56 protein-coding genes and 1 tRNA gene (2 of these 57 only partly in view) are annotated in these 55582 nt (G+C 70.9%); 37 read left to right on the top strand and 20 right to left on the bottom strand.

The features are described from left to right. Positions 1–573: the 5' portion of a class I SAM-dependent methyltransferase gene (locus P5G50_RS06915; RefSeq protein WP_301212625.1), read on the bottom strand. Its footprint begins 369 nt before the window's first position; 573 of the gene's 942 nt are visible here — the first part of the coding sequence; the start codon lies at positions 571–573; its stop codon lies beyond the left edge, outside the window. An 80-nt stretch (positions 574–653) separates the two neighbouring features. On the opposite strand from P5G50_RS06915, the gene P5G50_RS06920 reads away from it, so the two are divergent. Genes P5G50_RS06920 through P5G50_RS06930 form a run of 3 tightly spaced genes read left to right on the top strand, consistent with a single transcriptional unit; the run spans position 654 to position 1926 of the window. Next, complete coding sequence (locus P5G50_RS06920) at positions 654–1613, top strand: PrsW family intramembrane metalloprotease (RefSeq protein ID WP_301212626.1); 960 nt, start codon at positions 654–656, stop codon at positions 1611–1613. Between the two features lie 18 nt (positions 1614–1631). Then, positions 1632–1784 carry a hypothetical protein gene (locus P5G50_RS06925; RefSeq protein ID WP_301230577.1) on the top strand — a complete coding sequence of 51 codons (153 nt, stop codon included), beginning with the start codon at positions 1632–1634 and terminating at the stop codon, positions 1782–1784. After that, positions 1756–1926: a hypothetical protein gene (locus P5G50_RS06930; protein WP_301212627.1), complete on the top strand. Its 171-nt coding sequence runs from the start codon at positions 1756–1758 to the stop codon at positions 1924–1926. The genes P5G50_RS06925 and P5G50_RS06930 overlap by 29 nt, the downstream gene beginning before the upstream one ends. 189 nt (positions 1927–2115) lie before the next feature. Here the strand turns inward: P5G50_RS06930 and P5G50_RS06935 are convergent, their stop codons facing one another. Continuing rightward, the gene (locus P5G50_RS06935) at positions 2116–3039 is read right to left on the bottom strand and encodes an AvrD family protein (RefSeq protein WP_301212628.1); all 924 of its coding nucleotides are present in this window, start codon (positions 3037–3039) and stop codon (positions 2116–2118) included. 96 nt (positions 3040–3135) lie between these two features. On the opposite strand from P5G50_RS06935, the gene P5G50_RS06940 reads away from it, so the two are divergent. The 5 genes from P5G50_RS06940 to P5G50_RS06960 all read left to right on the top strand — a co-directional run bounded on the left by P5G50_RS06940 (position 3136) and on the right by P5G50_RS06960 (position 7224). After that, complete coding sequence (locus P5G50_RS06940; protein WP_301212629.1) at positions 3136–3741, top strand: TetR/AcrR family transcriptional regulator; 606 nt, start codon at positions 3136–3138, stop codon at positions 3739–3741. 405 nt (positions 3742–4146) lie between these two features. Beyond that, a complete protein-coding gene (locus P5G50_RS06945) occupies positions 4147–4593 on the top strand; it encodes a MaoC family dehydratase N-terminal domain-containing protein (RefSeq protein ID WP_301212630.1) in 447 nt (148 codons plus the stop codon). Continuing rightward, positions 4593–5015, top strand: a complete 423-nt coding sequence (locus tag P5G50_RS06950) for a MaoC family dehydratase (RefSeq protein WP_301212631.1) — start codon at positions 4593–4595, stop codon at positions 5013–5015. The genes P5G50_RS06945 and P5G50_RS06950 overlap by 1 nt, the downstream gene beginning before the upstream one ends. Next, positions 5012–6151 (top strand): UDP-N-acetylmuramate dehydrogenase, encoded by a 1140-nt coding sequence (locus P5G50_RS06955; RefSeq protein ID WP_301212632.1) that lies wholly within the window; start codon positions 5012–5014, stop codon positions 6149–6151. The genes P5G50_RS06950 and P5G50_RS06955 overlap by 4 nt, the downstream gene beginning before the upstream one ends. Positions 6152–6372: 221 nt before the next feature. Then, complete coding sequence (locus tag P5G50_RS06960; protein ID WP_301212633.1) at positions 6373–7224, top strand: hypothetical protein; 852 nt, start codon at positions 6373–6375, stop codon at positions 7222–7224. Between the two features lie 215 nt (positions 7225–7439). Here the strand turns inward: P5G50_RS06960 and P5G50_RS06965 are convergent, their stop codons facing one another. The 3 genes from P5G50_RS06965 to P5G50_RS06975 form a co-directional block, all read right to left on the bottom strand. Further along, a complete protein-coding gene (locus tag P5G50_RS06965) occupies positions 7440–9542 on the bottom strand; it encodes a RecQ family ATP-dependent DNA helicase (RefSeq protein WP_301212634.1) in 2103 nt (700 codons plus the stop codon). A 169-nt stretch (positions 9543–9711) separates the two neighbouring features. Then, positions 9712–10119 carry a hypothetical protein gene (locus P5G50_RS06970; protein WP_301212635.1) on the bottom strand — a complete coding sequence of 136 codons (408 nt, stop codon included), beginning with the start codon at positions 10117–10119 and terminating at the stop codon, positions 9712–9714. Next, positions 10116–11615 carry a PspC domain-containing protein gene (locus P5G50_RS06975; protein ID WP_301212636.1) on the bottom strand — a complete coding sequence of 500 codons (1500 nt, stop codon included), beginning with the start codon at positions 11613–11615 and terminating at the stop codon, positions 10116–10118. The genes P5G50_RS06970 and P5G50_RS06975 overlap by 4 nt, the downstream gene beginning before the upstream one ends. Before the next feature lie 116 nt (positions 11616–11731). Between P5G50_RS06975 and P5G50_RS06980 the strand changes: the two genes are divergently transcribed. The 9 genes from P5G50_RS06980 (at position 11732) to P5G50_RS07020 (ending at position 19463) form a co-directional block, all read left to right on the top strand. Beyond that, on the top strand, positions 11732–12985 hold the full coding sequence (locus P5G50_RS06980; RefSeq protein WP_301212637.1) for an ATP-binding protein: 1254 nt from the start codon (positions 11732–11734) through the stop codon (positions 12983–12985). After that, a complete protein-coding gene (locus P5G50_RS06985) occupies positions 12982–13677 on the top strand; it encodes a LuxR C-terminal-related transcriptional regulator (protein ID WP_301212638.1) in 696 nt (231 codons plus the stop codon). The genes P5G50_RS06980 and P5G50_RS06985 overlap by 4 nt, the downstream gene beginning before the upstream one ends. Before the next feature lie 218 nt (positions 13678–13895). Next, positions 13896–13968, top strand: a tRNA-Trp gene (locus tag P5G50_RS06990). Positions 13969–14011: 43 nt separating this feature from the next. After that, positions 14012–14284: a preprotein translocase subunit SecE gene (gene secE / locus P5G50_RS06995; RefSeq protein ID WP_301212640.1), complete on the top strand. Its 273-nt coding sequence runs from the start codon at positions 14012–14014 to the stop codon at positions 14282–14284. A gap of 49 nt (positions 14285–14333) precedes the next feature. Then, positions 14334–15257 carry a transcription termination/antitermination protein NusG gene (nusG, locus tag P5G50_RS07000; protein ID WP_301212642.1) on the top strand — a complete coding sequence of 308 codons (924 nt, stop codon included), beginning with the start codon at positions 14334–14336 and terminating at the stop codon, positions 15255–15257. Positions 15258–15362: 105 nt separating this feature from the next. Beyond that, on the top strand, positions 15363–15794 hold the full coding sequence (rplK, locus tag P5G50_RS07005) for a 50S ribosomal protein L11 (protein WP_121259230.1): 432 nt from the start codon (positions 15363–15365) through the stop codon (positions 15792–15794). A 72-nt stretch (positions 15795–15866) separates the two neighbouring features. Continuing rightward, positions 15867–16556 (top strand): 50S ribosomal protein L1, encoded by a 690-nt coding sequence (gene rplA / locus P5G50_RS07010; RefSeq protein WP_301212644.1) that lies wholly within the window; start codon positions 15867–15869, stop codon positions 16554–16556. Positions 16557–16831: 275 nt separating this feature from the next. After that, complete coding sequence (locus P5G50_RS07015) at positions 16832–18787, top strand: S53 family peptidase (RefSeq protein ID WP_301212645.1); 1956 nt, start codon at positions 16832–16834, stop codon at positions 18785–18787. 103 nt (positions 18788–18890) lie between these two features. Next, entirely contained in the window at positions 18891–19463 is a 573-nt protein-coding gene (locus P5G50_RS07020; RefSeq protein ID WP_301212646.1) for a GNAT family N-acetyltransferase, read from the top strand. Between the two features lie 6 nt (positions 19464–19469). Here the strand turns inward: P5G50_RS07020 and P5G50_RS07025 are convergent, their stop codons facing one another. Continuing rightward, on the bottom strand, positions 19470–20444 hold the full coding sequence (locus tag P5G50_RS07025; protein ID WP_301212647.1) for an NADP-dependent oxidoreductase: 975 nt from the start codon (positions 20442–20444) through the stop codon (positions 19470–19472). A 191-nt stretch (positions 20445–20635) separates the two neighbouring features. On the opposite strand from P5G50_RS07025, the gene P5G50_RS07030 reads away from it, so the two are divergent. After that, positions 20636–21430 carry a DUF998 domain-containing protein gene (locus P5G50_RS07030; protein ID WP_301212648.1) on the top strand — a complete coding sequence of 265 codons (795 nt, stop codon included), beginning with the start codon at positions 20636–20638 and terminating at the stop codon, positions 21428–21430. On the opposite strand, the gene P5G50_RS07035 is transcribed toward P5G50_RS07030, so the two are convergent. Genes P5G50_RS07035 through P5G50_RS07055 form a run of 5 tightly spaced genes read right to left on the bottom strand, consistent with a single transcriptional unit; the run spans position 21427 to position 26521 of the window. Further along, on the bottom strand, positions 21427–22215 hold the full coding sequence (locus tag P5G50_RS07035; RefSeq protein WP_363319459.1) for a YqaJ viral recombinase family protein: 789 nt from the start codon (positions 22213–22215) through the stop codon (positions 21427–21429). The two genes, P5G50_RS07030 and P5G50_RS07035, sit on opposite strands and share 4 nt — an antisense overlap. 10 nt (positions 22216–22225) lie before the next feature. Beyond that, positions 22226–23260 carry a Gfo/Idh/MocA family protein gene (locus P5G50_RS07040; RefSeq protein WP_301212651.1) on the bottom strand — a complete coding sequence of 345 codons (1035 nt, stop codon included), beginning with the start codon at positions 23258–23260 and terminating at the stop codon, positions 22226–22228. Positions 23261–23271: 11 nt separating this feature from the next. Next, on the bottom strand, positions 23272–24021 hold the full coding sequence (locus P5G50_RS07045) for a ThuA domain-containing protein (protein WP_301212652.1): 750 nt from the start codon (positions 24019–24021) through the stop codon (positions 23272–23274). Further along, positions 24018–25277: a Gfo/Idh/MocA family protein gene (locus P5G50_RS07050; protein ID WP_301212653.1), complete on the bottom strand. Its 1260-nt coding sequence runs from the start codon at positions 25275–25277 to the stop codon at positions 24018–24020. Before P5G50_RS07050 ends, P5G50_RS07045 begins: the two co-directional genes overlap by 4 nt. 53 nt (positions 25278–25330) lie before the next feature. Further along, complete coding sequence (locus tag P5G50_RS07055; RefSeq protein ID WP_301212654.1) at positions 25331–26521, bottom strand: ROK family transcriptional regulator; 1191 nt, start codon at positions 26519–26521, stop codon at positions 25331–25333. A 130-nt stretch (positions 26522–26651) separates the two neighbouring features. Between P5G50_RS07055 and P5G50_RS07060 the strand changes: the two genes are divergently transcribed. From P5G50_RS07060 to P5G50_RS07080, 5 genes are read left to right on the top strand one after another with little or no spacing between them, the layout of a single operon-like run. Then, complete coding sequence (locus P5G50_RS07060) at positions 26652–27395, top strand: sugar phosphate isomerase/epimerase family protein (RefSeq protein ID WP_301212655.1); 744 nt, start codon at positions 26652–26654, stop codon at positions 27393–27395. Continuing rightward, positions 27392–28489 (top strand): Gfo/Idh/MocA family protein, encoded by a 1098-nt coding sequence (locus P5G50_RS07065; protein ID WP_301212657.1) that lies wholly within the window; start codon positions 27392–27394, stop codon positions 28487–28489. Before P5G50_RS07060 ends, P5G50_RS07065 begins: the two co-directional genes overlap by 4 nt. Further along, a complete protein-coding gene (locus P5G50_RS07070; RefSeq protein WP_301212658.1) occupies positions 28486–29631 on the top strand; it encodes a Gfo/Idh/MocA family protein in 1146 nt (381 codons plus the stop codon). The genes P5G50_RS07065 and P5G50_RS07070 overlap by 4 nt, the downstream gene beginning before the upstream one ends. After that, positions 29628–30677, top strand: a complete 1050-nt coding sequence (locus tag P5G50_RS07075) for a sugar phosphate isomerase/epimerase family protein (protein ID WP_301212659.1) — start codon at positions 29628–29630, stop codon at positions 30675–30677. Before P5G50_RS07070 ends, P5G50_RS07075 begins: the two co-directional genes overlap by 4 nt. 39 nt (positions 30678–30716) lie before the next feature. Then, positions 30717–31304: a pentapeptide repeat-containing protein gene (locus P5G50_RS07080; RefSeq protein WP_301212661.1), complete on the top strand. Its 588-nt coding sequence runs from the start codon at positions 30717–30719 to the stop codon at positions 31302–31304. Between the two features lie 46 nt (positions 31305–31350). Here the strand turns inward: P5G50_RS07080 and P5G50_RS07085 are convergent, their stop codons facing one another. Both P5G50_RS07085 and P5G50_RS07090 read right to left on the bottom strand, forming a co-directional pair. Beyond that, entirely contained in the window at positions 31351–32022 is a 672-nt protein-coding gene (locus P5G50_RS07085; RefSeq protein WP_301212662.1) for an ABC transporter ATP-binding protein, read from the bottom strand. Between the two features lie 38 nt (positions 32023–32060). Further along, positions 32061–33617, bottom strand: a complete 1557-nt coding sequence (locus tag P5G50_RS07090; protein ID WP_301212663.1) for an ABC transporter permease — start codon at positions 33615–33617, stop codon at positions 32061–32063. 176 nt (positions 33618–33793) lie between these two features. Here P5G50_RS07090 and P5G50_RS07095 point away from each other — a divergent pair, with 176 nt between their 5' ends. The 5 genes from P5G50_RS07095 to P5G50_RS07115 all read left to right on the top strand — a co-directional run bounded on the left by P5G50_RS07095 (position 33794) and on the right by P5G50_RS07115 (position 37708). Next, positions 33794–34549, top strand: a complete 756-nt coding sequence (locus P5G50_RS07095) for a response regulator transcription factor (protein WP_301212691.1) — start codon at positions 33794–33796, stop codon at positions 34547–34549. Then, positions 34546–36129: a sensor histidine kinase gene (locus P5G50_RS07100; RefSeq protein WP_301212664.1), complete on the top strand. Its 1584-nt coding sequence runs from the start codon at positions 34546–34548 to the stop codon at positions 36127–36129. The genes P5G50_RS07095 and P5G50_RS07100 overlap by 4 nt, the downstream gene beginning before the upstream one ends. Before the next feature lie 207 nt (positions 36130–36336). Continuing rightward, complete coding sequence (gene rplJ / locus P5G50_RS07105; RefSeq protein WP_064110996.1) at positions 36337–36852, top strand: 50S ribosomal protein L10; 516 nt, start codon at positions 36337–36339, stop codon at positions 36850–36852. Between the two features lie 53 nt (positions 36853–36905). Continuing rightward, entirely contained in the window at positions 36906–37295 is a 390-nt protein-coding gene (gene rplL, locus P5G50_RS07110) for a 50S ribosomal protein L7/L12 (RefSeq protein ID WP_301212665.1), read from the top strand. 269 nt (positions 37296–37564) lie between these two features. Continuing rightward, on the top strand, positions 37565–37708 hold the full coding sequence (locus P5G50_RS07115; protein ID WP_301212666.1) for a hypothetical protein: 144 nt from the start codon (positions 37565–37567) through the stop codon (positions 37706–37708). 79 nt (positions 37709–37787) lie between these two features. On the opposite strand, the gene P5G50_RS07120 is transcribed toward P5G50_RS07115, so the two are convergent. Beyond that, on the bottom strand, positions 37788–39254 hold the full coding sequence (locus P5G50_RS07120) for an amino acid permease (protein ID WP_301212667.1): 1467 nt from the start codon (positions 39252–39254) through the stop codon (positions 37788–37790). A 52-nt stretch (positions 39255–39306) separates the two neighbouring features. Continuing rightward, the gene (locus P5G50_RS07125; protein WP_301212669.1) at positions 39307–40332 is read right to left on the bottom strand and encodes a LacI family DNA-binding transcriptional regulator; all 1026 of its coding nucleotides are present in this window, start codon (positions 40330–40332) and stop codon (positions 39307–39309) included. Between the two features lie 151 nt (positions 40333–40483). Between P5G50_RS07125 and P5G50_RS07130 the strand changes: the two genes are divergently transcribed. The 7 genes from P5G50_RS07130 to P5G50_RS07160 all read left to right on the top strand — a co-directional run bounded on the left by P5G50_RS07130 (position 40484) and on the right by P5G50_RS07160 (position 49021). Then, positions 40484–41779, top strand: a complete 1296-nt coding sequence (locus tag P5G50_RS07130) for an ABC transporter substrate-binding protein (protein WP_301212671.1) — start codon at positions 40484–40486, stop codon at positions 41777–41779. Next, on the top strand, positions 41776–42690 hold the full coding sequence (locus tag P5G50_RS07135) for a carbohydrate ABC transporter permease (protein WP_301212672.1): 915 nt from the start codon (positions 41776–41778) through the stop codon (positions 42688–42690). Before P5G50_RS07130 ends, P5G50_RS07135 begins: the two co-directional genes overlap by 4 nt. Positions 42691–42788: 98 nt before the next feature. After that, the gene (locus P5G50_RS07140; protein WP_301212693.1) at positions 42789–43604 is read left to right on the top strand and encodes a carbohydrate ABC transporter permease; all 816 of its coding nucleotides are present in this window, start codon (positions 42789–42791) and stop codon (positions 43602–43604) included. A 2-nt stretch (positions 43605–43606) separates the two neighbouring features. Further along, entirely contained in the window at positions 43607–45583 is a 1977-nt protein-coding gene (locus P5G50_RS07145; protein WP_301212674.1) for a glycoside hydrolase family 127 protein, read from the top strand. A 171-nt stretch (positions 45584–45754) separates the two neighbouring features. After that, the gene (locus P5G50_RS07150; RefSeq protein WP_435870849.1) at positions 45755–47146 is read left to right on the top strand and encodes an APC family permease; all 1392 of its coding nucleotides are present in this window, start codon (positions 45755–45757) and stop codon (positions 47144–47146) included. A 100-nt stretch (positions 47147–47246) separates the two neighbouring features. After that, entirely contained in the window at positions 47247–47732 is a 486-nt protein-coding gene (locus P5G50_RS07155; protein ID WP_301212676.1) for a MarR family winged helix-turn-helix transcriptional regulator, read from the top strand. A 50-nt stretch (positions 47733–47782) separates the two neighbouring features. Next, positions 47783–49021, top strand: coding sequence for an MFS transporter (locus P5G50_RS07160; RefSeq protein ID WP_301212677.1), 1239 nt, complete (start codon positions 47783–47785; stop codon positions 49019–49021). Between the two features lie 166 nt (positions 49022–49187). On the opposite strand, the gene P5G50_RS07165 is transcribed toward P5G50_RS07160, so the two are convergent. From P5G50_RS07165 to P5G50_RS07185, 5 genes are all read right to left on the bottom strand, one after another. Beyond that, positions 49188–50222: a LacI family DNA-binding transcriptional regulator gene (locus P5G50_RS07165; protein ID WP_301212679.1), complete on the bottom strand. Its 1035-nt coding sequence runs from the start codon at positions 50220–50222 to the stop codon at positions 49188–49190. 15 nt (positions 50223–50237) lie between these two features. After that, positions 50238–50489, bottom strand: coding sequence for a hypothetical protein (locus tag P5G50_RS07170; protein ID WP_301212681.1), 252 nt, complete (start codon positions 50487–50489; stop codon positions 50238–50240). A 5-nt stretch (positions 50490–50494) separates the two neighbouring features. Continuing rightward, positions 50495–51409 carry a carbohydrate ABC transporter permease gene (locus P5G50_RS07175; protein WP_301212682.1) on the bottom strand — a complete coding sequence of 305 codons (915 nt, stop codon included), beginning with the start codon at positions 51407–51409 and terminating at the stop codon, positions 50495–50497. Beyond that, a complete protein-coding gene (locus P5G50_RS07180; RefSeq protein WP_301212683.1) occupies positions 51406–52440 on the bottom strand; it encodes a carbohydrate ABC transporter permease in 1035 nt (344 codons plus the stop codon). The genes P5G50_RS07175 and P5G50_RS07180 overlap by 4 nt, the downstream gene beginning before the upstream one ends. A 106-nt stretch (positions 52441–52546) precedes the next feature. After that, on the bottom strand, positions 52547–53833 hold the full coding sequence (locus tag P5G50_RS07185) for an ABC transporter substrate-binding protein (RefSeq protein WP_301212684.1): 1287 nt from the start codon (positions 53831–53833) through the stop codon (positions 52547–52549). Positions 53834–54019: 186 nt separating this feature from the next. Here P5G50_RS07185 and P5G50_RS07190 point away from each other — a divergent pair, with 186 nt between their 5' ends. Both P5G50_RS07190 and P5G50_RS07195 read left to right on the top strand, forming a co-directional pair. Further along, the gene (locus tag P5G50_RS07190) at positions 54020–54568 is read left to right on the top strand and encodes a hypothetical protein (protein ID WP_301212685.1); all 549 of its coding nucleotides are present in this window, start codon (positions 54020–54022) and stop codon (positions 54566–54568) included. Positions 54569–54582: 14 nt separating this feature from the next. Continuing rightward, positions 54583–55582, top strand: partial view of an ABC transporter ATP-binding protein gene (locus P5G50_RS07195; RefSeq protein ID WP_301212695.1) — the 5' portion only. It continues 884 nt past the right edge of the window; only the first 1000 of its 1884 coding nucleotides appear in the window; its start codon is at positions 54583–54585; its stop codon lies off the right edge, out of view.

The following is a 55582-nucleotide window of genomic DNA, read 5'->3' on the forward strand; positions in this document are numbered from 1 at the left end:
CGCGCGTCCGGTGCGGTCCCAGGCGGCCAGCCCCTCCACCGAGCAGATCGTCGAGTGGAAGGACGAGACGCGGGCGCCGTACTCGGCGTAGCAGTTCCAGGCGCCGTCGGGGAGCCGGGTGGAGGCGAGCGTGTCGGCGATGCGCGTGCCGTCCTCCCCGAGGTACGCCGTGACGACGAGCGCGACGCCGTTGATGCAGGGCTCGACCTCGCCGTCGAAGTAGGGCTCGTCGTCGTGCTCCCAGCGCACGTTCTCGCGGACGCGTGCGACGGCTTCACGCACCTCCGGAGCCTCCGCATCGATGCCGAAGTCGACCAGCTGCTGCAGCGAGAAGTGCGTCGCCGTCCAGGCGTCGAAGAACGGCCGATCCTCTTGCGCCCAGCCCGGCCGGTACGTACCGCCGTCCCAGCGCCCGTCGGCGTCCTGCAGGGCGAGCAGCTGCGCTCCCCAGCCCTCGGTCGCGACGCGGGCCCGCTCGGCGGCGACCGTCGCGGCGTCCGCATCCGTGAGGTCGCGGAGCACCTGCCAGCGCAGCGCCGGATCGGAATCGAGGAGCCACACGACGACATCCATGCGGGTCAGCGTAGCGAGGGTCGGAGGCCGCCCGCGGTATCCTCCCGATCACGATCCGCGTACGGGATGAGGAGTCCGTCATGACCACACCGCCGCCCGGCCCCGCCCTTCCTCCCGACGCCGCGGCACCCGGCTTCGCCGTCTCGTCCGACGGCCGCCCGCATCACCACCACCATCACGGCTGGTGGTGGAAGACGCTGCTCGCGGGCGCGGCGCTGTGGGTGTTGACGATCGTCGTCACCGCCTTCACCGGCAACACGAACCTGGTGCCGACGCTCATCCTCCTCGGCAGCTTCCTGGTGCCGTTCTGCGTCGTCCTGTTCGTCATCGAGCGGGTGACGGGCTCGATCAGCACGCTTCAGCTCGTGCTGGCCTTCTTCGTCGGGGGCATCTTCGGCGTGCTCGGCGCGTCGCTGCTGGAGGCGGACCTCCACGAGAGCTTCTGGGTCTACGGCCTCGTCGGGCTGATCGAGGAGTTCGTGAAGGGCCTGCTCCTCGTCATCGTCGGCTGGCGCGTCGTGCCCAAGACGGCGGCGCAGGGAGCGCTCCTCGGCGCCACCATCGGTGCGGGCTTCGCCGCGTTCGAGTCGGCGGGGTACGCCTTCAACGCGGCCATCACCTCCCAGGGCATCGATCTGGGCTCGCTGCTGCAGACGGAGGTGCTGCGCGCGGTACTCGCGCCGGTCGGGCACGTACTGTGGACGGCCGTGCTCGGCGCGGTGCTGTTCGGTGTCGCGACCGGCCGCGAGCGGTTCCGCTGGTCGCCGTGGATCCTGCTCACATTCGTCGGCGTCGCGCTGCTGCACGCGGCCTGGGACTCGTCGTCCGACATCGCCTCCGTGCTCGCCCTGCTGTTCAACGGCCAGGCGCTGGTGCAGCTGCAGAACGGCTTCCTGGAGCCGGGCACGGCCGACGCGGTCCGCGCCCTCTCGACCCTCTTCTACGTCGTGGGCCTGCTCGTCATCTCCGCGGCGGGGCTGCTCACGCTGTGGCTGGTGCTGCGGCACTACCGCCGGGCGGAGCGCATGGTGCGGCCTTGACCCCGGAAGGGAGCAGGGATGGACGCCGACGACACGGGAACGGGCATGGTCGCCTTCCGCGCGCACGAGCGGGGCGGCCCGAGCAACTGGTGGTGGAGCGGGCGCCGCGTCCGCAGCCGGGGCCGGGGAGCTGCTGGTCGCGGTGGAGGCCGCGGCCATCACCGCTCCTGAGCTCACCTGGCCGGAGACCTGGGAGTCGAACGGCGTCGACCGCACGCCCGTGATCCCGTCGCACGAGTTCTATGTCGCCGCCGGCGTGCCGGGGCGGCGGCACGGGAAGATCCTGCTCCTGCCCGGCGGCGCGGCGACGTGATCGTCCGCCGTCGAGGAATCGGGCAGAAAAAAACGGGGAAGTGCGTATGTTCTGGACTAGACTGTCTACGGCATCCACAACGGGGGAATCGGGGGACGCGGTCCGTCTCCGGGCGGTCCGCACCGTGATGCCAGGCCGGCGGCGGACGTCCAGCGCGTCCGCCGCCTCGGCCCCGCTCCGCGATCCGCTCTAGCCGAGCACCTGGAACGCGAGCGTCGCCGTGCCCCGCCAGCCCGGGAAGGCCGCCACCGCGACCGAGGCGCTCACCTGGTCCACGCCGCTGCGCTGGAACCGCGTGAACTTCGCGACGCGGAGCCCCGCCACCCCGTCGCGCACGCCGCCCGGAGCCGACGTGAAGGAGCAGCGGCGCATCCAGAGATTCCCGGTCGCCTCCCTCCGTACGCCCGCCGCCCGGTACAGCGCCACCTGCGCCAGCTGCGACGTCACGACCAGGCACTCGATCACGCCCGGCCGAGCCTCCGGAGGCTCGACGGCGAACGTGCACCAGGCCTCGTCCGGGGCTGCCGACAGGGACGACGCCGTGACCGTCAGGCGGCGGAACCCCTCGGCGAAGTACCGATCCTCGCGCGGGCCGAGCACCTCCTCGACGGCGACGCGTCCGGCCGGCGATCGCGGCAGCGCGGGGGCGGCGCCACCCGCCAGCGTCACCTCGACCGAGAGCGCGCCGACCGTGCACACCACCGGGTGGCGGTCGCCGGCGTCGTCACCCGGCTCCCGCAGCCACGCCTCCACGCGCACCCCGCCCGTTCCCGGGTCGGGCGCCGCCCCGGCTCGCACCGCAACGGCCAGCAGCTCGCATTCGCGGCCCGCCGGCGCGCGTCCCGCGGCGATCACGGCGACGGAGGCAACGGTCGCGGCGATCCTGATGGCGTCGACGGTGCCGACATGCGCGATCCGCGGCGCGCCGCTCCGGTGCCAGTGGAGGAGGGAGGCGGTCGCCCGCACCACGGTCGCCCCTGCTTCCGCGCGCCCCGACTCCACGTGCTCCACCTCCACCGTGTCGAGCGCGATCGTCGACCGCCGGTACCCGGCGCCGAAGTAGCGCTGCGCCACCGGCCCCAGCTCCGTCTCGAAGGCGTCGCCCGTGCTCACACGCGCACCAGGAGGATCGGCATCGCCCCCGAGACGCGCACGGCGGCAGGCGCTATGGTCGTTGCACCGACGAAAGAGGGAACGGGCCACCTTCGCATGCCGAGACAGGAACGAGCCGAGCGCACGCGGCTTGCGATCCTCGACGCCGCGGCCGTCGAGTTCGACGCGCACGGATACGAGGGCGCCCGGCTCGACCGCATCATCGAGCGCACCGGGGCCACCAAGGGCGCGGTGTACTTCCACTTCCCGTCGAAGCTCGCCATCGCCCGCGCGCTGGTCGAGGAGAAGTATGGCAACTGGCCCGTCATCGTCGCCGAGGTGACCGGCTCCGGCCTCACCGGTTTGGCCGCGGCCGAGGAGATCACCCAGCGCGTCGGCACGGTCTTCGCCAGCGACGTGCACGTGCGCGCCGCGATGAAGCTGAGCCAGACCGTCCTGCCGCCGCCCGTCGACGACAACCCGTACGACAGATGGGTGGGGCTCATCGCGATGTTCGTCCGTCAGGCGCTGGGGGAGCGGCCGTCGAGCGACGACGACGCCCGCGAGATCGCCACCGTGGCCGTGCACACCTTCTTCGGCGCGTACATGATCGCCCAGGAGCTCGGCCGGCTCGCCACCCTCCCCGACGACATCAGCCGCATGTGGAAGGTGCTCGCCGTGGCGGTGGCGGAGCGGGCGGCGACCACGACGGACATGGAGTGAACATACCAGTCGGTCTGCTTCTTGGGCGCCTCTTCCTCGGCCGCTGTCGGTGGTCGCCCCTATTCTGGGGACAGGTCCAAAAAATCTCGAAAACACTACATCTAGTGGAATGACAATCGTGTCATTCGGGTTATATAGTGGGTGCACACCGCGCGACAGCCGAGCGAGGCTGACGCGACCGAGACCTGGGGAGGACATCATGGACTACGAGAACAACGACACCGTTGGCGGCTATGCGGTTCCCGTCGACCCGATGGACCTGCTTCAGTGCGACAGCTGCCAGTAAGGCGCTGATCGTCGCGAAGCGGTGAACCGCTAGACGTCCAGAAGGGCCCCGGTCAGAAACGACCGGGGCCCTTCTCCGTGTCCGCCCGGCCCTCAGGACCGCCCCCGTAGAATCGTCGGGTGCCAGTGAATCCAGATCTGCAGGGGCGGACCTTCCCGCCGTCCGCGCCCTACCTCGTCGGGCGCGAGAAGGTGCGCGAGTTCGCCCGGGCCGTGTTCGCCACCGACCCCGCGTCGTTCGACGTCGACGCCGCGAAGGCTGCGGGCCATGCCGACCTCGTCGCGCCTCCCACGTTCCCGGTGGTCGTGCAGCAGCTCACGCTCGACCAGCTGCTCGCCGACCCGGACGCCGGCATCGACTTCAGCCGCGTCGTCCACGGCGATCAGCGCTTCAGCTTCGCCCGGCCCGTCGTCGCCGGCGACGAGCTCACCGGCACCCTGACCGTCACCTCCGTCAAGACGCTGGGCGCGCACTCGATGGTCACCGCGGAGACCGTCATCGCGGACGCATCCGGCGAGACCGTCGTGACCGCCACCTCCACTCTGGTCGTTCGAGGGGACGAGTGATGACCGCACCGGATTTCGACACCCTGACCGTCGGCGACGTGGTCGCCGAGCGCACAGTCGAGCTGAGCCGCGACGCGCTGGTCCGCTACGCGGGCGCCTCGGGCGACTTCAACCCGATCCACTACCGCGACGACGTCGCCACCACCGTCGGACTCCCCGGCGTTATCGCGCACGGGATGCTGACCATGGGCCTCGCCGTGCAGCCCGTCGTCGACTGGGCCGGCGACCCCGCCCGCGTCGCCGACTACCAGGTCCGCTTCACCCGCCCGGTCGTCGTGGACCCCGCAGACGGCGCGACCGTGTCGGTGACCGCCAAGGTCGGCCAGCTCGACGCGGAGGCCCGCGTCGCTCGCATCGACCTCACCACCACCTTCAACGGCGAGACCGTGCTCGGCAAGGCGCAGGTGCGGGTCTCGCTGTGACCTCCGGCACCCCCGCGCTCTCGACGTTGACGACCATGCGCGTCGGCGGCGCCCCCGAGCGGTTCGTGCAGCCCGCCGACCGCGCCGAGCTCGTCAGGACGGCGCTCGACGTCTGGGCGTCGGGCGATGACTGGCTGCTCCTCGGCGGCGGCTCGAACACCGTCGCCGCTGACGACGGCTTCGACGGCACGGTCATCCGCATCGCGACCCGCGGTGTGGAGCGGCTGGAGGCGCCTGCGGGTCGCATCCGGCTGCGCGTGCAGGCGGGGGAGCCGTGGGACGAGCTCGTCGCCGCGACGGTCGCCAACGGCTGGGCCGGGATCGAGGCCCTGTCCGGCATCCCCGGCTCCACCGGCGCCGCCCCGGTGCAGAACATCGGCGCGTACGGCCAGGAGCTGGAGTCGGCGCTGGTGGGCATCGAGTTCCTCGACGAGGTCACCGGCGACGTCCGGTTCCTCACCCGCAAGGAGCTCGGCCTCGGCTACCGCACCTCGGCGCTGAAGCGCGGGATGCGCGGCATCGTGCTCTCCGTCGACCTGGATCTCGCGGACAACACCGTCCCCGGTGGCATCGGCGCACCCCTGAGCGAGCCGGTCGGCTACGCCCAGCTCGCGAACGCCCTCGGCGTCCCGATCGGCTCCCGCGTCCCCATCGCCGAGCTGCGCCGCGCCGTCCTCGCCCTCCGCGGGTCGAAGGGCATGGTCCTGGACGCGGACGACCCCGACTCGGTGAGCGCGGGCAGCTTCTTCACGAACCCGATCGTCTCGGAGGGCTTCGCCAGGACGCTCCCCGCCGACGCGCCGCGCTGGCCGGTCACTCCACCGGAGCCGGAGACCGTGATCGCCCTCCCGCCCGGCGGCGTGCACCCGATGGACGTGCCCTCGCTGGCACGTGGCCCCTACGAGGTGAAACTCTCGGCCGCGTGGCTCATCGAGCACGCGGGCATCCGCCGCGGCTTCGCCCTCCCGGGGTCGGGAGCCGCCATCTCGTCGAAGCACACCCTCGCCATCGTGAACCGCGGCACCGGCACGGGCGCCGACGTCGCCCAGCTCGCCTCCTTCATCCAGGCCAGGGTGCAGGCCGAGTTCGGAGTGCTGCTCTACCCGGAGCCGGTGCTGGTCGGGCTCTCGCTGTAGCTCTCGCGGCGGCCGGGCTCGGTTCGCCAACCGTCGAGTACGCAGAAAGTGCGCGGACTCGTAACGAATCCGCGCACTTTCTGCGTACTCGAGGATCGCCCCAGGTGTTCCCTGTCTCCCGTAGCGAACACCTGGCGATCTGTGAGAAATCTCTCACTCGCCGACCGTACGCTGTGTCCACACGGCGCATCCGCGCAGCCGTCGACCGAAGGAGCACGACCATGGGATTCCTCGATCGCCTTTTCGGACGCGAGGAGCGCTCCGACCAGCAGGGACAGCCGTACGGCCAGCAGCAGTACGGCGGGCAGCCCACGGGTCAGCAGCCGTACGGCCAGCAGGGCGCGGGCCAGCAGGGCTACGGCCAGCAGCCGGGTTACGGCCAGCAGCCGGGCGGCGCCGCCCAGACGGCGACCTCCGGGCAGCGCAGCGATGACGAGATCGCCGTCGAGCGCTACCGCTACCTGCTGCGCACGGCCCCGCCGGAGACCATCGAGCAGGTGCACGAGGAGGCCTTCGCCAAGCTGACGCCGGAGCAGCGCCGCCTGCTCTTCCAGCAGCTGAGCGAGAACGCTCCCGCCGGTGACCAGCCGCGCGGCGACGACCCGCGCTCGCTCGCCCAGGCCGCGACCCGTTCCGAGCTGCGCCAGCCCGGCACCCTCGAGCGCTCGCTCGGCGGCCGCGGGATGGGCGGCCCCGGTCTCGGCAGCATGTTCGCGACCTCGCTCCTCGGCAGCGTGGCGGGCTACGTGATCGGTTCGGCCCTCGTGAGCGCCTTCCTCCCCTCGCCGGCCGACAGCCAGGCCGACGGCTCCGGTGACGGCGGCGACGGCAACGGCGACGGCGGCAACGGCGACGGCGGCAATGGAGACGGAAGCGGCGGCGACAGCGGCTCCGGCGACGGCGGTGCCGGCGCCGAGACGGCCTCCGCGGACGGCGGCGACTCCGGTGGCGGCTGGGGCGGCGACGGCGGCTGGGGCGGCGACTCCGGCGGCGGCTGGGGCGACTCGGGCGGCTGGGGCGGCGATGGCGGAGGTTTCGGCGGAGGCGACTTCGGCGGAGGCGACTTCATCTGACGCCGCCACGGCCGACGCCCGTCCCCTGACGGGCGTCGGCCCGCCCGTGGTCGGCCCGCTGGCCGGCTGGTGCGGCTCTCCCGGTCAACTCACACGTCGGCGTTCGCCCGTCCAGGGCCGGCCCGCAGGCCACGCGCCCGCCCACCTTCTGCCCGCAGGCCGCCGTGCGCCTACGACTACGTCGCCCCTGACCGCCTCGACCCCCGCACCCCGTCCTACCCCCGCACCCCCGCCGCGAACGGCAGCACCCCCACCGCTCCCGCGCGCAGCAGTTCTCGTGCGGCGACGGTAATCGTCCAGCGGCTGTCGATCAGGTCGTCCACGAGGAGGATCGGGCCGTTCGTCGGGATGGCGAGTCCGCCGGCGTCGAACCGGTCCCACACGCCGGCCAGCCGGAAGGCGCTGTTGCCGCCGGGCCCTCCGGTCGGGCCGCCACCCTTCGGGGCGAGCGTGCCCAGGTAGGTGAGCCTGCCCGCGTCCGCCAGTCCGCGGGCGAGCGACTCGATGAAGATCGGACGCCGCCGCGACGGGACGGTGGCCACAGCCACCGGGCGGGCCTCCCAGTCCCAATCGGCGAGCACGCGGATGCAGGCGGCGAGGATCTCTGGCGGGCAGGGGGCGTCCGGCACGCCATCCGCCAGCAGCTCGCGCAGCCTCCCACCCCAGCCGAGGTCGGTCAGGCGCGCGAGCACGCGGCCCGGGCGCGCCTGCTCCGCCGGTGCGATCTTGCCCTTGACCGGCACACCGAGACGGTCTGCGCCGGTCGGCCACAGCTTGCGCGGCTCGACCTCCACCCCGGCGCGAGACAGCACGGCGGTGACCGACCCGCTGACCTCGTCGGCGATCGCGCTCGGATACCAGACGCCCGCGCAGTTGTCGCAACGGCCGCACGGCGCGGCCGCCGGATCGTCCAATGACCTCTGGAGGAACTGCATGCGGCATTCCCCGGTCGTCTCGTACTCGAGCATGGCCGCCTGCTCGGCCTCGCGCGCGGCGGCGATCCGCTCGTAGCGGTCGCGGTCGTAGCTCCACGGCTCACCGGTCGCGACCCAGCCGCCGGAGACGCGGCGCACGGCGCCGTCGACGTCGAGCACCTTCAGCAGCAGCTCCAGGGTGGTCGCCCGCAGGTCGACCCGGCTCTCGAGGGCCCGCGTCGAGAGCGGCTCGCTGCCCAACTCGGCGAGCACCGCCGTCGCCTTCTCCTCCGAGGGCATGGAGGCCGTGGCGAAGTACTGCCAGATCGCCCTGTCCTCCGGCCCCGGCAGCAGCAGCACGTCGGCGTTGTCGGTCGCGCGCCCGGCCCTGCCGACCTGCTGGTAGTACGCCACGGGTGACGAAGGGGCGCCGAGATGCACGACGAAGCCGAGGTCGGGCTTATCGAACCCCATGCCCAGCGCGCTGGTCGCGACCAGCGCCTTCACCTCGTTGCGCTTGAGCCTGCCCTCGAGCTCTTCGCGCTCGGCGGTGTCGGTCTGGCCGGTGTAGGCGTGCGCGTCGATCCCGGCCCTCCGAAGCACCCGCGCGGTGTCTTCGGCGGCGGACACCGTCAGCGTGTAGACGATGCCGCTGCCCGGCAGAGCGCCCAGGTTCGTGGCGAGCCAGGCGAGACGGGCGGTCGCGTCGGGCAGTGTCTGCACGCCGAGTCGCAGCGACCTCCTGGCGAGCGGGCCGCGGATCGTCAGGACGTCGTCGTGCGCCGCCCCACCGAGCTGCTCCACGACATCCGCCACCACGCGCTCGTTGGCGGTCGCCGTGGTGGCGAGCACCGGCACCCCGCTCGGCAGAGCGGCGATCAGGTCGCGCAGCCGCCGGTAGTCCGGCCGGAAGTCGTGCCCCCAGTCGGAGATGCAGTGCGCCTCGTCGACCACGAGCAGGCCACTGCGCGCCACGAGGTCGGGCAGGTGCTGCTCGCGGAAGTCCGGGTTGTTCAACCGCTCTGGCGACACCAGGAGCACGTCGACCGAGTCCTCAGCGAGCCGTGCGGCCACGTCGCTCCACTCGTGCCGATTCGCGGAGTTGATCGTCACCGCGCGCACACCGGCACGCTCGGCCGCGGCCACCTGGTCGCGCATGAGGGCCAGCAGGGGTGACACCAGGATGGTCGGGCCCGCGCCGCGTTCTCGGAGCAGCATCGTCGCCACGAAGTACACCGCGGACTTGCCCCACCCCGTGCGCTGCACCACGAGCGCGCGTCGCCGATCGTCGACGAGGGCCGAGATCGCCTCGAACTGCCCCTCGTGGAAGTCCGCGTCGGGACGCCCGACGAGGGCGCGGAGGAGGCTGACGGCGTGGTCTCTGGTGGTGCTCATGCCTGTCATGCTCCCAGACGGCGCCGACGCTCGAAGCGCCGGCGGCGGAATCCGTGGAGAACTCGTCACGGCGGTCGGGCTGTGGAGAACGCCGGTGCACGGCGAGCCGTCGAGCCGCCCCACGCACGACGAAGGCGCGGGACCCCTGCGATCCCGCGCCTCCCGCCGTCCGGGCGACTCAGCCCCCCACGCGCCTCCGCTGCGCCGACCGGATCGCCCCCAGCAGCCCCGACACCACGATCACCATCCCCACGACCGCGATCCCCAGCGCCCACGCGGTGGCCGTCGTGAGGGTCGACACCCACAGGTCCCACGCGGCGAGCCGCGACGGCGCCGAGAGCACCCACAGCGTCCCTGCGGCGAACAGCACCAGCAGAGCACCCCACACCACGCCGCCCCAGCGGACGGGCGCGCGTCCGGCAGGCCGCGCCTCGCCCGCAGTGTCCGCCGCACCGAAGGGCGCCGGCGTCAGCCACGGCTCGGCCGGCGGAAGCGGCACCGTAGACGCCGTCGGCGCCGTGGGAGAGCCGCTCTCGACGGGCTGCGTGCGGTCCGCGTCGCGCCCCTGCTCAGCATTCTCGTTCATCGGTCGTTCCCTTCCAGGTGGAGGCGGAGGTCGTCGAGCTGCAGCGTCCACCCGTTGCTGTCCGCGGGCGTCACCGCCGACGGGTCGAAGGCGACGCGCGCCCCGTTCGGCGCGAACGCGCTCACACCTGTGAGCACGGCGAGGATGATGCCGAGCGTGATCAGGAAGCCGCTGCGGCGCCGTGCCAGCCCGGCGATCAGCACCACGAGCCCGATCACTAGCGTCGCCGCTGCGAGGGCGGCGGTGATGCTGTAACCGGACAGCCCGGTCACCGTCGTCCACAGCGCCGAGGTCAGGGCGCCCGCGATCAGCGCGAGCCCGATCGTGAGCCAGCCGATCCCGGCTCCGACCCGAGGATTGGCGGCCCGGTACGCCTGCCGGCGCGCCGCCGACTCCGCGGACGCCTGCGCCGCCTGCGACCGGAGCTCGGCCGCCCGCTGCGCCTTGACCGCCCGCATGTCGGCGTCCAGGCGCTGCTTCCACTGCGCGTGCTCGCGCTTCCACTGCTCCTGGCGCGCCTGCCAATCGGCCACGTCCGAGGCAGTGGCGCCGACACCGGGCGCGGGAGGCGCGCTCGGCTCGGCGGCGATGTCGAGCGTCGGGCGCTCTGCCGCGTCCGACGGGAGGGGGACCGTCTCGGCGGTCGCCGTCGCATCCGCGGCGGAGGCCGAGGGGAGCGGGATGGTGGAGCCGGTGGCCGCGTCGTCGTTCAGGGGCACAGTGGTCGCGGCCGCGCCCGAGGACGCGCTCGCCTCCGAAGCACCCGCCCCGGAACCGCCCGTCGCCGGAGCCGACCCCGTGAAGGCCGCACCACCGGTCGCCGCGGCCGCGGAACCCCCGTCGCCGCCCGATCCGGGCACTCCGGCCCCCGGCACCCCACCCGTGCCCGCGGACCCACGGCCCGCGACTCCCGCATCCCGCACGCCCCCGCTCCGCGCGGCCACGACGATCAGCGCGACCGCCGCCCCGATCACCACGAGCGTCCACACGACGCGCCCGACGATCTCGCCCCATCCCGGGTCTCCCCAGAACGGCCCGCCGAACCACCAGACCCCGCTCGACCACGGCAGCAGCGACAGCACCAGCAGCACGCCGATGCCGACGATGGGAGGCTGCACGTCGCCCTCGAACAGGCGCTGCAGGTGGATGCGGCCGTCGCGGTCCGGCAGGAGCGCCCAGGCGATCGCGTAGAGCAGCAGCATCGGCGCGCCGAGCACGGCGGCGACGACGACGATGCCGCGCACGATCAGCGGGTCGATGCCGAGGCGGTAGGCGACGCCGGCGCAGACGCCGCCGATCCAGCCGTCGGCCCGGACGACGCCGAGGCCGCGCATCCAGTCGAAGAAGCGGGCGCCGCGACCGGAGAGCCCGGTCTGCGGGCCGCCGTAAGGGCCGCCGTACGGACCCCCGTACGGCGAGGACGAGGCGCCGGACGCACCGGACGCACCGGAGCCGCCATGCGGCGGAGGCGGAGGAGTCGAGCCGTGATGTGACATGCTCCGATCCTGTCGCGACCCCCGCCTCGCGCGACATGGGGTGACACCCTGACCTGACCCTGATTCCGCACCGGCCGGACTGTGCGCCCGGCCCGGGGTCTGCTTGGATTCTGCACATGACCCCGACCGCATCCGTCGCCGGCGGCGCGCCCCGCCCCGAGCCGCGCGCCCCGCTCGGCCGACCGCGCGCGCCGCTCGCCCGGCCGCGCGACTGCGTGATCGGCGGCGTCTCCGTCGCGGTCGCCGACCACCTCGGCTGGCCCGTGGCGGCGGTGCGCTGGATCTTCGCCGGCAGCTCGCTGCTCGGTGGAGCGGGGGTCCTCCTCTATCTCTGGTTGTGGGCGTTGACGACGCTCCGCCCGGCGTCCGCTGACGATCCGGCGGAGGGCGTCCGCCGCCGCGTGCACGTGCCCTGGGTGCTCGGAGTGGCCGGCGCGGTCTCCGGCGTCGTCACCGTCGTGCTCGTCGCATCCGGCGCCGGGGGATCGGGCGTCGGCGCGCTCGCCGCCACCATCCTCCTGATCGTCGCGGCGGTCAGCTGGGATCAGCTCGTCGAGGACGACAGCATGATGCCCGCGCCGCTCACCGCGACCGCGTTCCGCCTCACGGCCGGGGCCTTCCTGGTCGGGCTGGCGCTGCTCCTCGGCGTGCTCCAGAACGGCGCAGGAACCGGCCCGCTGTGGCTCGGCATCGTCGCGGCGGCATTCGCGGGAGCCGCCGTCCTGGTCGCGCCGTGGGCGCTCCGGCTCTGGCGCGAGCTGATCGCCGAGCGCACGGCCCGCATCAAGGAGGAGCAGCGTGCGGAGATGGCGGCGCACCTCCACGACTCCGTGCTGCAGACCCTCGCCCTGATCCAGAACCGCGCGGGTGCGGCGAGCGAGGTCGGGCGCATCGCCCGGGCCCAGGAGCGCGAGCTGCGCGACTGGCTCTACGCCGACGCGGCGCACTCGCCGGAGCGCGACGAGGCGGACCTCGCCGCCGAGCTGCACGCGGCCGCGGCGGCGCTCGAGGTCGACCACGCCGTCCACTTCGACATCGTCACGGTGGGGGAGCCGGTGCGGGGCGCGCCGCCCGAGCTGGCCGCCGCCGCACGGGAGGCGATGCTGAACGCCGCACGGCACGCCGGCGGCGAGGTGTCCGTGTACGTCGAGAGCGCCTCCGGCTCGGCCGACGTGTTCGTGCGCGACCGCGGTCCCGGCTTCGACGTGGAGGCGCTCCCCGAGGGCAGGCTCGGCGTGCGCGAGTCGATCATCGGCCGGATGCGGCGCGCAGGAGGCCGGGCGACCGTCACGCGGCGGCCCACCGGCACCGAGGTCCACCTCGGCATCGAGATCCAGCCCAGCGACGACTCCGGGAGCGAGACCCCATGACAGACAGCACCCCCGCCGACGGCACGCAGCCGGCGGCAGCAGACCCCATCACGGTCGTGATCGTCGACGACCACTCGATCTTCCGCTCCGGCCTGCGTGCCGACCTCGACGAGCGCGTGCGGGTCGTGGCAGAGGCCGCCGATGTGGAGGCCGCGGTCGCCGCGATCACCGCCTCCCGTCCCGCCGTGGTGCTGCTCGACGTGCACCTTCCCGGCGGCGCGGGAGGCGGGGGAGCGGAGGTCGTGCGCCGCACGTCCGCCGCGTGCCCCGACACCCGCTTCCTCGCGCTGAGCGTCTCGGACGCGGCGGAGGATGTGGTCGGCGTCATCCGCGCCGGCGCCCGCGGCTACCTCACCAAGGGCAGCTCCGGCGGCCAGGTGAGCGACGCCGTCGTCGCCGTCGCCGGCGGCGACGCGGTGTTCTCGCCACGGCTCGCCGGCTTCGTGCTGGACGCCTTCGGCGCGGCGGCGGGGGAGCAGGCCGAGTCCACGGACGAGCTCGACCGCCTGTCGGCGCGCGAGCGCGAGGTCATGCGGCTCATCGCCCGCGGGTACGCGTACAAGGAGGTGGCCGCCGAGCTCTTCATCTCCATCAAGACGGTCGAGACGCACGTCTCCGCCGTGCTGCGCAAGCTGCAGCTGTCGTCGCGGCACGAGCTGACCGCGTGGGCGCTGGAGCGCAAGCTGCTCTGAGACCGGGCGCCTGTGCACGCTTTGCGCGGCACGCTCCGCGTCCCGTACACTTGACGCGGTGGTTGAATCTGCCAAGCTTTTCTGCGCCCTTTTTCCGAAGCTCGTCTCCTGAGGCGGCCACCGGACGTCCCGGCGGGATCCAGCACTCCGAGCACTTTCGGATGCGCGATCCGTTAGCCTGGATCGGGAACGTGAGCGGCTTCGCGATTCGTCTCCCTAGGGCGGTAGCTCAATTGGCAGAGCAGCGGTCTCCAAAACCGCAGGTTGCAGGTTCGATTCCTGTCCGCCCTGCAAGTCGGTATGTAGATGCCGGCCCACGAAAGGTGTTTAAGAGGTGGCCCGAAAAGTAATCGACGAGCCGAGCGAGGAGATCGTCGCCAACGCGAAGAAGGAGCGCGCTGCGCGCCGCAACCCCTTCGCGCGGATCGCCCTGTTCATCCGGCAGGTCATCGGCGAGCTCAAGAAGGTCGTCACGCCGACGCGCAAGGAGCTCTTCAGCTACACGGGAGTGGTCCTCGTCTTCGTGGTGATCATGATGGCCCTGGTGTCGTTCCTGGATTGGGTGTTCGGTCTGGGTGTGGTCTGGGTCTTCGGTAACCCGTCCTAGCCACCTCCCCCGGCCGTGAGGCCTCCCCGACAGAAATGGAATGAATTCAGTGTCTGAGACCAATCGCGACGACGTGGACTGGGCCCCCGCTGCCGAGCAGTCCTCCGAAGACGACGAGGCGCAGACCGGCAACGTTCTCGCGAGCGAGGACGAGGCGTCCGACGCCGCCGAGCACGAGGCGCTGCACGTCGTCGCCGACGACGGCACCGAGGTCGACCTCGACGCCGTGCTCGACGCGATGGCCGAGGCCGTCGACCCCGAGGCCGACCGCGCCGTCGACGAGGCCCTCGAGGTCGACAGCGACGACGAGGCCGAGGCGGCCGCGGAGGCCGTCGAGGACGAGGACGAGGAGGCCACGGCCGACCCGTACGAGGCGTTCCGCACCGAGCTCCGCTCCAAGATCGGCAAGTGGTACGTCATCCACTCGTACGCCGGCTTCGAGCGCCGCGTGAAGTCCAACATCGAGAACCGCATGGTCTCGATGAACATGGAGGACTACATCTACGAGGTGCAGGTCCCCATGGAGGACGTGGTCGAGATCAAGAACGGCCAGCGCAAGATGGTCAACCGCGTGCGCATCCCCGGCTACGTGCTGGTGCGCATGGACCTCAACGAGGACAGCTGGTCGGTCGTCCGCCACACGCCGGGTGTCACCGGGTTCGTCGGCAACGCGCACAACCCGACGCCGCTGCGCTTCGAAGAGGCCTTCCAGATGCTGAAGAGCCTCGTCCAGGTCGACGCCGCTCCGGCCAAGGGCGCCGCCAAGGGTCAGAAGGCCGCCGCGCGCGTCATCCCCGCCGAGGTCGACTTCGAGATCGGCGAGACCATCACCATCAAGGAGGGCTCGTTCGCGGGCCTCCCCGGGTCGATCAGCGAGATCAAGCCGGAGAGCGGCAAGCTCACCGTGCTCGTGTCGCTGTTCGAGCGCGAGACGCCGGTCGAGCTCAGCTTCGACCAGGTCACGAAGCTCTAGACCCCCTACGTTTTCTACGATCACCGGGTCTCGGAAGGGCCGAGAAACCGGGAGAGCAGCACGGGCGCAGTCCCACGCGGCTCGAACAACAAAGAAGGAAGAGACATGGCACCGAAGAAGAAGGTCACCGGTCTGATCAAGCTTCAGATCAACGCCGGCGCCGCCAACCCCGCCCCGCCGATCGGTCCGGCGCTGGGTCAGCACGGCGTGAACATCATGGAGTTCTGCAAGGCGTACAACGCGGCGACCGAGTCGCAGCGCGGCAACGTCATCCCCGTCGAGATCACCGTCTACGAGGACCGTTCGTTCACGTTCGTCCTGAAGACCCCTCCGGCCGCCGAGCTGATCAAGAAGGCCGCCGGCGTCGCCAAGGGCTCCGGCGTCCCGCACACCACCAAGGTCGGCAAGCTGACCCAGGAGCAGGTGCGCCAGATCGCCGAGCAGAAGATGGTCGACCTGAACGCCAACGACGTCGACGCGGCGTCGAAGATCATCGCCGGCACGGCCCGCTCGATGGGCATCACCGTCGAGGCGTAAGGCCCCGACTCCCTCAGACATCCGTGGCAGAGCCGGCCAGGCTCGCACCACATTCTCGTAAGGAGAAACCACATGGCACAGAAGTCCAAGGCCTACCGGGCCGCGGCCGAGAAGATCGAGGCCGGAAAGTTCTACACCCCCACCGAGGCCGTCACCCTCGCGCGTGAGACGGGCTCGAGCAAGTTCGACTCGACCGTCGAGGTCGCGCTGAAGCTGGGCGTCGACCCCCGCAAGGCGGACCAGATGGTCCGCGGTACCGTCATCCTTCCTCACGGTACGGGCAAGACCGCCCGCGTCATCGTGTTCGCGAACGGTCCGGCGGCCGAGGCCGCGATCGCCGCGGGCGCTGACGAGGTCGGCGGCGCCGACCTCATCGAGAAGGTCGCCGGCGGCTACACCGACTTCGACGCGGCGGTCGCCGTGCCGGAGCTCATGGGCCAGGTCGGTCGTCTCGGCAAGGTGCTCGGCCCGCGCGGTCTGATGCCGAACCCGAAGACCGGCACCGTGACCCCGGACGTCGCCAAGGCCGTCTCGGACATCAAGGGTGGAAAGATCGAGTTCCGCGTCGACAAGCACGCCAACGTGCACTTCGTCGTGGGCAAGGCCGGCTTCACCGCCGAGCAGCTCGACGAGAACATCAAGACCGCTCTCGAGGAGGTCGTGCGTCTCAAGCCGTCCGCCGCGAAGGGCCGCTACATCCAGAAGGGCGCCGTCTCGACCACGTTCGGCCCGGGCATCCCGCTGGACGTCAACGCGATCTGACCCGCTTCGCAGCTGGTTCCGAAGGCCCGCTCCACCACTTCCGGTGGGGCGGGCCTTCGCCGTTCCCTGCGCCGCATCTTCCTGAGAGAACATTCATGGTCGTCAAATAACTGGGACGGACCTGTCTACCCGTCTTGTGGTGGTAGAACGACCGGGTCTAGGGTCTGATCTCAACGCGCGCCGCGCGCCGACTCACAGTCGAGTCCGCCCGAGGGAAAGAGGACGTTTCCATGACCCTTCGCACCACACGAACCCTTCACAAGAGGGCTCTCGGAATGATCGCCACCACGAGCGCCGTGGTGGCTTTGTCGTTGGCGGGAGCCTCCGCCGCGCAGGCCGCCGACCGGGTGACCTACGCCGACTCGGTGCCCTCCTGGGCCACCGCCGCGAACGACGCAGGAGCGGCTCCCGCCGACCAGACGGTCGAGGGAGAGATCTACCTCCCGCTGCGCGACCAGGCGGGGGCGGAGGCGCTGGCCAAGCAGGTCTCCAACCCGGCGATCTCCGGCTACCGCAAGGCCCTCAGCCCGCAGCAGTGGATCAAGCGCTTCTCGCCGACCAAGGCCGACTCCGACGCCGTCGTGAACTTCCTCAAGGCGGCGGGGCTGACCATCACGGCCGTTCCCGACAGCCGCCAGTACGTGGTGTTCCGCGGCACGCCGGAGCAGCTGGGCTCGATCTTCGGGACCTCGCTGCACGCCTTCGATTACGCCGGCCGGCACCTGGTGGCGCCGACGAGCGCGCCGTCCCTCCCCGCCGGGATCGGCGCGAAGGTGTCGGGTGTGAGCATCGAGCAGTCGCGCACCCTGACCAGGCCCGAGTCGATCCAGCAGGGCGACCTCGGACCGTCCGCCGAGCCGCAGGTGGCCCGCAAGCAGGCCGCGGCCGCGGCTCCCGTCATCGAGACGCCGTGCTCCCACTACATCGGTGAGCACGTCGTGACGGTCCCGCCCGCGTACAACGGGCAGACGCAGTACAGCACCTACAACTGCGGCTACACGCCGCAGCAGCTGCGCAGCGCGTACGGACTGTCCGACCTCTCGAAGAAGGGCGTCAACGGCAGCGGCCAGACGGTCGCGATCATCGACGCGTACGCCAGCCCGACGATCGTGAAGGACGTCAACACCTACAGCCAGCAGAACGGCGAGCCCGGCCTCACCAACTCCAGCTACCAGCAGCTGGTGCCCGCTCCGAGCGCCTTCACCGACCAGGAGCTCTGCCAGTACCCGAGCGGGTGGCAGGGCGAGCAGACCCTCGACGTGGAGTCGGTGCACGCCGTCGCCCCCGGGGCGCGCATCCTTTACGTCGGCGGCACGAACTGCGGCGGCGGGCTGGACGTGGCGATGTCGAAGATCCTCGACAACAAGCTCGCGACCATCGTGAGCAACAGCTACGGCAACCTGGGCGAGGCGGTTCCGGCCGACGTCATCCAGGGTGAGGTGAACCTCCACCTGCAGGCCGCGGGCGAGGGCATCGGCCTCTACTTCTCGAGCGGTGACAACGGCGACGAGAAGGCCAACCTGGGCTACCCGTCTCCGGACTTCCCGGCCTCCTCGCCGTGGGTCACCTCGGTCGGCGGCACCAGCATGGCGATCGACAAGAACGGCAAGATCGCGTACGAGACCGGCTGGGGCGACACCGTCGACCAGATCGTGAAGAACCCGGACGGCACGCTGAGCTACGCCGAGCCGCTGTCGGGCTCGCGCTTCGTCGGCGGAGCCGGTGGAGGCACGAGCGCGGTGTTCACGCAGCCCGACTACCAGCGTGGCATCGTCCCCGCCGCACTGGCGAAGGGGATGCGGGTCTCGCCCGACGTCGCGGCCCTCGCCGACCCGTACACCGGGTTCCTGATCGGCATCCGGCCGATCGTCGACGACGACACGCTCGCCACCGGCGACTACGTCAACGAGACCTACGGCGGTACGTCGCTGGCCTCGCCGATCGTCGCGGCGCAGATCGCGGTCGTGCAGCAGGCGACGAAGACGACCATCGGCTTCGCCAACCCGACGCTGTACGCGGTGAAGAGGGTGCTGCCGAACGCGTTCCGCGACGTGCTGCCGCAGAACCCGACGCAGGCGGTCGCCTACACGAGCAAGACGAGCGGCAACACCTACCTCGTCTCGTTCGACCAGGACACCTCCCTCAAAACGGCGGTCGGGTACGACCCCGTCACCGGCCTCGGCGACGTGTCGTTCGACCTGCTCACCCAGGTGGCGCACGGCCGCCACTAGCGTGGTCCTTCCGTAGCAGGGCCACGGCCGGCCGTCTCTCCTCCCGGGGAGGCGGCCGGTCGCCGTGTGCGGGCGCGGGAGGCGCACTCGCTACGCTGATGCGGTGACCATCCGCATCCGCCCCGCCTGCCGCGGCGACGAGGAGGCGCTTGCCGCGGTGGCGGCCGCCACCTTCCCGCTCGCCTGCCCGCCGCACACCACCGACGCCGCGAAGGCGGCCTTCATCGCGAGCGTGCTCTCGCAGGCGCGGTTCGCCGAGTATCTCGCCGACCCGGCACGCAGGTTGCTGCTCGCGGAGGACCTCGACGGCTCCGCGGTCGGCTACACCCTCGTGAACCTGGGGGAGCCGCAGGATGCGGACGTCCGGGCGGCCATCCGCATCCGCCCGACCGCCGAGCTCAGCAAGTGCTACGTGCTGCCCGGCCACCACGGCGCCGGCATCGCCGCGAGGCTGATGGCGGAGAGCCTGCGGGTCGCGGCCGAGTGCGGCGCGGCGGGAATCTGGCTGGGCGTCAACGAGCTGAACGGCCGGGCGCAGCGCTTCTACGCGAAGCACGGCTTCGAACGCGTCGGCTCGAAGCGGTTCCTGGTCGGAGACCGCTGGGAGGACGACTGGGTGATGGAGCGGGCCCTGATCCCCGCAGTCGTCCCGGCGCAGGCGCCGGTGCCGGCCTAGCCGCGACTAGCCCTCCGCCACCTTCACGACGATCTTGCCGCGCGTGTGGCCGCCCTCGACGGCCCGGTGGGCGTCGGCGATGCGGTCGAGCGGGAAGATCTGGTCGACGTGCACGCGCACGTTGCCAGAGGCGAGCAGTCGCGCGATGACCGCGAGCGTGTTGCCGTCGGGCGCGACCTTGAAGTCGGTGCCGCGCATCCCCGCCGCCTCCACGTCGTCGGCGAAACCCGGCCAGCTCCCGGTGGGCACGTTGATGATGAGGCCGCCGGGACGCAGCACACGCAGCGAGCGGGTGCCGGTGTCGTCGTGCACGTTGCCGACGAGGTCGATCACCACATCGACGTCGTGCACCACGTCCTCGAAGCGCGTCGTCGTGTAGTCGATGACCTCCGCGGCCCCGAGAGACCGCAGCCATGAGACGTTCGCGCCGGACCCGGTGGCGATCACGTGCGCGCCGAAGTACGACGCGAACTGCACGGCGAAGTGCCCGACCCCTCCACCTCCGGCGTGGATCAGCATGCGCTGGCCCTCGTGGGCCTTCGCCACCTCCACCACCATGCCCCACGCCGTGAGCGCGGCGACCGGCGCGGCGGCGGCCTCGATGTGCGACAGGGTGGAGGGTTTGCGCACGACGCTCAGGCTCGGCACCGACACGTACTCGGCGTAGCTGCCGCCGAACCGCGGGACCATCACCATCCCGAACACCTCGTCGCCCGGCTTGATCGGATGCGAGCTGTACGGAGACTCCACGACGACACCGCTGAAGTCGTGGCCGAGCACCGCCGGGAAGTGATGGATGGCGCCGAACACGCCGCGGCCCGCTCGCGTCTTCGCGTCGATCGGGTTGACGCTCGAGGCGACGACCTTGATCAGGAACTCCGCGTTCACCTTGTCGGGGACGGGCGCCTCTCCCACGCGCAGCGCGTCGGGGTCGCCGGCGCCGTCGAGGAGGGCGGCCCGCATGGTGGTCGGCTTCGGCATCGATCGTTCCCCTCGTCGTCGCAGGCCGCTCGTGTGCGGTCCCCCCAGTCAATCCTGGCAATGCTTCCCGGGTGTTACGCCGCGGCGACCGCGTGTGAACAGTCTGTTTCGCATACCCCCAGGACGTGTCCAGGAGGCCACCGGTTAGGATGCTTCGACCGTACGCCCCGAGCCGGTGAAGGAGCTGCCCCGTGCGCCGACTGCTGCTGATCGCGCGAGCGGCCTTCGCCTCCCCGTCTCTCGTGGGCGGTCGCCGGCGTCTGCTGCCCGCGCTGCTCGCGATCGGGACGGCGTGCGTGCTGGCCGGCCTCACCCTCATCTGGGCGGCGCGGCTGACCTTCGACCGGCCGGTGTACGTGAGCGAGATCGGGGCGCAGGGCGCGCCGACCGCGTCCGTCTTCGCGGTCGCGCTGCTGCTGATCGCGGCGGGCGGGTTCAGCATCGCCCTGGCGAGCGGGCACGTGCGCTCGTCGGTGCGCTGGCTCGACCGGTGGGCGCCTGCCGTCTCGCTCGGGTTCGCCGCCGTGTGCTTCGTGATCGCCTCGCAGGTGACGTGCACGGCGAACTGCCCGGTTCCGCTGGCCGACCCGCGCTCGACGGCGCAGGATCTGCTGCACACGGTGTCGGCGGTGCTCGGCTTCGCGGCGGCGTGCTTCGCGATGCTGCAGGTCGCCTTCGCGACGCGGCTGCCGCGGGTGGCGCGGCTCTCGCTGGTGAGCTGCGTCGCGGTGGCGGCCATCACGATCCTCGGCGGGATGCTCGCCATCGTGCACGTCGCCACCGACGTCGGGGCGTGGTTGGAGCTCGTCGGCACGACGGTCGCGATCCTGTGGATCGCGGTGTACTCGGTCGCGCTCGCCCGGGGGCCGGTGGGGGCCGTGCCCGTGGAGGCCCTACCGGTTGCCGCCGTGGAGCCCGGGCTCTCGCTGCCCGCGACGCCGGAGCCCCTGGCGGACGGTCCGGAGGCGGCGGAGGCCGTCGTCTAGAGCGGTCGCTGCGCCGGCGCCGCGGTGGCCTGGCGCAGCACCTCGATGAGGTCGGCGGCGAGAGACACCAGTTTGGCGATCTCCGCGTCGTCGCGGTCGACCCAGCGGCACTCCGGCTCCTCGTGCAGCGGCACGAAGCCGTCGTGCTGCTCCCACACGAACAGGGTGCGCTCGGCGCCGAGCACGTACTGCTGCCACCAGATCTGGCGGAGGTACTGGCGCGGGATGCTGCGGAACGGCTTGTTGGTCGTCTTGATCTCGGCCAGCTCGATCCTCCCGCTCTCGCGGACGATCAGGCCGTCGGGCGTCGCCAGGTGCCGCCGGTCACGCTCGGCGTGAAAGAGGACGTCGGAGGGGTGGATGCCGTGCGTCGCGGCCACCCAGCCCGCGATCTCCGGCTCGCGCACCCGGCCGTGCTGGGTGAAGACGTTGCCGCTGAAGCCGGTGCCGTGGAGCTTGTCGTACGCGGCCGCCTTCAGGGACCGGGGCGACGACAGCTTGGCGACATCGGTCGCGGTGATGCCGCGGCTGCGCGCACGCAGCCAGCCGACGCGATCGCTGGAACGCGCGACGACGCGCGCCAGGTGGCCGGTGGCGCCGGGAACGGCCGGGACGACCGGGACCGGAGCGGGAGCGGAGGGACGCGCCGGACCCAGGTCCGCCAGAACGCCCGGCCGGTAGAGGTCGGCGTTGCGAGGCGGAGCGAAGTCGAGCACCCGTCCATTCTGCCTCGCGACGCGGCGGCGCGCGTCATCCCACGCGCGCGTCACCCACGCGTGCCTCATCCCGCGCGGGTCACACGACGGCGGTGGCGCCCAGCTGGCGGCGTGCCTCGTCGAGCGTCTCCATGGTCGACACCACCTCGGCGAGCGGGTGCAGCGGGGACTCGGCGCGCCCCTCCGCGACATACCGGGCGAGCGCGGCGGCCTCGTACGACATCCCGTCCCGGTGCGGTCGCCCGTACGGATCGGTCCAGGCGAGGGGAGCGGAGCCGTCGGCGGGGTGGAGGCGCAGCCCGCTCGGGCCCCAGAACGGCGCTGCGAACTCGATGCGCGCCTCCGAGCCGCAGATCGTCGCAAGGCCCGGCGTCGCAGCGCGCAGCCCGGTGCTCAGCAGAGCCTGCGCGCCACCGGCGGTGCCGAGCAGGAGCGACGCCTGCTCGTCCACGCCGGTCGGTGCCAGGCTGCCGGTCGCGATGATGCTGGCCGGCGTGCCCAGGGCGAAGGAGGCGAACGACACGACGTACACGCCCAGGTCGAGCAGCGCTCCGCCCGCGAGCGCAGGGTTCCACAGTCTGCTCTCCGGGTCGTAGGCCGCGCTCCCGCCGAAGTCGGCTGTGACGACGCGGAGCTCGCCGAGCGCGCCGTCGTCGAGGAGCTGTCTCGCGATGTCCGTCTGCGGCAGGTAGCGCGTCCACATCGCCTCCATGGCGAACACGCCGGCCCGGCGAGCCGCCTCGACGATGGCCCTCGCCTGCGCGGCGGTCGGCGCGATCGGCTTCTCGACGAGCACATGCTTGCCCGCCGCGATGGCGAGGAGCGCGTGCTCGAGGTGCTCGCTGTGCGGCGATGCGACGTAGACGACGTCGACCTCGGCGTCGGCGACGAGCTCCTCGTACGACCCGTAGGCGCGCTCGACTCCGTGCGCTTCGGCGAAGACGCGCGCACGCTCCGCGGAGCGGGAGCCGCAGGCCACCACCCGCTGGCCGGTGTGCCGGTGCAGCGCGTCGGTGAAGTCGGCGGCGATGCCGCCCGGGCCCAGCACACCCCAGCGGAGTGCGGGGGCATCGGCGGGGTCGGGGTGGCGCGGGCTGGGGAGCGTGGAGGTCATGCCTGATCCTCTCAGGCCGGCGACCCGGAGCCGACCGGCTGCGGGTTCGAGACCGCCGGCGCCTGCCGCGGGCCCGGCGATGGCGCGGCCCAGCGCACACCGTTGGCGAGCACCCGCCGCACCTGCGGGTGGAAGTACACCGGGTACTCCTGGTCGCCGGGGGAGAAGTAGAAGATCCGGCCGCGTCCGCGGGTGAAGGTCACGCCCGAGCGGAACACCTCTCCGCCGGTGAACGACGAGATGAAGACGAGGTCGTCGGGCGTCGGGATGTCGAAGAACTCGCCGTACATCTCCTGCGCCTCGATCACGATCGGCTGCTCGACGCCCTCCGCGATCGGGTGGGTCGGGTTCACCGTCCAGACGAGCTCGCGCTCGCCGCCCTCGGGGTTGCGCCAGCGCAGCGAGCAGGTGGTGCCCAGCATCCGGATGAAGATCTTCGAGAAGTGGCCGGAGTGCAGCACGATGAGGCCCATCCCGCCGAGCACGTGCTGCCGCACCCGCTCCACGACCTCGTCGGAGACCTGGTCGTGTGCGATGTGGCCCCACCAGAGCAGCACGTCGGTGTCGGCGAGCACCTCCTCGCTGAGACCGTGCTCGGGGTCGGCCAGGGTCGCCGTGCGTGCGACGACATCGTCGCCGAGCACCTCCCGCAGGCCCTCGGCGATGGCGCCGTGGATGCCGTTCGGGTAGATCGCGGCGATGTCGGGCTGGGTGGTCTCGTGGACGCCTTCGTTCCACACGGTGACGCGCAGGGCGGTCATGGTCGGGCTCCTTCGTCGGTCGTGGTGGGGAGGAACGCGGTGGCCGGGAGGGTGGCCGCCGGGGGCGTGGTCGTGGTCGTGCTCGTGCTCGGGCTCGCAGCCGTGCTCGCCGCCCCGGGTGCGCCGCCGGTGCCCGTGGTCGGCGGGTCGAGGCGGACCTCCGCGCCGATGCGGGCGGACTCGTACGCGGCGTCGATCACGCGGGCCCGGTCGAGCGCCAGCGAGCCGTCCCAACCCGCCCAGTGGTCCTCGTCCCGCACGTGCTCCAGGAAGGTCTCGACGACGGCGAGGTGGCCGCGGCCGGGATCCGCGGTGACCTGCACGTCCTGCGTCTCCTCGCCCTCGCCCGTGAAGATCGTGAGCTCGCCGGCGGGTGCGTAGTCGACGACCCGCAGGTCGGCTCCGCCCTCGGTGCCGTACAGCGTGATCCCGAACTCGTCGCCGGCGGGGCGGTAGGCGGCCCAGCTCGTCTCGATGACGATCGAGCCGCCGCCCTCGACGCGCAGCAGGAGGCTGGCCAGGTCCTCCACCTCGTAGGCGGAGCCGACCTGCTGCTTGGCTGCCGTGGCCCCGCCGCGGCCCCGCACGCCGAGCTCCGAGTGGGTCACTGCCGAGACCGCGGTCACGCGCGGTTCGCCGAACAGGTGCAGCGCGTAGTCGAGCACGTGCACGCCGATGTCGATGAGCGGGCCGCCGCCCGCCATCTCGCGGTTGGTGAACCAGCTGCCGAGCGCGGGGATGCCCGCCCGCCGCAGCCAGATCGCCCGCGCGTGGTACGGCCGGCCGATCTGCCCGGCGTCGATGGCGGTCTTGAGCGCCTCGATGTCGCCGCGCCGGCGGTGGTTGAACGCCACCTCCAGCACGCGGCCGGCGCGGTGCGCGGCGTCGACCATCCCGGCTGCCTCATCGGCCGTCCGCGCGATGGGCTTCTCGCTGAGCACGTGGATGCCGGCGTCGAGCGCGCCGATCGTGATGGGGGCGTGCAGGAAGGTGGGCACGGCGACGCTGAGCACGTCGAGGTCGCCATCGGCCACCAGCTCCTGCCAGTCGCGGTAGCGCCGGTCGACGCCGTAGCGGTCGCCGAGCGCTGCGCGCGGCTCGTCCTCCATGCCTGCGATGGCGACGAGCTCGACGCCGGGGAGGGCGTCGTACGCCGCCATGTGCTGCTGGCCGGCCCAGCCGAGGCCGACCACGCCGGCGCGCAGGGGGCGCCCGCCCTGCGACGCGTCGCGTGGAGATCGTGCTGACGTGTTCATCGGTGAGTCCTTTCGTCGAAGGAGGCTCGCCGGCCCCGGGCGCGCGCCCGGAGTCAGCGGAAGAGGGTGCGCGGCACGCCCGTCTCGGTGTCCAGGGCCTTCTGGACGACCATGATGGCCGCGCCGATCACGCCGCCGGTCTCGCCGGAGCGCGATTGCGTGATCGTGAGGTGCTGGGTCGCGAGCGGCGTCGACCGCTGGTAGACGACCTCCCGCATGCCGGCGAGCAGCTGCTCCCCGACGCGCGAGATGCTGCCGCCGACCACGACCATCGACGGGTTCAGGAGGTTGACGCACGTGGCGACGACCGCGCCGAGGTCGCGCCCGGCCTGGCGGATCGCCTCATGCACGTGCGGGTTGCCTGTGCGCGCGAGGTCCACCACGTCTCCGCTCGTGTGCGCGGGGAAACCCGCGGCCGTGAGGGCGCGGGCGATGGCGGGGCCGCTCGCGAGCGCCTCCAGGTCGGCGTCCTGGGCTCCGTGGCTGGGGGTGTCGCTGCCGAACGGGACCCGCACGTGGCCGAGGTCGCCCGCCGACCCCATCGCGCCGCGCTGCAGCCTGCCGCCGCTGATGATGCCGGCCCCGATGCCGGTCGCGACCTTGACGTAGAGCAGGTCGGTCTCGTCGGGCCAGTGCACGTACTGCTCGCCCAGGGCCAGGAGGTTGACGTCGTTGTCGACCAGCACCGGAACGTCGAAGACGCGGCGCACGTAGGTCGGGATGTCGAAGCGGTCCCACCCCGGCATGATGGGCGGGCTCACGGGGACGCCGGTCGAGTGCTCCACCGGGCCGGGCACGCCGATGCCGACCCCGATGACGTCGGTGAACGGCCGGCCGGTGGCGTCGAACAGGCGCTGGGCCGTCTCGAGCGCCCAGTCGAGGATCACCTCGGGCCCGTCCTCGATGTACAGCCGTGTCGACTCGCTCGCGGTGATGCTCCCGGCGAGGTCGGCCAGCGCGACGACGCCGTGCGTGGCGCCCAGGTCGATCGCGATCACGAGCCGGGACTCCGGCGAGAAGCGGATGCGCGCGGGAGGCCGCCCTCCGCTCGAGACGTCGTCGCCCGCCGGCGCCACCAGGCCCGCCGCCATGAGCGTGTCGATGCGGGTGGCGATCGTGGAGCGGGCCATGCCGGTGAGCTCCGCCAGCTGCGCGCGCGTGCGCGGGATGCCGTCGCGCAGGATCGCCAGCAGCTCGGCGGCGTCCGCGGCGACGAGCACGGATTCGCGCGGGCTGTCGGTCATGCCAGTATTGAACCACACCGCCGGAGGAGCGACCAAAGAATGCTTTTATTACGGCGACTTTTGATTGACATCCGGCAGAAGGGTCGGATTCAATGGACTCACCAACCAGCGCACACTCGACGAGGAGATCATGTCGACGTCTACACTCTCCGTACAGCTCTACACGGTCCGCGAACTCCTTTCGGAGGACGTCGCGGGCACCCTGCGCCGCATCGCGGACATCGGGTTCACCCAGGTCGAGCCGTTCGCCTTCCTGTCGTTCGGCGACGCGCTCCGCGACGGGCTGCGTGAGGCCGGGCTCACCGCTCCGACGACCCATCAGGGGTTCATCGGCGGCGACGTCGACGAGGTGTTCGAGGCCGCGAAGGCGCTCGGCATCGAGACCGTCATCGACCCGCACGTCCCGGCCGAGCGCTGGCAGTCGGCCGACGACGTGGCCGCCATCGCCGACCAGCTCAACGCCGCCGCCGAGGTGGCCGCGAAGCACGGCGTGCGCGTCGGCTACCACAACCACGCGCACGAGCTCGAGAGCACCATCGAGGGCACGACCGCGCTGGAGTTCTTCGCCTCCAAGCTGGCCCCGGAGGTGGTGCTCGAGGTCGACACCTACTGGGTCGCCGTCGGCGGTCACGACCCGGTGGAGCTGCTGCCGCGGCTCGGCGACCGCGTCGTCGCCCTGCACGTGAAGGACGGCCCGGCCACGACCGAGACGAAGGACCAGGTCGCGGTCGGTCAGGGCTCCCTCCCGATCGAGCGGATCATCGCCGCCGCGCCGAACGCGCTCCGCGTGATCGAGCTCGACGACTCGCGCGGCGACCGGTTCCAGGCCGTCGCCGACAGCTACGCCTTCCTCACCTCCAAGGGCCTCGCATGAGCGCCGGGCGCGTGGGCGTCGGCGTCATCGGCGCCGGAGTCATCAGCAACGAGTACCTGGCCAACCTGACCTCGTTCCCCGACCTGGAGGTGCGGTTCGTCGCCGACATCGACCTCGACCGGGCGCGCGAGCAGGCCGAGAAGTACGGCGTCCCTGCGTCCGGGTCGGTGGAGCAGCTGCTCGCCGACGATGGCGTCGAGATCGTCGTCAACCTCACCATCCCGCGCGTGCACGTCGAGGTGGCGCTGCAGGCGCTCGCCGCGGGCAAGCACGTGTGGAGCGAGAAGCCGTTCGCGCTCGACCGCGCCAGCGGCCGGGAGCTGCTCGAGACCGCGCACGCCAAGGGGCTCCGGGTGGCGACCGCCCCCGACACCTTCCTCGGCGCCGGCGTCCAGACGGCTCGCCGCCTGGTCGAGAGCGGGGCCATCGGCGCCCCGCTGACCGCGCTGACCATCCTGCAGAACCCGGGGCCGGAGCGCTGGCACCCGAACCCCGACTTCCTCTTCCAGGAGGGGGCCGGTCCGCTGTTCGATCTCGGCCCGTATTACCTGACGGCTCTCGTGCAGCTGTTCGGCCCGGTCGCGCGCGTCAGCGCGGTCGGATCGAAGGCGCGCGAGACGCGCGTCATCGGCTCCGGCCCGCGCGCGGGCGAGGAGTTCGCCGTCACCGTCCCGACGCACGTCAGCGCGCTCTACCAGTTCGAGAGCGGGCAGACGGCGCAGGCCGTGTTCAGCTTCGACTCGAAGCTGGGCCGCACCCTCTTCGAGGTGGCGGGAGTGGACGGCACCATCGAGGTGCCGGACGTCAACACCTTCGAGGGCGACCTGCTGGTGCACGGCGCCGACGGCGTCGAGACGGTCCCGTCGACCGGTTCGACCTCGACGCGCGGCACGGGCGTGGTCGAGCTGGCCAGGGCGATCCGCGCGGGCGTCCCCGAGCGCGCCTCCGGCGAGCAGGCGTTCCACGTGCTCGACGTGATGGTCGCGACCATCGAGGCGGGCGAGTCCGGGCTGCCGGTCGAGGTGGAGAGCACCGTCGAGCTCGCCCCGGCCCTGCCGGAGGACTGGAACCCGCGAGAGGCCACGCTCGCATGACCGACCCGGCGAGCAGCGACGTCAACGGCGGCCTGACCCGCCGGGCCGAGAGCCGCGCGGGGGAGCGGCTGCGGGCGGCGATCGTCGGCGGCGGCTTCATGGCCGAGGTGCACTCCCGGGCCATCCGGGCGGCGCGGGCGGAGGTGGCCGGCATCGTGTCGTCGTCGGCGCAGCGGTCGGCCGACGCGGCCGAGCGGCTGGGCGCGACGCGCGCCTACGACTCGCTCGACCAGCTTCTCGTGGACGACGCCATCGACGTCGTCCACGTCACGTCGCCGAACGCGCTGCACGCCGAGCAGGCGGCGGCCGTGCTCGCCGCCGGCAAAGACGTGGTGTGCGAGAAGCCGCTCGCCACCACGACAGCCGACGCCGAGGCGCTGGTCACCGCAGCGGAGGGCCGGGTTGCGACCGTCCCCTTCATCTACCGGTTCCACCCGATGGCGCGGGAGGCCAGGGCGCGCTTCGCCTCTGGCCGGGCGGGGAGCGTGCTCAGCATCAACGCCTCCTACCTGCAGGACTGGCTGCTCGGAGCGGGCGACGACAACTGGCGGGTCGACTCGAAGCAGGGCGGGCGGTCGCGCGCCTTCGCCGACATCGGCTCCCACCTCGTCGACCTCGTGGAGTTCATCTCCGGCGACCGGGTGAGCCGGGTCTCGGCGACGAAGCGGACCGTCTTCGCGGAGCGGGCCGCGCACTCCTCGATCACCACCGAGGACGCGGTCGCCGTGGTCGTCGAGACCGTGTCGGGCGCGCTCGGCACCCTCCTGGTCTCGCAGGTCGCCCCCGGCCGCAAGAACCGGCTCTGGATCGAGATCGCGGGCAGCGAGGAGAGCGTCGCCTTCGACCAGGAGCAGCCGGAGACGCTGTGGGTCGGCAGGCGGGCCGGGAGCCTGCTCATCCCGCGCGACGCCGACCAGCTCAGCGCCGACGCAGCGCGCCTGTGCGTGGTGCCGTCCGGACACCCGCAGGGGTATCAGGACGCGTTCAACGCCTTCATCGCCGACAGCTACGCGGCCATCGCCGGCGAGAGCCCGGAGGGACTCCCGCGCTTCACCGACGGCCTGCGCGCCGTGCGGATCACCGACGCCGTGCTCGACTCCGCCGAGGCGGGCACCTGGATCGAGATGGGAACGGAAGAATGACGGACGCAGACGCCCTGGCTTCTGACAACACGTCGGGTCGCACACACCCGGTGACCCTGTTCACCGGGCAGTGGGCCGACCTCACCCTCGAGGAGGTCGCCGAGTACGCGAGCGAGTGGGGCTACGACGGGCTCGAGATCGCCTGCTCGGGCGAGCACCTCGACGTCTGGCGGGCCGCGGAGGACGACGACTACCTCCAGGGCAGGCTCGATCTGCTCGACAAGTACGGCCTCAAGGTGTGGGCCATCTCGAACCACCTCAAGGGCCAGGCCGTCTGCGACGACCCGATCGACTTCCGCCACCAGGCGATCGTCGGCTCGAAGGTCTGGGGCGACGGCGACCCCGAGGGCGTGCGTCAGCGCGCGGCCGAGGAGCTCAAGCTGACGGCGAAGGTCGCGCGCAAGCTCGGCGTCGACACGGTCGTCGGGTTCACCGGGTCGAGCATCTGGCCGTACGTCGCGCAGTTCCCGCCGGTGCCGGCGGAGGTGTTCGAGCGCGGCTACCAGGACTTCGCCGACCGCTGGAACCCGATCCTCGACGTCTTCGACGGCGAGGGCGTCCGGTTCGCCCACGAGGTGCACCCGTCCGAGATCGCGTACGACTACTGGACCAGCGTGCGCACCCTGGAGGCGATCGACCACCGCGAGGCGTTCGGCTTCAACTGGGACCCCTCGCACATGATGTGGCAGGACATCGACCCGGTCGGCTTCATCGTCGACTTCAAGGACCGCATCTACCACGTCGACTGCAAGGACACCCGGCTGCGTCCGCGCAACGGCCGCGCCGGTGTGCTCGGCTCGCACCTGCCCTGGGGCGACCCGCGCCGCGGCTGGGACTTCGTCTCGACCGGGCACGGCGACGTGCCGTGGGAGGACGCCTTCCGTGCGCTCGAGTCGATCGGCTACACCGGCCCCATCTCGATCGAGTGGGAGGACGCCGGCATGGACCGCCTCCACGGCGCCAAGGAGGCGGTGGGCTACATCCGCTCGCTGCTCTGGAAGCAGCCGACGGCCTCCTTCGACGCCGCCTTCAGCAACCAGGACTGAACCGAGGCGCCCGCCCGCGCCCGCGGCTAGGCTCACGGCATGGAGACCATCCAGGGCCAGGACTGGTACGGCCGCGAACTCGACGGCGTCGAGTACACCGGGGTCGAGTTCATCGACCTCGACCTGACCGAGGCGAAGACGGAGGGTGCGGTCTTCACGGACTGCACCTTCCGTCGCGTCCGGTTCAACGTGAGCGAGCACACCGACTCCGCCTTCGTGAACTGCCGCTTCGAGTACTGCAACCTCTTCGACGCGACCTTCCGGCGCTGCAAGCTCACCGGCAGCACGTTCACCGCGTGCGAGTTCCCGCTGCTGACGGTCGAGGGCGGCTCCTGGGCGTTCGTCGGCCTCAGCCGCGCCGAGCTGACCGGCGTGACATTCACCGGCGTGCGCCTCCGGGAGGCGGACCTCAGCGGCGCGGTCTGCACCGACGCCGTCCTCACCGGCTGCGACCTCTCCGCCGCCGAGCTCAGCGGCGCCGACCTCACGGGTGCCGACCTCACCGGCAGCGACCTGACGGGCATCGAGTGGGACGACGTCATCCTCCGCGGCGCCACCATCGACGAGCGCCAGGCCGTGGCGCTCGCCGAGGCGCAGGGGATGATCGTCGTCGCCTCCCACAACTGACTCAGCAGCTCAGAACTGACCGGGAGGCGACGACCGACCGGGGCCGTCAGGCGACCTCCTTCACCTCCCCGTGCTTGAGGTGCAGGCGGCGCTGCGCCCGCTTCGCCACGGCGGAGTCGTGGGTGACGATCACCACGGTCAGGCCGCGATCGCGCCACAGCCCCTCCAGCAGCTCCATGATCTCGTCGCGGGTCTCCTCGTCGAGGTTGCCGGTGGGCTCGTCCGCCAGCAGCACCTCCGGGTTCTTCACCAGCGCGCGGGCGATCGCGACGCGCTGCTGCTGACCGCCCGACAGCTCGGACGGCAGGTGGTTGCCGCGATCGGCGAGGCCGACCGAGGCCAGCGCCTCCGCCGCCCGCCGCTTGCGCTCCTCACCGCTCACCCGCAGCGGGGCGAGCGCGGTCTCGACGTTCTCCTGCGCGGTGAGCGTCGGGATCAGATTGAAGCCCTGGAAGACGAAGCCGATCTCCTTCGCGCGCACGGCGGTGAGGCGGCCGTCGCGCTGCCCGGAGAGGCTGGAGGCGCCGAGCTCGATCGACCCGGAGGTCGGCCGGTCGAGCGCGCCGAGCATCTGCAGCAGCGTCGACTTGCCGCCGCCGGTCGGACCCTGGATCGCGACGAGCTGGCCGTCGGGGATCTCGAGGCTGACGTCCTTCAGCGCGACGACCTCGCGCTTGGACTGGCTGTACTTCTTGGTGACGTTGGTGAGCGTGTACACGGTGGTCTCCTTCGTGTGTGTGGGAAGCGGTGGGCGGGTCAGGCGACCGAGCGCAGGGCCGCGGCCGGGCGCAGGCGGGAGGCACGCCATCCGCCGATGGCGCCGGCGATCAGACCGCCGAGCACGGCCAGCGCGACCGCGCCGACGATGATCCAGAGGGTGACCGGCGCGTGCAGCACGACGTCCGTGGTGGATGCGGCCGCCTGCCGTGCCGCGGCGAAGCCGCCCCCGCCGAAGCCGCCGCCGGGCGCGTTCGTCGCCGCGGTGCCGGCAGCGCCGCCAGCGCCGCCCGCCGCTCCCGCGCCCTGACCGGCAGCGCGGCCGACGCCGGTGCTCACGCTGCCGGTCAGGGTGGGCGCCACCAGGTTCACGATCAGCACGCCGAGAAGGCCGACCGCGACGCCGATGACGCCGCCGATGACGCCCTGGACGACCGACTCGCCGGCCACCTGCCCGACGATGCGCCGATTGGACCAGCCGATCGCCTTGAGCGTGCCGAACTCGCGGGTGCGCCGGGTGACGCCGGAGATGGTGAAGAGGATGGCGATCAGGAACGCGGCCGCGAGCACGATCACCGAGAGCCAGGTGCCGAGGCTCGCGACGAGCGTGCCGGCGCTGCCGAGCGAGCCGGAGACGCTGGAGGCGAGGTCGGCCTGCGTGCTGACCGTCGCGCCGGAGACGGCCTTGGTCAGGTCCGCCTTGATCTGCGCGATATCTCCGGAGGAGGCGGCGGTGATGTAGATGGACGAGATCTTGTCGGTCTGTCCCGACAGCTTCTGGGCGACGTCCAGCGGGATGTACGCATTAGAGGCCGTGGTGGCGTCCGAGCCGCTGGCGCTGACGATGCCGACCACCTCGAAGGAGGTGCCGCCGATGGTGACGGTGTCGCCGACGGCCTTGCTCGCGGACTTGGCGTAGCTCGCGTCGAGCACCACGACATCCTTCCCCGCGTCGGCCTTGGTGAACGTGCGCCCGTCGGCGAGCGTGACCGAGGCGAGCGGGCCGACCGACTCGCCGGCCGGATCGAGGCCGAGCACCGAGAACGAGTCCACGTTGAACGAGCTGCCGCCGGCGCCGTCCGCACCTCCCGTGGGTGCCGGCTGGGGAACGGTGGTGTCGCCGGACGCGCCGCCGCCCTTGCCGCGCTCCGACCGCAGCTGCTGGAAGTCGGGGAGGGTGCCGCTGAAGCTCATGTTGTTGAGGGCGAGCACACCGGCCGCGGCCGACACGTTGTCCACCTTCTTCGCGGTGGCGAGGGTGGAGGCGTCCATCACACTTGTCCCGCGCTCCGGCTCCAGCCGCGAGGTGTCGACGCTGCGGCCGCTCCCGGTGTCGGTTCCGGCGTCGGCCCCGAAGTCGAAGCGGCCGCCGCCGGCCTGCGGGGTGCCGCTGCCCGCCGTCGCCGGCATGGAGACGGTGATGTCGGTCCCGACGCCGTAGACCGATTGCAGCACGCTGGCCTGCGCCTCCTTCACGCCGGCCGACACCGCGTTCACGATGATCACCAGCGCGATCGCGAGGGCCATGCCGATCGCGATGATGACCGTCTGCTTGCGGCGATTGAGCAGTTCTCGCCTGAGGTACGTCCCGAACATGTGCTTCCGTCTCGTGTCGTAGTGGATGTGACGATCGGGACGCTAGGGTTGTGGCTTTTCGCCGCGCTGTGGCGTGGCTATGGGTGCGCTGTGACGCGGGAGGCGACGCTCTCAGACTGTCCATAGGTTTCACAAAGGAGGCGTTGAAGCGCCTCCTCATAATGGGAAAGGTGACCATGAATGCCCGCGCCGCCACCAGCGCCTCCAGCCAGCCCCGCGTCCTGCTCCGTCGTGCCGACGGCAGCTCCATCCGGGTGCTCGTCGTCGATGACGAGTCGACCCTCACCGACCTGCTGGCGATGGCCCTCCACTACGAGGACTGGGAGGTGCGCACGGCCTCCACGGGTCAGCAGGCCCTGCAGCTCTCGCGCGAGTTCAAGCCCGACGTCGTCGTGCTCGACATCATGCTGCCCGACATCGACGGCCTCCAAGTGCTCTCCCGGATGCGCGCCGACGGCAACGAGGCGCCGGTGCTCTTCCTGACCGCGAAGGACTCGCTCGATGACCGCATCGCCGGGCTCACCGCCGGCGGCGACGACTACGTCACCAAGCCGTTCAGCCTGGAGGAGCTGGTGGCGCGCCTCCGCGGGCTGCTCCGGCGCTCCCGGGCCGCGGTCGCCGACCAGGACGACCCCGTGCTCATCGTCGGCGACCTCGTGCTCGACGAGGACAGCTACGAGGTCCACCGCGACGGCGAGCCGATCCAGCTCACGGCGACCGAGTTCGAGCTGCTGCGCTTCCTCATGCGCAACCCGCGCCGCGTGCTGAGCAAGGCGCAGATCCTCGACCGGGTGTGGAGCTACGACTTCGGTGGCTCCTCCAGCGTGGTCGAGCTGTACATCTCTTATCTGCGCAAGAAGATCGACGCCGGCCGCGCCCCGATGATCCACACCGTGCGCGGCGCGGGCTACATGGTGAAGGCGGCGCAGTGACCGCAGCCCGCCCGACGGCCGCTCCCGGCACGGGCGGGATGCGCGAGCGCTTCGACCGGTTCCGCCGCTTCCGCTCCTGGACGCTGCGCAGCCGGGTGGTGCTCGTCGTCGTCGCGATGCTCGCCGTGCTCGGCGCGGTGATCGGCACGGTCAGCGTCTTCGCATTGCAGGGCTACCTCATGCAGCGGCTGGACGGCCAGCTCACGTCCGCGCTCGAACGCGGGCAGCACGCCGCCGACCGCATCAACGGCGGCGGCCCCACCATCCCCGACGCGGCCGGCGTCGTCGCGACGCCCGGTCAGCAGACCGGCACGCTCGGCGCGGTCCGCAGGGAGAACGGCGGGCTGCTGTTCCCACCGGTGATCCTCGCCGACCGCACGAGCGCGGCGAACCAGCCCCTCCAGCCGGAGCAGGTCCCGATCAACGCGCTCGCGCTGCTCAAGGTGCCCTCCGACGCGCAGCCGCGCACGGTCGACCTCGGCTCCTCGCTGGGCTCGTACCGCATCGCTGCGGCCGAGCTGCAGAACGGCGACAGCGTCATCATCGGCCTGCCGCTGAGCGACGTGAACGCGACGGTCGGGAGGCTCGCGCTGGTCATCCTGCTCGTCACGCTCTCCGGGCTCATCTTCGCGTTCCTGATCGCGAGCTTCGTCGTCCGCCTGGCGATGCGGCCGCTGGAGCGGGTGGCCGACACCGCGGAGCAGGTCGCCGGCATGCCGCTCGACCGCGGCGATGTCGCGCTGTCGGTCCGCGTGCCCGAGGAGGACACCGACCCGCACACCGAGGTCGGCAAGGTCGGCTCCGCGCTCAACAACATGCTCGGCCACGTCGCGTCCGCGCTCACCGCCCGCCAGGCCAGCGAGCAGAAGGTGCGCCAGTTCGTCGCCGACGCGAGCCACGAGCTGCGCACCCCGCTCGCCTCGATCCGCGGCTACGCGGAGCTCACCCGCCGGGCGCCGCACGAGCTCCCGGGAGACGTCACGCACTCCATCGGCCGGATCGAGTCGGAGGCGACGCGCATGACCTCCCTCGTGGAGGACCTCCTGCTGCTGGCCCGGCTCGACGAGGGCCGTGAGCTGGACCGCGACCCGGTCGACCTCTCCCTCCTGCTGATCGACGCCCTGAGCGACGCCCACGCCGCCGGCCCCGGCCACGAGTGGCGGATCGAGCTGCCCGACGAGCCGGTGGAGGTGCTCGGCGACGCGCCCCGCCTCCACCAGGTGGTCGTCAACCTCCTCGCCAACGCGCGCGTGCACACGCCGGAGGGCACAGTCGTGACCGTCGGGCTGTCGGTCGACGAGGCTGCTCAGCGCGCGGTCGTCACCGTCGCGGACACCGGCCCCGGCATCCCCGAGGAGCTGCAGAAGACCCTGTTCGAGCGCTTCGCGCGCGGCGACAGCTCCCGCAACCGCGCCACCGGCTCCACCGGTCTGGGGCTCGCGATCGTCCGGGCGGTGGTGGAGGCGCACGCAGGGGAGGTCTCCGTGCACAGCGTCCCGGGCGACACGGTGTTCACGGTGTCGCTGCCCCTGATGCCTCAGCCGGCCGCCGATTTGCGCCCGCCCGCGACCGTCGCGTAAGCTACCCGGAGCCGAAGACCGCTGGTCGACGTGTCCGCACGTCCGAAGTCCCACTCAGGTGGAGGCCCGCGCAGGTGTATGAAGTCAGTCTCGCAGTTCTCTGCGTCGCCAGCTCCGTGCCCTGCGCCGGAGCTTTTTTCTTTGCCAGCGGTCGAGGTGCGCACATCGCTCCCGCGGTGTGCGACGAAGATGATTGAGGAGTAGGCCATGGCGAACAAGGAAGCCACGGTTGCCGAGCTCGAGGGACTGTTCGAGAGCTCGACCGCCGTTCTGCTGACCGAGTACCGCGGTCTCACTGTTGCTCAGCTCAAGACGCTGCGCAAGTCCATCAGTGAGCACGCGACGTACGCCGTGGTGAAGAACACGCTGACCAAGATCGCGGCCAACAACAAGGGCATCTCGTCGTTCGACGAGGAGCTCGCTGGCCCGTCCGCGATCGCCTTCGTGCACGGTGACCCGGTCGCCGTCGCGAAGTCGCTGCGTGACTTCGCCAAGGCAAACCCTCTGCTGGTGGTCAAGGGCGGTTACTTCGACGGTAACCCGCTGACCGCAGAAGAGGTAGGCAAGCTCGCCGACCTCGAGTCCCGTGAGGTTCTGCTGGCCAAGCTGGCCGGCGCCTTCAAGGCCTCGCTGTTCGGAGCCGCATATCTGTTCAACGCACCGCTCTCGAAGGCCGTTCGCACGGTCGACGCGCTGCGTGAGAAGCAGGAGTCCGCTGCCTGAGTCCTTCGGGATCCAGTACGCGGTGAGTAACCACACACACTAAGGAGAGAACAATGGCAAAGCTTTCGACTGAGGAGCTGCTCGAGGCGTTCAAGGAGCTCACCCTGATCGAGCTCAGCGAGTTCGTCAAGGCGTTCGAGGAGACCTTCGAGGTCACCGCCGCCGCCCCCGTCGCCGTGGCCGCCCCGGCCGCCGGTGGCGCCGGTGCCGCCGCTGAGGAGGTCGAGGAGAAGGACTCGTTCGACGTCGTCCTCGAGGCCGCCGGTGACAAGAAGATCCAGGTCATCAAGGAGGTGCGCGCCCTCACCAGCCTCGGCCTCGGTGAGGCGAAGGCCCTCGTTGACGGCGCTCCGAGCACCGTGCTCGAGGGTGCCAACAAGGAGACCGCTGAGAAGGCCAAGGCCCAGCTCGAAGAGGCTGGCGCCACCATCACCCTCAAGTAGTCGACGCCCTTCGGGGCTCTTCTACCGAAAGGCTGATCGGCCGCCGCGCTCGCTGAGCGCAGCACGACGCGGACTCCTCCCGTAAGAGAGTGTCCGCGTTGTGGAGGGCGTCGCCCCCATGACGGGGCGGCGCCCTCCCTGCGTTAACGCGTGGTTCGCGTGCGCGGGGGAGGTGCGGTTCCGGTGCGCGGGTGCTCACCCACCCGCGTCCGATCACGCCTGCCCGCGTGGATCGGTGTGCAAGGACGCATCACCGAAAGAGAATCACCATGAATACCAGCCAGTGGCGTGCGTACGCCGCTCACCTGCGCGGACTGGCCTCCGCGCTGCTCCACGGGGACGACCGCGACAGCGGCTCGCACCCGCCGGATCTGTGCCGCAGGACCCTGCTCTACGACCGGTACCTGCGGTGACCAGCTGACACGACGGACCGGCGTCGCCCTCGGGCGGCGCCGGTCCTTTCGTCGTTCCGGGAGGCGCAGTCGGTGGACGTCACCGCGCGAGCCGCTCCAACTCGGGGTCGTCGTCGCGGACCGCCGGAGCACGTGCTGCCACGCGGCCACGCACCGCGAACCAGCCGATGAACAGCAGTGGCACGATGATGACCGCCGCTGCGGCCACGGTCAGCGTGCCGGTCGGCCAGTCCAGCAGGAGGAGCAGGGCGACGAAGCCCAGGAAGCCGAAGGTGAGGTAGCCGGTCCACGGCGCTCCCGGCATCCGGAACGCCGGCCGCGGCAGCACGCCCGCGCGCGACAACCGGCGCAGCCGCAACTGGCACGCCACGATGACGCCCCAGGTGAACAGCAGGCCGATGGAGGTCAGGTTGATCCCGATCTCGAACGCGTCGTCGGGCACGACGACGTTGAGCCCGACCCCGACGAGTGCCACGGCCGCCGTGACGAGGATGCCGCCGTACGGCACTCCCGACCTGTTCATGCGGGCGGCGAACGCCGGCCCCGCACCGCGCTCCGCCAGCGACCGTGCGATGCGTCCGGTGGAGTAGAAGCCCGCGTTCAGTGACGACAGCGCCGCCGTGAGCACGACGAGATTCATCACGGTGTCGGCTCCCTGCACGCCGATCGAGGCGAAGAACGTGACGAAGGGGCTCTCGCCGGCGCTGTACGCCGACGACGGCAGCAGCAGCGACAGCAGCAGCACCGAGCCGACGTAGAACACGGCGATGCGCAGGATGACCGTGTTGATCGCGCGCGGCATCGTGCGCTCGGGGTCGGGCGTCTCACCGGCTGCCGTGCCGACCAGCTCGATGGCGCCGTAGGCGAAGACGACGCCCTGCATGACGAGGACGAGCGGCAGGGCGCCGAAGGGGAACATCCCTCCCTGGTCGGCGATCATCCCGAAGCCGGGCGTGCGGCCGGCCACTGGAGTGCCGGTGACGACGAGAACCGTGCCGACCACGAGGAAGGCGACGAGCGCGCCCACCTTGATCAGGGCGAACCAGAACTCCAGCTCGCCGAACACGGTGACCGAGAGGAGGTTGAGGCTCAGCACGACCGCGAGCGCGAGCAGCGCGAATACCCACTGCGGCACCTGCGCGAAGAAGGGCACGTAGCGGCCGAAGAAGGCGAGGTACAGCGCGACGGCGGTCACGTCGACGATCGCGATCATCGCCCAGTACATCCAGTAGACCCAGCCGGTCACGAAGGCGAGGCGCTCGCCGAAGAACTCGCGGGCGTACGAGACGAACGAGCCGGAGTCCGGCCGGTGCAGGACCAGCTCGCCGAGGGCGCGCAGGATCAGGAAGGCGAAGACGCCGCACACGGCGTAGGCGATGAGCAGCGAGGGGCCTGCCGAGTGGAGGCGGCCGCCGGCCCCGAGGAACAGCCCGGTGCCGATGGCGCCGCCCACCGCCATCATCTGGATGTGGCGGCGCTTGAGGCCCTTGCGATAGCCGCCGGTGTGCTCGTCGTCGAGGCGCGGAGCGGAGGAAGAACTGTGCATCTGCACATGAAACCATTGCGCGTATGGAATACCAATACGCGTTCTGGGGCGATCACTGATGGGGGATCGTAGAGCCCCGGATCGTGAGCTTCACGGGCAGATGCTCCGTTCCTGGCGCGAGGGTCCGACCCGCGATCGCGTCGAACAGGCGCCGCGCCGCAAGCCTCCCCAGCTCCTCCAGGTTGTTGTCGATGCTGGTCAGCTCCGGCCGCGCGTTGGTGGCCAGCACCTCCCAGTTGTCGTAGCCGATGACGGCCACGTCGCCGGGGACGCTCCTGCCGAGGTCGCGGAGGGTGTCGAGCACGCCCCGCGCGATCTGGTCGGAGCCGCACACGATGCCGTCGATGTCGGGGTGACTGCGCAGCAGCAGCGAGGCCGCGTCGCGACCCCACACTTCGCTCCAGGCCGAGAACATCGTGTGGCCGACCTGCTCCAGCCCCGCGTCGCGCATCGCGGCCTGGAAGCCGTGGTCGCGGTCCTGCGCGGCGGCGTACGAGGGGTCGCCGCTGATGTGGGCGATGCGCGAGCGGCCGCAGGCGATCAGGTGCTCCACGGCCATCCGGCCGCCGCTGCGGTTGTCGGGCGTGAGCGAGTGGTCGGTCGGGTCGTCGGAGGGGGAGTAGGCGTACACCACCGGCACCGGCAGCTCGTGGCCGAGGGAGGGTCGCGGGTCGGTCTGCCTGCCCACCACGATGATGCCGTCGACGCGGCGGTTGAGCAGCGCGCGGATGTGGTGCTGCTCGCGGATCGCGTCGCCGCGCGCGTCGCACAGGAACACGTTGACCTGGCCGGCGCCGAAGGCGTCCTCCGCTCCCATGAGGATCGGGATGACGAAGCGCCCCTCGAGGTCGCTCGTGAGCAGGCCGACGGTCCCGGTTCGCCCGGCGGTGAGGCTCTGCGCCAGCGCGTTCGGCGTGAACCCCAGCTCCTCGGCGGCGGCGATGACCCTGGCACGCGTGCGCGGAGCCACCTGGTCGCGGCCGTTGATGGCCTTGGAGGCCGTGGCGAGCGAGACGCCCGCCCTGCTGGCGACGTCGCCGAGCGTCGCCGTACGGGAACCACCTGCCGCTCCTGCCACGGTCGCCCTCCTTTCGGGAATGCCGAAAACCTAGCACACAAAAAGGCATTGACACGCGGATATCGCGGGCGCTTTACTTACCGAAAGCCCTTTCGGTATTTTCAGACCCGAGAGCACCAACTCGTGTCCGACTCAATGATGAGGAGATGCAATGAAGATGTTCACGCACCGCAGCAGGCGCGTCGCGGCGGCGATCGTCGCGGGCGCACTGGCGGTCACGCTGGCCGCCTGCTCCGGCGGCAACGGCTCGGGGTCCTCCGGCAGCGCCTCCATCCCGAAGGGCGGCACCGACGACGGCTCGAAGCTCACCCTCTGGACGCGCGCGCCGCTGGAGAAGCAGGCCAAGCTCCTCGTCGAGGAGTACAACAAGACGCACAAGAACCAGGTCGACCTCACCGTCGTGCCGAACGACGACTACGTCGCGAAGGTGGGGGCGGCGGCCGGCTCCGGCGGCCTGCCCGACCTGTTCGCCGCCGACATCGTCTACGTGCCGAACTGGGTGAAGCAGGGCCTCTTCCAGGACATCAGCAAGCAGATCGACGGCCTCGACTACAAGGACGCCATCAACAAGGGCCACCTGAAGGCGGGCACCGCCGACGGCAAGGAGCACGTGCTCCCGTTCGTCCTCGACCTCTCGATGCTGTTCTGGAACAAGGAGCTCTTCACGGAGGCCGGCCTCGACCCCGACAAGGCTCCCGCCAACCTGGACGAGTTCGCCGCGGCGGCCAAGAAGATCCAGGCGCTGAACAAGCCGGACACCTACGGCACCGCCACGGGCCTCAACTGCGGCGGCTGCCTCGTCTTCACCTGGTTCCCGACGATGTGGGCCGACGGCCAGCAGGTCATGAACGAGGACGGCTCGAAGTCGCTGCTCGACAGCGACACCTCCAAGAAGGTGTACTCCACCTGGAAGGACCTCTGGGACTCGGGCGCCGTGCTCCCGTCGTCGAAGGACGAGGCCGGTCCGACCTGGACCGCCGGCTTCACCGAGGGCAAGGTCGGCCTGATGTTCTACCCGGCGACGCTGCTCTCCTCGACCCCGTTCGACGTGGGCGTCTCGGGCATCCCGGGGCCGAAGGGCGGAGCATCCACCTTCGTCGGCGGCGACGGCATCGGCATCTCGAAGGACTCCAACAAGTCCGCGCAGGCCTGGAACTTCCTCAACTGGATGATGTCGGAGGACGCCCAGGTCGGCGTGCTCGCCAAGGACAACGACGTCGTGTCGCGGTCGGACCTCGCCACGAACCAGTACTCCGAGAAGGACCCGCGCCTGGTGACGATCAACGAGGTGGCCGGCAAGGGCGAGACGCCGTTCTCGCTCAACTTCCAGCAGGCCTTCAACGCGCCGAGCAGCCCCTGGCTGACCCTCGTGCGTGATGCCGTGCTCGGCGACGGCAAGAAGGTCGACGCCGACAACGAAGAGATCACGGCGGTGCTCTCGCAGTGACGACGACACTCCGCGCCCCGGCCCTGCGTCGGGAGCGGCGACGGCACTCCTCCTCGGAGACGCGGCGGGGGTGGCTGTACGCCGCCCCCACCGCCCTCTTCGTCCTCCTGCTGTTCCTGCTCCCGCTGCTGCTCGTGCTGCAGATGTCCGGGTCCGACTGGCCGCTGCTCGGCGGCAACCAGGGCTGGAATTTCCCCGACAACTACGTCGACGCGGTGAAGAACCGGTTCTTCGCCGACTCGATCGCGTTCACCGTGCTCTACACCGTCGTCACGACGGTGATCCTGCTGGGGCTGGCCCTCGGACTCGCGCTGCTGGTGCAGGAGTCGACGCGGTGGAAGGGGTTCCTCCGGACGGCGATCCTCATCCCGAGCGCGCTCGGGCTCGCCTCCGCCTCCCTGCTGTTCTACGTGCTCTACTCGCCGATCGCCGGCCCGTTCGCCGACCTGATGAAGGCGTGGGGGTTCACGTTCCTGGGCACGCCGGAGGGTGCGCTCTGGTCGACGGTGTTCCTGATCGTGTGGAGGTACGCCGGCTTCTACATGCTGCTCATGCTGGTCGGCCTCCAGGGCATCCCGGACGAGGTGTACGAAGCCGCCAGGATCGACGGCGCCGGGAGGTGGCAGACCTTCCGGAGCGTGACGCTGCCGCTGCTGCGGCCGACGCTCGCGCTCACCACGGTGATGTGCGTGACCGGCTCGCTGCTGGCGTTCGAGCAGTTCTACATCCTGACCAAGGGCGGCCCGGACAACAGCACGATCACGGTCGTGCAGCTGATCTACAGCGTCGCCTTCCAGGGGCCGAACAACCTCGGCGTCGCCGGCGCCCTCTCGGTCATCGTGCTGATCGCACTCGTGATCATCAACATCGCGCAGATCCGCGCATTCGGCCAGAAGGAGGACGCGTCATGAGCGCCGACGTGCTGACCAGGCGCACCAACCGCGCAACGCCTCCCGCGGGCGACCGGCACGCAGGGCGGGGCGGCCGGCGCCCGCAGCGCACGCGGCTGATGGGCGTCGCCTTGCGCACCCCCTACTGGGTGCTGACGGGCGGGCTCGCGCTGATCTTCCTCTACCCCCTGATCTGGACCGCGGTGTCGTCGATCGCACCGCGCGCCGGCACCAACCAGACGCATGGCTGGGGTCTCGGCAACTACGCGACGCTCGCGAACTACCAGGCCGGCGTCTGGGTGTACCTCGGCAACTCGCTGTTCGTCTCGTTGCTGACCGTGCTGCTCACCCTCGTGGTCTCGACGCTCGGCGGCTACGCCTTCGCCCGCTTCCGGTTCCCCGGCAAGAACGTGCTGTTCATGACGACGCTCGCGATCCTGATGGTGCCGTACGCGACCCTCCTCATCCCGCTCTACGTGCTGCTGAACCTGGTCGGCCTGTCGAACTCGCTCGTCGGGGTGGCGCTGGTGCTGACGATGTTCCAGCTGCCGTTCGCGACCTTCATGATGCGGATCTCGTTCGAGGCGATCCCGCGCGAGCTGGACGAGGCGGCGCTGGTCGACGGCTGCTCGAGTTTCGGCGCGCTGCGCCGGGTGCTGCTGCCGGCGGTCAAGCCGGGGCTGATCACCGTCGGGCTGTTCGCCTTCCTGGCGGCGTGGAACGACTTCATCGCGCCGCTGATCCTGATCAACGATTCCAACCGGATGACGCTGCCGCTGGCGATCTCGAACCTCCGCGGCCAGGTGCAGGGCGTCGTCGACTACGGCGCCACCGAGGCCGGCGTGGTCGTGCTCGCCGTGCCGTGCATCCTGCTCTTCCTGCTCCTCCAACGTCACTACGTCCGCGGCTTCATGTCCGGCGCTTTCAAAGGATGACCATGACGATCACCGACACCGACCGAGCGGGCGCCGTCGCGCCGGGCCTCCGTCGCGCCGCCGCCCCCGCCGTCCCGAGCAGCACGCTGCTGCGACCGCTGGGACTGGGCGAGGTCGCCATCACCGGCGGCTTCTGGGGCGAGCGGCAGCGGACCAACGCTGTGGGCACCCTCCCGCACATCGAGCACTGGCTCGAACGGGAGGGCTGGCTGCCCAACTTCGACCTCGCCGCTGCCGGCGCGCTGCCGGAGGGGCGGCGCGGGCGCGAGTTCTCGGACTCCGAGATCTACAAGTACCTGGAGGCCGTCGCCTGGGAGATCGGCCGCACCGGCGATCCGGCGCTCGAGGCCCGCTTCCGCGCGATCGTCGCCCGCGTGGCCGCGGCGCAGGAGCCGGACGGCTACCTGAACACCGCGTTCGGCCGCCCCGGTCAGCCGCCGCGCTGGACCGAGCTGGAGTGGGGGCACGAGCTGTACTGCGCCGGCCACCTCTTCCAGGCCGCCGTGGCCCGCGAGCGCACGCGCCCCGGCGACGACGACGGGCTGCTCGGCGTCGCCGTCCGGCTCGCCGACCTGATCTGCGCCACCTTCGGCGACGACGGCATCCGGTCGGTGTGCGGGCACCCCGAGGTCGAGACCGCGCTGGTCGAGCTCGGCCGCGTCACCGGCGAGCAGCGGTACCTGGACCAGGCCCGGCTGTTCATCGAGCGCCGCGGCTCCGGCGTGCTCGGCGACATCGAGTGGGGGAGGGCGTACTACCAGGACGACATCCCGGTGCGGGAGGCGGAGGTGCTGCGCGGTCACGCGGTACGCGCCAACTACCTCGCGTCCGGAGCGGCGGACGTGGCGGCCGAGACCGCTGACCACGGCCTCCAGGAGGCGCTGCGCCGGCAGTGGGAGAACACCGTCGCCCGGCGCACCTACATCACGGGCGGGCAGGGCTCCCATCATCAGGACGAGGCGTTCGGCGACGACTTCGAGCTGCCGCCGGATCGCGCGTACTCCGAGACCTGCGCGGGCATCGCCTCCGTCCAGTTCAGCTGGCGGCTGCTGCTCGCCGAGGGGGAGGCACGCTACGCCGACCTGGTCGAGCGCACCCTGTACAACGTGGTCGCGACGTCGCCCTCCCACGACGGGACCGCGTTCTACTACGCGAACACACTGCACCGCCGCACTCCCGGAGCACCGGCCGACCCGGACGTCGCCTCCCCGCGCGCCGAGGCGTCGCTCCGAGCGCCCTGGTTCGGCGTCTCGTGCTGTCCGCCGAACGTCGCCCGCACGCTGGCCAGCCTCGACGCGTACCTCGCGACGGCGTCGGCCGACGGCCTCCAGCTGCACCAGTACGCCCCCGCGCGCATCGCGACGACGCTGGACGGCGGCCGACGCGTCGAGCTGGAGGTGCGCACGGGCTACCCGCTCGACGGCCGTGTCGAAGTGGAGGCGCTCGCCGACTCCGACGGCGAGTGGACGCTGGCCCTGCGGGTGCCCGCCTGGGCGCGGGGCGCCTCCGTGAAGGTGGTGTCGGAGGGCAGGGAGGTCGAGAGCGCGACCGCCGAACCCGGCTACGCGCAGGTGCGGCGCCGGTTCCTGGCGGGCGACGTCGTGACCCTGGATCTGCCGCTCGCCCCGCGCTTCACCTGGCCGGACCCGCGCATCGACGCGGTGCGCGGCAGCGTCGCGGTGGAGCGCGGCCCGGTCGTGTACGCGCTGGAGTCCGTCGACCTGGGTCCTCTGGCGGACGACGTTGCCGATGTCGTCGTCGATGCGGCGCAGCAGCCGGCACTGGAGGACCAGGACGTGGTCGTGCGTGTCCGGCGGCGCGAGCAGCCCGACCGGGAGTGGCCGTACGACGGCGTCGCCGAGTCCGGAGGGGCAGCGGGCGGTCAGGCCGACGCGACCGCACCGGTCGCCCTCGTCCCGTACCACGCGTGGGCCGAGCGCGGTCCGTCCACGATGCGGGTGTGGCTCCCGGTGGAGTGAGAGCCGAACGGCCATCAGGCTGCGTGAATATCGCTTTTCGAAGCCGTTCACGCAGCCTGATGCGTTTTCGATGGCGAAACACCGGTTTGACTTCGGATATAGTCGGCACACTGTGCCTAAACAGCAGGCCGTTCACCGTGGACCGGCCGCGAACCCGTGAGGGAGATGATAGTGACGACGACGAAGCCCGCCACCGGTGCCAAAGGTGCCACCCTCCGGCGGAGCCTCGGCCTCTGGGCCATCGTGGGCCTCGGCCTGGGGTACATGACTCCGACCGTGGTCTTCGACACGTTCGGGATCGTGTCCGACGAGACGAACGGGGTCGTGCCGGCCGCGTACCTCGTCGCCCTGATCGTGATGATCTTCACCGCCATCAGCTACGGCAAGATGGCGGGCGCCATTCCCAGCGCCGGCTCGGCGTACACCTACGTGCGCGAGTCCATCCACCCGAACCTGGGCTTCATGGTCGGCTGGACCTCGCTGCTCGACTACATCCTGCTGCCGATGGTCAACGCGCTGATCATCCGGCTCTATCTGGAGCAGCTGTTCCCGGCCATCCCCGGATGGATCTGGGTGGTGCTCTACTGCATCGGGACCACGACGCTCATCTACTTCACCATGCGTGGGACCTCGAACGTCAACATGATGCTGCTGGTGTTCGCGGTCGTGGTGATGGCCGTCTTCGTCGTCATCGCCGCGACCCAGCTCATGGAGGGCCAGGGCGAGGGCACGATCGCGTCGTTCAAGCCCTTCATCCACGACGGCGTGACGCTGGGCGCGGTGCTCACCGGAGCGACGGTCGTCTGCTTCTCCTTCATCGGCTTCGACGCGGTGACGATGTACTCGGAGGAGGCGAAGTCGCCGCGCGTCATGCCGCGTGCGATCATGCTGACCGTCATCCTCGGCGGTGTCATCTTCCTGGTCGCCGGATACTTCGCGCAGCTGCGCTTCCCGACGAACGCGCCCTTCGGCGAGTACACCGACGACCCGCTGCCGCAGATCGGCCTCCTGGTCGGCGGTCCCGTCTTCCAGGCGATCCTGGTCGCGGCGGGTTTCGCGGCCGCGGTCGCCTCCGGACTGGCCTCGCACGCCTCCGTCGCCCGCATGCTCCTGGTGATGGGTCGCAACAACGTGCTCCCGCAGCGCGTGTTCGGCTACATCAACCCGAAGACGCAGACGCCGACGTTCAACATCATCCTGGTGGGCGCCGTGACGCTGCTCGCGATGGCGTTCTCGCTGGAGCTGATCTCGGCCTTCATCAACTTCGGCGCCCTGATCGCGTTCACGTTCGTGAACATCTCGGTCATCGCCTGGTTCGCGATCCGCAAGGGCCGCCGCCGCACGCCGAAGGACATCATCAGCTTCATCGTCCTGCCCGGCATCGGCATGATCCTGACCGGCATCCTGTGGGTCAACCTGCACGCCGACGCGCTGATCGGCGGTGTGATCTGGGCCGTCATCGGCTTCGCCTACCTGCTGTTCATCACCCGGGGCTTCAGCCGCAAGGTCGCGGCGTTCGACGAGAGCCAGCCGGTCACCGGCTTCAACAAGGCGATCGACTGACCGCCTGACAGTCGCTGCACGCGAAGGCCCGGGGGGAGTCCCCGGGCCTTCGCCGTGTGCGGACTTGTAATACATAGCTGCGCTATATAAAATGATGGGCATGCCTGAGAGCCTGCCCGCGGACGACGCCCGCACGACCGAACTGCGTCACACCCTCGGCGATCTCGTCGTCGCCGCCCACCGCCTCACCCGGCTCGCCGCCCGCGTCACCGGGAGCACCGAGTCGCCCGCGACCTGGCGCACCCTGAGCGTGCTCGAGACGAACGGCCCGCTGCGGCTCGGCGAACTCGCCAGCCACAGCCGCGTCTCCCAGCCGACCATGACCAAGCTGGTGCGCAACCTGGTCGAGGCGGAGTGGGTCAAGCGGATCGCCGACAGCGATGACGCGCGCGCCTGGCAGATCGCCATCACCCAGAAGGGCGCGGACGCGTTCCAGAGCTGGCGCGACGAGCTCTCCACCGCGCTCGTGCCCATGTTCGCCGACGTGAGCGACGACGAACTGGACGCCCTGCGCCGCTCCGTCGAGATCGTCGGCTCGCGCGTCGACCTCTCGACCGCGGCCTCCGCCGCGCTCGCCGGCCGCTGAGCCCGGCCTCCCACATCCACCCGCACACCACCAGGAGCAGAACCCCCTCGATGTCCCACGAGAAACCGGCCAACATCCTCAAGCAGCCGACCGCCGTCTGGGCGGTCGCCTTCGCGTCCGTCATCGCCTTCATGGGCATCGGGCTCGTCGACCCCATCCTCCCGGCCATCGCCGCCAGCCTGCAGGCGACGCCGACCGAGACCGAGATGCTGTTCACGAGCTACCTGCTCATCACCGGCCTGGCGATGTTCTTCACCAGCTGGATCTCGAGCCGCATCGGGGCCAAGAAGACGCTGCTGATCGGTCTCGCGCTGATCGTCGTGTTCGCGGCGGCCGCCGGTCTCTCCGGAAGCGTGGAGGGCATCATCGGCTTCCGCGCCGGCTGGGGTCTCGGCAACGCGCTGTTCATCTCCACCGCGCTCGCCACGATCGTCGGAGCGGCATCCGGAGGCACCTCCGCCGCGATCATCCTGTACGAGGCGGCGCTGGGTCTCGGCATCGCGATCGGCCCGCTGCTCGGCGGACTGCTCGGCAGCTGGAGCTGGCGCGGCCCGTTCTTCGGCACCGCGACCCTCATGGCCGTCGGCTTCATCGCCATCGTGGTGCTGCTCAAGAAGAACCCCGAGAAGCCGACGCCGACGAAGCTCTCCGCACCGTTCCGGGCGCTCGCGCGTCCTGCTCTGGGCTTCCTCGCCGCGGCCGCGCTGTTCTACAACATCGGCTTCTTCGTACTGCTGGCCTACACGCCGTTCGCGCTCAACGACCTCGGTGTCGGCGACGCGATCACCCTCGGCCTGATCTTCTTCGGGTGGGGCGTCGCGCTGGCGATCACGTCGGTGTGGGTGGCCCCGCTGCTCACGTCCCGGCTGCCGCGCACCCGCGTGCTGTGGATCATCATGCCGCTGCTCGCCCTCGACCTGCTGGCGGCCGGCCTGCTCATCGCCTCCCTCGCCGCGCTCATCGTCTGCGTGATCGTCGGCGGCCTGCTGCTCGGCATCCTGAACACGGTGCTCACCGAGTGCGTGATGGAGGCGACCGACCTGCCGCGCTCGGTGGCGTCGAGCGCCTACTCCGGCGTCCGCTTCCTCGGCGGCGCGGTGGCCCCGCCTGCCGCGAGCCTGCTGGCCGAGGCGGTCAGCCCGTCGATGCCGTTCTACGCGGGAGCCATCTCCGTGCTCGTCGCGGTGGCCCTCGTGATCATCGGCCACAAGCACCTGCGCCGCGTCGACGCCCCGCAGGAGACGGCGGAGCAGGAGGCCGAGCTCCTGACGCTGGCCGACGCCGGCTGACGCCCCGTCGTCGACGTCCGCTCCGGACTTGTGAAGAGCCGCCCCGTCCTAGTCGGGGCGGCTCTTCCCGCGCTGACGCTAGGAACGTCATGCGCGGACGGTCCGCCGGTGACGATCGCGCCTACCCGAAAGGCGCGCTCGACCATGCGGGCGTGCACCCATTCTGTCAGGTCGCGGAGGGCCCCCGCTGCGCGGCGCGCGGAGGAGCGGTCGAGGAGCGCACCACGAGGGTCGCCGGGGCGAGCACCGATCCGGGCAGCGGCTCCCCGCCGCCGAGCTCGTCGAGGAGGATGCGCGTGGCCTGCGCGCCCTGCTGGAACGGGGACTGCGCCATCGTGGTGAGGCCGAACGATGCCGCGTGGTCGTGGTCGTCGATGCCGATGACCGAGAGGTCGTCCGGCACCCGGAGCCCGTGGTCGGCCGCGGCGAGGATGGCGCCGAACGCCATCTCGTCCGACCCGGCGAACACCGCGGTGGGCCGCGGCCCAGGGCGGTCGAGCAGCCGGTTCATCGCCGCACGTCCCGCAGGCAGCGTGAAACCGCCCGGGATGATCCACTCCGGCCGCACCGGGAGCCCCGCCGCGCGCATCGCCTGCGCGAAGCCGCGCTGGCGCCCGATCGGCACCTGGCTGTTGAGGCCCTCCTCGTCCTCGCCGCCCAGGTGGGCGATGTCGGTGTGACCGAGCGCGAGGAGGTGCTCCGTCGCGGCCCTGGCCGTCGCCTCCTCGTCGATGCCGACGCTGCGCAGGCCCATCACCGGGCCGCCGACGACGATCGTCGGGTGCCCGACGGAGGAGAGCTGCTCGCGCTCGTCCGTGGTGAAGTCGAGGCAGAGCGCCAACAGAGCGTCCGTACGCTTGCGCAGGATGCTGCGGTGGAAGACCCGCTCCCGGTCGCCGCGGTGGCCGCCCAGGTTGAACAGGATCATGTCGTAGCTGGCCGCGCGCAGCTCGGAGTCGACGCCCTCCAGCACCTGCGTATAGAACCACCGGCTGACCGACGGCACCACCACTCCGAGCGCCAGCGTGCGCCCGCTCGCCAGGCCGGACGCGCTCGACGACGCGACGTAGCCGAGCTCGTCCGCGGCGCGCCGCACGGCCGCCCGCGTCTTGTCCGAGACGTTGGGCAGGCCGCGCAGCGCCCGCGAGACGGTGGCCGTCGAGACGCCGGTCGCGCGTGCGACCTCCTCGATCCCTGCCATGCGCACCGCCGGTGGTCAGTGCCGGTCGAGCCGCTCGCGCTCCGCCTCGGCGTCGGCCTCGGCCCGCAGGCGCGCCGCGATGATGCGGCGGCGCGCCTGCCAGAGCGCGACGAGGGCGAGCACGAGCACGAGCGTGACGACCGCCCAGAGCAGCGCCGGCTGCCCGCTGAGCTCGCACCACAGGGTGATCGCGAAGAACGCGACCCCGAAGAAGGCGACGAAGCCGATGCCGACGTCGAGCGCCTCCCGCGGGTCGTTCCAGCGCATCGCGATCAGCCTTTCACGCCGCCGGCGGTGAGGCCGGCGACGATGCGGCGCTGGAAGATCAGCACGAGGATGATCAGTGGCACGGTGACGATGGTGCCGGCGGCCATGACGGTCGTGTACGGCTCCTGGTGCGGCTGGCTGCCGGTGAACGACGCGATCGCGACGGTGACCGGTTGGGTCGCGTCGCTGGAGAGCTGGCTGGAGATCAGGAACTCGTTCCAGGACGAGATGAACGCCAGGATCGCGGTCGTGAACACCGCCGGCGCGGCCAGCGGCAGGATGATCTTGCGGAACGCCTGCGCCTGGGTGCAGCCGTCGATCCGGGCGGCCTCCTCCAGGTCCCACGGCATCTCGCGGAAGAACGACACCAGCGTGTACACCGTCAACGGGAGGGCGAAGGAGATCTGCGGGATGATCAGCGCCTGGTAGGTGCCCATCCAACCGATGTTGGTGAACAGCTGGAACAGCGGCGTGATCAGCGCAACGCCCGGGAACATCGACGCGGCCAGGATGATGCCCAGCACGATGCCCTTCATCTTGAAGTCCAGCCGGGCCAGCGCGTAGGAGGCGAAGATGCCGACCACCAGCGACACGATCGTGACGCAGATGCCGATGAACAGGGAGTTCAGCAGCGCCTGCGCGAGGTGGTTGCCCAGCCGGGTGGAGAACGCGGTGATGTAGTTGTCCAGCGTCACATGCGTGAACCACGGCGTGTTGTCGTTGGTGTACCCGACATCACGGAACGAGGTCACCACCATCCAGTAGAACGGCAGCAGACACCACAACACGATCACGATCGCCTGCACACCGGTACGCACACTCTGATTGCGCTGACGGACCTGGAACCCGCGTCGCTTCTGCGTGCGCGGGAGGGCGTTGGCCTCGGCGGTGGCCGTGGCGGGGCCGGCGGTGGCGGTCATGCCTTCGCCCCCTTCTGCTGGGCTTCCTGCGTTCTGACGACGTTCGTGCCAAGGAGGCGGACGAAGATCAGGGCGACCAGGAAGATGATGATGAACGTGATGGTCGACAGGGCGGCAGCGCTGTTGAAGCCCTGGCGGATCTGGAGGATCACGAGGATCGACAGCGTCGTCGTCGCATTGCCGGAGCCTCCGCCTCCACCGGTGAGGATGAACGGCAGGTCGAAGATGCGCAGCGCGTCGAGCACGCGGAACAGGATGGCGACCATCAGCGCCGGCTTGAGCAGCGGCATGGTCACCCGCCAGAAGCGCTGCCAGGTGCTCGCGCCGTCGACCTTGGCCGCCTCGTAGACCTCCTCGGGGATGATCTGCAGGCCGGCGAGGATCAGCAGCGCCATGAACGGCGTCGTCTTCCAGGTGTCCGCGATGATGACCGCGAACCGCGACGCCCATTCGTCGCTCGTCCAGAGGATGTGTGTGTTGAGCACCGCGTTCGCGACACCGGCGACCGAGAAGATGAAGAACCAGAGCTTCGCGGTGACGGCGGTCGGGATGGCCCACGGGATCAGGATCGCGGCGCGGACGAAGCCGCGGCCGCGGAAGGCGCGGTTCATGATGAGGGCGAACCAGAGGCCGAGGAGGGTCTCGAGGATCACCGTCGTCACGGTGAAGAAGAAGGTGACGAAGGTCGCGTTCCAGAAGCCGGCGCCCAGGTTGCCAGGGGGGCAGGGGATGGTGTTGCCGTCGGCGCCCATGCACTGCTGGAACAGCCAGTGGGCGTAGTTCTGGAAGCCCGCGAAGCCGCCCTGCACGAACAGGCCGGTCGCCGGGTCGAGGCCGGCGTCCTTCTCGAACGACATGATGATCGCCTGAACGATCGGGTACCCGATGACCACGGCGAGCAGGACGAGCGTGGGGAGGATCAGGTAGAGCGCCCAGCGGCTCTGCTGCGCGCGGTTCTTCTTGATGCCCTGGCGGACCGGTGGCCTGCCAGAGGAGGTGGACGGCGGGGCGACGACGTTCGACGTTGACATGTGCGGCCTCCGGAAGCTGATGGATGTGAGGGACCGGGCGGCGGGAGGGTTCCCGCCGCCCGGTGACCGGGGCGCGTCGCTGCGGTGCGGCGCGCGGTGGCCGTGACTAGCCGGCGGACGCCGTCTGGATGGCCGACGCCATGTCCTTCAGCGCCTCGTCGACCGTCTTGTCGCCCTTCAGGGCGGCGTACGAGTTGTCCTGCACGGCCTTGGTGATGGCCGGGTAGAACGGCGACACCGGCCGCGGCACCGCGTTCTCGATCGAGGTCTTCAGCGTCGACAGGTACGGCAGCTGGGAGTTGAGCTGCGCGTCGTCGTACAGCGACGCCACCACGGGTGCCAGCGAGCCCTGCGTGACGAAGAACTTCTGCGTCTCCTCGCTCTGCAGGAACTTCAGGAACTCGAATGCGGTGGCCTTGTGCTTGGAGTACACGCTGATCGCCGCGTTGTGACCGCCCAGGCTGGAGACGCCCGGCTTGCCCTCGGTGACGCCCGGGAGCGGAGCGATCCCGAAGGTGTCCTTCACGGTCGACTCGCCGTCGGTCTTGGCCAGGTTGTACACGTACGGCCAGTTGCGCAGGAACATCAGCTTGCCGGCCTCGAACGCCTGGCGGCCCTGCTCCTCCTGGTAGGTGATGGCCTCGGCCGGAATCTGCCCGTTCTTGAAGCCGTCCACCAGACGCGACAGGCCCTTCTTGGCCTCCGGGCTGTCGACCGTGACCTTCTTGCCGTCCTCGCCGACGATCGTGCCGCCGTCGGTGTTGATCGCCTCGGCGACGTTCACGGTCAGGCCCTCGTACTGCGCGAACTGACCGGCGTAGCAGCCGATGCCCTTCGCCTTCGCGATGTCGCAGTCCTTGAGCATCGCCTCCCACGTCGTCGGCGCCTCTGGCACGAGGTCCTTGCGGTAGTACAGGATGCCGCCGTCGGAGGTCTGCGGCGCCGCGTACTGCGTGCCGTTGTAGGTGCCCGACTTGACGGTCGGCTCCAGCAGCTTCGAGTTGTCCATCTTGAGCTTGCCGGTCAGCGGCTGCAGCCAGCCCTTGGCCGCGAACTCACCGGTCCACACCACGTCGACGTCCACGACGTCGTAGTTGGAGTCCTTGGCCTGGAAGTGCTGCACGAGGTCGTCGTGCTGCTGGTCGGCCTTGTCGGTCTGCTCCTTGAAGGTGACCTTCTCATCGGGGTGGGACGCGTTCCACTTGTCGACGAGGGGGCGGACGACGTTGGAGTTGTCCTTGCCCTGCACGTACGTGATCGGTCCCTTGCTGTCGAGGCCCGAGTTGGCGTCGCCGCCGCCCCCGCTGCCTCCCGAACCTCCGCCCGTGCATCCCGCCAGAGCGAGGCCGACAAGGGCCACTCCTGCGACCACGGAGAGACGTGCTGCTTTCATTTCACTCCTCATTGAGCTCTTGGTGCAGGCGCGGGTGCGCCCGGGGTCAAGCTACCCCCGCATCCAGGGGCCATGCAAGCGTTTACGTCAAGCGCTTGCATAACGAAGTGGTCTCGGGCGCGGCGGATCGAATGCCTATATTCTAGCCAAGCTAGTTAACTGCGCCGGCCGGTGAAAGGGATGCTGATGGGCGACATGACGCTGATCGAACAGGGGCTGCGAGAGCTGCTGACGGCCGAGCGCGGGCTCCGCGAACTGCTGGACGACGAGCCGGAGTGGTACCCAGCGCTGCTGCGTCAGCTTCAGCTCGCGGTGGGCGACGAGCGCATCATCTATCTCGGCGCGTCGGCGGCGAGCGGCGTCGCCACGGTCACCCTCCGGGTCGGCGTCTTCACCGACCGGATGGTCATCGCGACCGAGGTGTTCGACGGCGGCGACGGCGATCCCCAGGTCGTCACCCGCGTCGAGAGCAGGGCCTCCCTGCTGCGCTTCGAGCTGCACGGCGGCTCGGAGGCCGAGGGCGCCCCCGACGCCTGGCCAGGAGGCTTCCGCATCCGCGCCTTCTACCGCTCGGGGCTCACCGTGAGCGTGCCCGCCAACGTCGTCGACACCGAGGCGAAGCGGGTCTCCGTGCACGCCGTCCTCGACGGCATCCGTGCCGATCTGGTCGCCGGTTCCGCTCTGAGCGCACCCGCGGAAGGGGCCGACGAGTCCGGGGTTACGCTTTCCGAGTGAGCGGGATGCGCGGGATGGCCGGTGCCGGCGGCGGCGGCGGAGGCGGCATGCGGTCGCGGATCAGCGCGAGCGATGCCGACGCGCAGAAGGCCCTCAACGCGACGGCCCCGCGGATCCCGAACCTGTTCCGTCGGATCGTCGCCCTCTTCGCCCCGCACAAGGCCGCGATCATCGTCACCATGGTGCTGGTGCTCGCGGGCGCCGCGCTGTCGGTCGTCCCGCCGCTGCTGACCGAGCGCGCCTTCGACCAGGGGCTGTTCCCGACCTCGGGAGGCGGGCCGAACGTCCCCGTGCTGACCGAGATCGTGATCGCGATGATCGTCGTGTTCGTCGGCTCGGCGCTGCTCGGCGTCTGGCAGACCTACCTCACCGCCTCCGTCGGCAACAAGGTGATGGGCGCCCTCCGCGTGCGCCTGTTCTCGCACCTGCAGTCGATGGAGCTGAGCTTCTTCACCCGCACGAAGACCGGCATCATCCAGTCGCGCCTGCAGAACGACGTGGGCGGGGTGGCGAACGTGCTCACCAACACCATGTCGAGCATCCTCGGCAACACGGTGACGGTGATCGCGGCCCTCGTCGCGATGATCCTTCTCAACTGGCAGCTGACGATCGTCGCGGTCATCCTGATGCCGATCCTCGTCATCGCGCAGCGCCGCGTGGGGCAGGTGCGTGCGCGCATCGCGACGAAGACGCAGGAGTCGCTGTCGGACATGACCGCGATCACCCAGGAGACGCTGAGCGTGTCCGGCATCCTGCTGTCGAAGAGCTTCAACCGGCAGGCGGCCGAGGTGGAGCGGTACTCCGACGAGAACCGCAACCAGATCCGGCTCCAGGTGTCGCAGGCGATGAGCGGCCAGTGGTTCTTCGCGATGGTCAACATCTTCCTGTCGTCCATCCCCGCGATCGTCTACCTGATCTCGGGCTGGCTGATCCTCGGCGGGGCCGCCGACATCACCGCGGGCACCATCGTCGCCTTCACGACCGTGCAGGCGCGCCTCCTCTTCCCGCTGCTCG

Source organism: Leifsonia williamsii, assembly GCF_030433685.1.
GTDB classification, from domain to species: domain Bacteria; phylum Actinomycetota; class Actinomycetes; order Actinomycetales; family Microbacteriaceae; genus Leifsonia; species Leifsonia williamsii.

Bases quoted from the DNA above. Each gene is read 5' to 3' on its own strand.
- P5G50_RS07025 (WP_301212647.1), bottom strand. From the start codon at position 20,444: ATGCCGAAGCCGACCACCATGCGGGCCGCCCTCCTCGACGGCGCCGGC.
- P5G50_RS07185 (WP_301212684.1), bottom strand. From the start codon at position 53,833: ATGAAAGCAGCACGTCTCTCCGTGGTCGCAGGAGTGGCCCTTGTCGGC.
- P5G50_RS06965 (WP_301212634.1), bottom strand. From the start codon at position 9,542: ATGACAGGCATGAGCACCACCAGAGACCACGCCGTCAGCCTCCTCCGC.
- P5G50_RS07170 (WP_301212681.1), bottom strand. From the start codon at position 50,489: ATGCGCTGGAACGACCCGCGGGAGGCGCTCGACGTCGGCATCGGCTTC.
- P5G50_RS07055 (WP_301212654.1), bottom strand. From the start codon at position 26,521: ATGACCGACAGCCCGCGCGAATCCGTGCTCGTCGCCGCGGACGCCGCC.
- P5G50_RS06970 (WP_301212635.1), bottom strand. From the start codon at position 10,119: ATGAACGAGAATGCTGAGCAGGGGCGCGACGCGGACCGCACGCAGCCC.
- P5G50_RS06940 (WP_301212629.1), top strand. From the start codon at position 3,136: ATGCCGAGACAGGAACGAGCCGAGCGCACGCGGCTTGCGATCCTCGAC.
- P5G50_RS07145 (WP_301212674.1), top strand. From the start codon at position 43,607: ATGACGATCACCGACACCGACCGAGCGGGCGCCGTCGCGCCGGGCCTC.
- rplK (WP_121259230.1), top strand. From the start codon at position 15,363: ATGGCACCGAAGAAGAAGGTCACCGGTCTGATCAAGCTTCAGATCAAC.
- rplJ (WP_064110996.1), top strand. From the start codon at position 36,337: ATGGCGAACAAGGAAGCCACGGTTGCCGAGCTCGAGGGACTGTTCGAG.
- P5G50_RS06950 (WP_301212631.1), top strand. From the start codon at position 4,593: ATGACCGCACCGGATTTCGACACCCTGACCGTCGGCGACGTGGTCGCC.
- P5G50_RS07070 (WP_301212658.1), top strand. From the start codon at position 28,486: ATGACCGACCCGGCGAGCAGCGACGTCAACGGCGGCCTGACCCGCCGG.
- P5G50_RS07160 (WP_301212677.1), top strand. From the start codon at position 47,783: ATGTCCCACGAGAAACCGGCCAACATCCTCAAGCAGCCGACCGCCGTC.
- P5G50_RS06920 (WP_301212626.1), top strand. From the start codon at position 654: ATGACCACACCGCCGCCCGGCCCCGCCCTTCCTCCCGACGCCGCGGCA.
- P5G50_RS06980 (WP_301212637.1), top strand. From the start codon at position 11,732: ATGACCCCGACCGCATCCGTCGCCGGCGGCGCGCCCCGCCCCGAGCCG.
- P5G50_RS07140 (WP_301212693.1), top strand. From the start codon at position 42,789: ATGGGCGTCGCCTTGCGCACCCCCTACTGGGTGCTGACGGGCGGGCTC.
- P5G50_RS06925 (WP_301230577.1), top strand. From the start codon at position 1,632: ATGGACGCCGACGACACGGGAACGGGCATGGTCGCCTTCCGCGCGCAC.
- rplA (WP_301212644.1), top strand. From the start codon at position 15,867: ATGGCACAGAAGTCCAAGGCCTACCGGGCCGCGGCCGAGAAGATCGAG.
- P5G50_RS07075 (WP_301212659.1), top strand. From the start codon at position 29,628: ATGACGGACGCAGACGCCCTGGCTTCTGACAACACGTCGGGTCGCACA.
- P5G50_RS07175 (WP_301212682.1), bottom strand. From the start codon at position 51,409: ATGACCGCCACCGCCGGCCCCGCCACGGCCACCGCCGAGGCCAACGCC.
- P5G50_RS07120 (WP_301212667.1), bottom strand. From the start codon at position 39,254: ATGCACAGTTCTTCCTCCGCTCCGCGCCTCGACGACGAGCACACCGGC.
- rplL (WP_301212665.1), top strand. From the start codon at position 36,906: ATGGCAAAGCTTTCGACTGAGGAGCTGCTCGAGGCGTTCAAGGAGCTC.
- P5G50_RS07095 (WP_301212691.1), top strand. From the start codon at position 33,794: ATGAATGCCCGCGCCGCCACCAGCGCCTCCAGCCAGCCCCGCGTCCTG.
- P5G50_RS07090 (WP_301212663.1), bottom strand. From the start codon at position 33,617: ATGTTCGGGACGTACCTCAGGCGAGAACTGCTCAATCGCCGCAAGCAG.
- P5G50_RS07115 (WP_301212666.1), top strand. From the start codon at position 37,565: ATGAATACCAGCCAGTGGCGTGCGTACGCCGCTCACCTGCGCGGACTG.
- P5G50_RS07130 (WP_301212671.1), top strand. From the start codon at position 40,484: ATGAAGATGTTCACGCACCGCAGCAGGCGCGTCGCGGCGGCGATCGTC.
- P5G50_RS07065 (WP_301212657.1), top strand. From the start codon at position 27,392: ATGAGCGCCGGGCGCGTGGGCGTCGGCGTCATCGGCGCCGGAGTCATC.
- P5G50_RS07050 (WP_301212653.1), bottom strand. From the start codon at position 25,277: ATGAACACGTCAGCACGATCTCCACGCGACGCGTCGCAGGGCGGGCGC.
- P5G50_RS07045 (WP_301212652.1), bottom strand. From the start codon at position 24,021: ATGACCGCCCTGCGCGTCACCGTGTGGAACGAAGGCGTCCACGAGACC.
- P5G50_RS07155 (WP_301212676.1), top strand. From the start codon at position 47,247: ATGCCTGAGAGCCTGCCCGCGGACGACGCCCGCACGACCGAACTGCGT.
- P5G50_RS07035 (WP_363319459.1), bottom strand. From the start codon at position 22,215: ATGAGGCACGCGTGGGTGACGCGCGCGTGGGATGACGCGCGCCGCCGC.
- P5G50_RS07190 (WP_301212685.1), top strand. From the start codon at position 54,020: ATGGGCGACATGACGCTGATCGAACAGGGGCTGCGAGAGCTGCTGACG.
- P5G50_RS07040 (WP_301212651.1), bottom strand. From the start codon at position 23,260: ATGACCTCCACGCTCCCCAGCCCGCGCCACCCCGACCCCGCCGATGCC.
- P5G50_RS07060 (WP_301212655.1), top strand. From the start codon at position 26,652: ATGTCGACGTCTACACTCTCCGTACAGCTCTACACGGTCCGCGAACTC.
- P5G50_RS06975 (WP_301212636.1), bottom strand. From the start codon at position 11,615: ATGTCACATCACGGCTCGACTCCTCCGCCTCCGCCGCATGGCGGCTCC.
- P5G50_RS07165 (WP_301212679.1), bottom strand. From the start codon at position 50,222: ATGGCAGGGATCGAGGAGGTCGCACGCGCGACCGGCGTCTCGACGGCC.
- P5G50_RS06985 (WP_301212638.1), top strand. From the start codon at position 12,982: ATGACAGACAGCACCCCCGCCGACGGCACGCAGCCGGCGGCAGCAGAC.
- P5G50_RS07015 (WP_301212645.1), top strand. From the start codon at position 16,832: ATGATCGCCACCACGAGCGCCGTGGTGGCTTTGTCGTTGGCGGGAGCC.
- P5G50_RS06960 (WP_301212633.1), top strand. From the start codon at position 6,373: ATGGGATTCCTCGATCGCCTTTTCGGACGCGAGGAGCGCTCCGACCAG.
- P5G50_RS07180 (WP_301212683.1), bottom strand. From the start codon at position 52,440: ATGTCAACGTCGAACGTCGTCGCCCCGCCGTCCACCTCCTCTGGCAGG.
- P5G50_RS07080 (WP_301212661.1), top strand. From the start codon at position 30,717: ATGGAGACCATCCAGGGCCAGGACTGGTACGGCCGCGAACTCGACGGC.